The sequence below is a fragment of the Pseudomonas sp. NPDC088444 genome (assembly GCF_044900175.1).
In the GTDB taxonomy this organism is placed as follows: domain Bacteria; phylum Pseudomonadota; class Gammaproteobacteria; order Pseudomonadales; family Pseudomonadaceae; genus Aquipseudomonas.
Map to the genome: position 1 here is coordinate 1 of NZ_JBJDNK010000014.1, position 57671 is coordinate 57671.

The following is a 57671-nucleotide window of genomic DNA, read 5'->3' on the forward strand; positions in this document are numbered from 1 at the left end:
GCAGTCGGCTACGACCAGGGCGTGATCCGCAACGATCGCTACAACGGCGACCAGCACGGGCGTCTGTCCAGCAACTCATTCGAATTTTTCGCCCGAGGCCAGCACGTCGCGGCGACCGCCACCTTTGCCCACTCTCTGGAGCGTCCGGCCGGCCTGATCGAGCGTGAATCGCCGATCTATTTCCGCCTGGATTTTTTCCTCTAACGTTTCGCCGGGATGCCTGACATGGACGTTCGTTTCTTCAACTTTCTTGCCCGCCAACCCTCCGCGAAACTGATCGAGCGATCCTCGTTTTGCGGCCTGCCCAAACGCGGCCTCGCCCTGATCCTCGCCAATGCGATGTTCTGGCAGCCGCTGCTGGCGCAGGCCGACGGCATTGCCGTGAGCGGCACCACCAACACTACGCTGGGCCAGGCGGGCAACGGGGTGCCCATCGTCAACATCGCCGCGCCCAACGCCAACGGCCTGTCGCACAACCAGTACCAGCAGTACAACGTCGGCAGCGAGGGTGTGATCCTCAACAACGCCACCGACCGCACCCAGAGCACGCAACTGGGCGGCATCATCCTCGGCAACCAGAACCTCAACGGCCGCGCCGCCAGCACCATTCTCAACGAAGTGACCGGCGCCAACGCCACGCAGCTCAAGGGCTACACCGAAGTGGCCGGGCAGGCTGCTCACGTCATCGTAGCCAACCCGTACGGCATCAGTTGCAACGGCTGCGGCTTCATCAACACCCCGCAAGCGACCCTGACCACCGGCAAACCGGTGCTCGACAGCGCAGGTGGGATTGACCACTTCCATGTCGACGGCGGCAGCGTCTCCATCGACGGCGCAGGGCTGAACGCCGACAACGTCGACCGCTTCGACATCATCACTCGTAGCGCAAAAATCAACGCAGAACTGCACGCCAACCAGCTGAACATCGTCACCGGCCGCAACGACGTCAACGCCCAGACCCTCAACGCCACCGCGCTGGCCGACGACGGCAGCGCCAAACCACAACTGGCCATCGACAGCTCTGCCCTCGGCGGCATGTATGCAGGCGCGATCCGCCTGGTGGGCACCGAAGCCGGTGTGGGCGTGAAACTGGCCGGTAACCTGGCGGCCAGCTCAGGCGACATCCAGATCGACGCTAACGGCCAATTGAGCATGGCCCAGGTCGCGGCCGACGGTGCGGTCAACGTCAAGGCGGCCAGCGCTGACGTACAAGGCGCAATCTACGGCAGCAACGTCGACGTACAGATCCGCGACGCGCTGACCATTCAGCAGAACATCGCCGCACGTGATCGCATCAGCCTGAGCAGCAACGGACAACTGACTAACAATGCGATTGTTGAAGCGGGGGTGAACGCCGACAACAGCCGCAATGCGACAGGTGATGTGGTGCTGAATGCGCAGAACCTGCGCAACAACGGAACGGTGATTGCCAGCCGTGACCTGAATGCCACGACCAGCCAGAGCCTCGACAACAGCGGCCGGCAGATCACCGCCGGGGGCAATCTGGCCCTGAACGTTCAAGGCACGCTAAACAACCAGAACGGCCTGGTCAGTGCAGGTGGGGCAGGGCTGGTCAACGCCGATGTGGCGCTCAACAGCAACGGGCGCATCTCCAGCAAGCGCGACCTCAACGCCACCATCAACACGTTGAACAACCAGAAAGGCGAAGTGGTCGCCCAAGGCAATCTGACCCTCAAGGGCAGCCAGCTCGACAATCGCGCGGGCGGCCTGGTGGGCTCGACAAAAGCACTGAACCTCGATGTTTCGGACATCGACAACCGCAGCGGCGAGCTCTCCAGCAGCGCCGATGTGCGCATCAAGGCCAGCCAGCTGAACAACAGCAGCGTCGGCAAAGTGCTGTCTGGCGGCGCGATGGGCCTCAACATCGCCAACGTCTTCAACCAGAGTAACGGTCTGATTTACGCGGGCAGCGCGTTGCGCCTCGACGGCGGTTTGCTGAATAACAGCAGCGGTACGCTGTCTGCGCAGACCGATCTGAGCGTCAACCTCAGCGGTGATCTTGACAACGCCAGTGGCCTGCTCAGCAGCGAAGGTACCCTCAACATCGCCGCCGAAACGCTGACCAACACCGCTGGCAAGGTGTCCAGCGCCGGTGCCTTGTCGGTTGTCACCCACGATACGGTGCGTAACCAGCAGGGTTCGATCAGCACCGACGGCACACTGGCGCTGACCAGTGCCAGCCTGGACAACCGCAATCAGGGCGCGATTTCCGGCAAGGGCGCGACCGTTGTCAGCACTGGGGCGTTCGACAATAGCCACAGCGGCCAGCTCACCAGCGCCGACAGCCTGAGCCTCAATGCAGCGCAGGTCACCAACCAGGACGGAGGTCGCATCGCCGCCGCCAAGGCTGTGACAGCCAGCGTTACTGGCCTCGATCAACACGATGGCGAGCTCTTCAGTAACGGCACGCTGACCCTCGACCTCAACCACGGCCAGCTCAACAATCAGAATGGCCTGATCAACGCGCCCGGCGCCTTGCTGTTGAAAAACCTCGCGGGTGTGAACAACCAAAACGGCGAAATCTCCAGCGCACTCGGTTTTACGTTCAACGCCGACAGCCTCGATAACAGCAACGGCAAACTGCTGAGTAATCAGAGCTTGATGGTGCGCGTCGCCCATGCGCTGGCCAACGTCAATGGCGCGATTTCCGCAGCGGCCATCGATGCCCGCGCGGGAAGTCTCGACAACACCGACGGCCTGCTGAGCAGCCGTGGCGAGATGACCCTCAGCGTTGACGACGATCTGATCAACCGCAACGCTGCGCTGATCGCCGACGGCAAGCTGGTGCTGAACGCCGCGAGCATCGATAACAGCGTCGGACAAATCGCCAGCAAGCAAGACCTCATCGCCAACATCGGCGGCTTGCAACAACAGGGCGGTCAGTTCATCGCGCTGGGAAGCCTCAGCCTGACCGGCACCCGGCTCGACAACAGCCACAACGGTCTGCTCAGCGCCAACGGCTTGCTGACGTTGAACGTCGCCAATATCGACAACCGGGGTGGCGAGGTATCCAGCCAGGACTCGATCAGCGTGACGGCGCAGCAGCTCGACAACAGCGATGCAGGGCGCGTGCTCAGCCAGAAGAACCTGAGCCTGGCGGTCGATCAACTCGCCAACCGCAACAACGGCGTGCTGTCTGGCAAGACCGGCCTGAGCCTGACCGGCACACGCCTGGACAACAGCGGCGGCAACCTGCTCAGCCTGCAAAACGTCGATCTGGGCCTGAGCGGCGACCTGCTGAACAACCTTGGCCTGCTCAGCAGCGAAGGCACGCTCAGTGTTCGCAGCGCCTCGCTGACCAACGACGGCGGGAGTCTGTCCAGTGCCGGGACGTTAAGCATCGACAGCACCGGCTCCGTCAGCAGCAGAGGCGGCAAGTTGATCACCGACGGCGGCCTGACCCTCAACAGCGCCAGCCTGGACAATTCGCATAACGGCAGCATCAGCGGCAAAGGCGCGGTGTCGATTCACACTGGCGATTTCGACAACAGCCACAACGGGCGCGTGACCAGCGCCGACAGCCTTGAGCTGAGCGCTGCACACCTCAGCAACAGCACCGGTGGCAGCATCGGCAGCAACAAGGCGCTGATCGCCAGCGTCAGCGGGCTCGATCAGCAAGGCGGCACGCTGTTCAGTAACGCCAGCCTGACCCTCGACCTCAACCATGGCCAGCTCAACAACCAGGACGGCCTGATCAACGCTCCGGGTGCCTTGCTGCTGAAAAACCTGGCAGGTGTGAACAACCAGAACGGAGAAATCTCCAGTAGTCTCGGTTTTGAATTCAACGCAGACAGCCTCGACAACAGCAACGGCAAACTGCTCAGCAATCAGGCGCTGATCGTGCGCGTCGCTCAGGCCCTGACCAACGTCAAAGGCATGATTGCCGCCGCCAGCCTCGATGCAAGCAGCGGCATGCTGGACAACAGCGCAGGCACCCTGACCAGTCGTGGCGACGTGACCCTCACCGTCGATGGCCTGCTGAACAACAGCAACGACGGCCTGATCAACGCTGCACACACGCTCAACCTGCAAGCGTCCGGCATCAATAACGTCGCTGGCACCCTGCTGGGCGCCACTGCGCTGAACCTCGATCTGAACGGCGCAGACCTCGACAACAGCAACGGCCTGATCACCACCCAGAATCCCCTGACGATCAGTCACCTGCGCGACCTGAAAAACGCTGGCGGTGAAGTCTCCAGCAACCAGAGCTTCAGCCTCACAGGACGTACGCTGGACAACAGCAACGGCAAGCTGATCAGCAATCAGCAGCTCACCCTTTACGCTGATTCACTGCTCAACAAACTGGGCCTGATCTCCGGCTGGGAAGGGCTCAGCGTTAGCGGCGGCAGCCTCGACAACAGCAATGGCGGCACGCTGTCGAGCCGTAACGGCAACGTCGGGGTCGACCTCTCAGGTGCTTTGCTCAATGCAGGTAACGGCGCGCTGGTCAGCCAGAAGGCATTGACCGTCAACGCAGCCAGCGTCGATAACCGGGGCGGGATTCTGTCCAGCGGAGCAGGGCAGACCTACACCGTCAGCGGCCTGCTGGACAACGGCCAGAACGGCCTGATCGACAGTGGCGCCGGCTTGACGGTCACCGCCGCGCAACTGGGTAACGCCGCCGGCACGATCAACGCACAGCAGGCCCTGAGTTTCACCGGTACCGATCTGGACAACAGCGCCGGCAGCATTGCCAGCAACGCTGGCGTCACCCTCGACCTGCTCGGCAGCCTGACCAACACAAACGGCAAGCTCGCCAGCGCGGGTGATCTGCTGATCAGTCGCGCCACCCAGATCAACAACCAGGGCGGTCAACTCGCCAGCCAACAGACGATGACCCTGTTCACTGGCGGCCTGGACAACAGTAACGCAGGCACTGTCGCCGCCAATGCCCCACTACTCCTGACGGCCAGCGGCGCGATCCAGAACGCCAACGACGGCCTGATCTACAGCAAAAATGCCGGCCTCACGGTACAGGCCGCGAGCCTCGCCAACAGCCGGGGCACGCTGCAAAGCCAAGGCGCGCTGAACCTGACCATCAGCGGCAACATCGACAGCCAGAGCGGCAAGATCATCGCCCAGGGCGGCGATCTCAACCTGACCGCCAACAACGTCGACAACCGGGGCGGCGTGCTCTCCAGCCTGCAAAACGCCTTCACCGCGCGCATCACCGGCGTGCTGAAAAACGGCTACGACCTCAATCGTCAGGGCGGCATCACCCAGGCGCAACGCCTCGACATTCGCGCCCTGGCCGGCATCGACAACTACGGCGGTCGCCTCTCCGCGCAGACCGGTGACGCGCTGATCAACACCGGTAGCGGCAACTTTGATAACCGCAACGGCGGCCTGTACGCCAAGCAAAAGATCAACGTCACCGGCAACAGTTTCGATAACAGCGGCGACAACGACGGCCAGATCGCCGGGCAGCAAATCGACCTGAATTTGAGCGGCGCCCTGAACAACCGTCTGGGCATCATCGAAAGCGACACCACCCTCAACATCAGAGCTGCCAGCCTCGACAACCAGACCGGCAAACTGAGGGCTCTGGGCACCAACGGCACGACGAATTTCCAGATTGGCGGCCTGCTGGATAACCGCAACGGCACCCTGGAAACCGCCAACACTGACCTGGCGTTGGGTGTCGGCAGCCTGCTCAACGCAGGCGGCAGCGTGCTGCATGTGGGCAGTGGCAACTTCGGCATTTCCACGGGCAACGTCATGAGTGCCGGTGGCAGCTTCATCACCCGTGGGGCCCTGACCCTGAATGCCGACAGCTGGCTGAACAGCAGTGTTTTGCAGGCGGGCACGCTGAACGTCAACGTCAATAACTTCACGCAGACGGCGACCGGGCAATTGCTGGCTTCAACCGCATTCGTCGGCACTGGCGGCGATTGGATAAACGACGGTCTGCTGGCCAGCGACGGAAGCTTCTCCCTGTCGCTCTCCGGGAGCTATGGCGGTAATGGTCGTGTGAGCAGCAAGGGTGCGCTTGGACTGAATGCCGCTCAGGTCAATCTGGCGTCGGTTGCAGCAATAACGGCCGGCACAACCGGGACTGTTTCCAGCAGCGGCAGCCTTACCAATCTGGGGCGGCTGTCCTCCATTGAGGGGCTGACGGTAAGCGCAGGCTCCATCGATAACCAGGGAGCGCTGGGTGCGGGGGGCAACCTGCGCGTTACTACCAATTCGTTGACCAACCAGAATGGTCTGATCTTCAGCGGTGGTGACATGGCGCTGCGCGTCGGTGACTTCACCAACCGCTTCGCAGACGTCTACAGCTTGGGCAACATCAGCATCGCGAGGGATGACAGCAACGGCTGGGCCTCTTCGATCAACAACATTTCGGCGAGCATTGAAAGCGCGGGGGATATGACCCTCGCGGCAGACCATATCGAGAACCGCAAGGATGTGTTCGAAACCACGGGTGGCTTGGTTTCTGGCGCGATTGGGGTGCAGTGCTACGGCTGTTCGTCCGCCACCGGCGGCGCGCAAGCGAGTTACATGGTTTGGGAAGAAAATTATTCCTCCAGCATCGTTAAGGATTCCGCGTCTGCATCCATGACGGCAGGCAGGAGTTTAACGGGGTATGGGCGCGACTTTTTAAACAATGCATCCACCGTGAGCGCGGGTACCGATCTGACGCTCAATCTTCAGAACTTCTCCAATCAGGGCGCGTCGGTTGGTGATTACACGGTACGTCGGGCATTCGCTGAGCCTGGCAGCTCGGCTTCGAACATTGCCTTTTGGCGCGCCGTGATGGATTACAACGCTGCAAATGATCCCTCGTACGATTCAGGCGCTAACGGATACATCGGCGGAAATGGGTTCACCAGACCCAACATGCATTTCTGGAATGCCAATGGCGTCGAATCCATTATCGGCGTAGGGCTCCGTGCCACCGGGGGAGAGGCTGACCGCTATTTCAGTTTCGGCACGATCCGTGTAGATACCAACGAGGCAAGGTATGCATTCACTGTTCCGCACTACACGGATGGGGTACGCACAGATGCTCCGAGCGCAGTGAAGAATGCCGCATTCTTCGAAAACACCATCACCTATACCACCCCATCCACCTACGCCAACGCTGTCGTTCAGGCCGGTGGTGCGGTTCATATCAACGCCTCCCAGAACCTTACCAACAGTGTTGTACGCGAAGGAGTAACTCTCGGCGTCGGTGCGTCGAAGATGGGTCTGACGCAGCTAAGTGGGCAAGCTGCACCGACCGTTGTTTCGCTCAACGCACAGCTTCCCCCTGACGTCGCCCAGCAACAGGTCGATCCGACCACGTTGCCAGGTTTCAGCCTGCCCAGTGGTCAAAACGGTCTGTTTCGCCTGAGTGGCCAAGGCAGTAGTCAAGCAAGTTCCACCCCGCAAAACTGGAGTCTTGGCAACGCGTCCATCACAACGACCCAGCGCAACCAGACCCAGCCGGGTGTTCAATCACAAAGCGTACAGGTGGGCAATGCCAGCGCTCCTGCTGCCACAGGACAATTGCTGACGGTTGCCGACCGACAAAGTGCAGGTATTTCGGCTAATGCCAGCACTATCGACGCAACGATTGGCGACGGTCTGACGCGTGTTCAAGGCTTGCCCAGCTCGGCCGCGAAACCGAGCACCGGCAAATACCTCATCGAAACCAACCCGGTGCTGACCGACCTCAAGCAATTCATGAGCTCGGACTACATGCTCTCGGCGCTGGGCTACGACCCTGATCTGGCGCAAAAGCGCCTGGGCGACGGCCTCTACGAGCAACGCCTCGTTCAGCAAGCCATCACAGCGCGTACCGGCCAGGCCTTCATCGATGGACAGACCTCCAACGAGGATCAGTTCAAATACCTGATGAACAACGCCATCGCCAGCAAGGACGCGCTCAATCTGTCCGTTGGCGTGTCTCTGACCTCTCAGCAGGTCGCTGCGCTGACCCACGACATCGTCTGGCTCGAAGAGCACGAAGTGAATGGCGAAAAAGTGCTGGTGCCCGTGCTGTACCTGGCCCAGGCCGACAACCGCCTGGCGCCCGATGGCGCACTGATCGCCGGCAACGACGTCACCCTCATCGCAGGCGAAAACCTCGACAACGTCGGCACCCTCAAAGCCACCAACAATTTGTCGGCCACGGCAGGCAAGAATCTGGTCAACAGCGGGTTGGTTCAAGCGGGTAACCGGCTGGAGCTGCTGGCGGGCAACGACCTGACCAACAAATCCGGTGGGATCATCGCGGGTCGGGACGTTTCGCTCATAGCCACCAATGGCGACATTCTTAACGAGCGCACGGTCACCAGCGCGCAAGCGAGCAATGGCTACGTCACCACGCGTCAGGATTTCGCTGACAGCGCCGCTCGCATCGAGGCGGCAAACGACCTGTCGTTGTCAGCGGGGCGAGACATTACCAACAGTGGCGCGCTGCAAAGTGGCCGTGATCTTTCCCTGACAGCGGGGCGGGACGTCAACCTGCTGACGACAGAAACCCAGAAGTCATTCCAGGCCGGTGGCGGCCTGTTCAATCAGACAATCAGCCAGACCGGCAGCCTCACCTCGGCAGGAAGAGACCTGTCAGTCACAGCGGGACGTGACGTAACGGCCATCGCCAGTCAGATCGATGCCAAGCGCGACATCGCCATGGCCGCGAAGGGTGATCTGACGCTGAGCTCTGCTGCTGACGAAGATCATTCGTACAGCAAAAGTAAAAAGGTGACGGTGCAGGAAGATCACCTAAATCAGGTATCAACGGTGATAACTGCTGGTGGTGATCTTACGTTGAGCGCAGGCAAGGATCTGAGCGTCATTGCCAGTCAGGCGAGCGCAAAGGGAGAGGCTTATCTCTACGCTGGTGAGAACGTCAACCTGCTCGCTGCGCAAGACAGTGATTACTCCTATTACGCCAAAACCAAGAAAGGTTCGTGGGGCAAGAAAAGCTCGAAGATGACCGAGAGTGACAGCAATGTCGCGGTGGGCTCTTCAATTCACGCTGGCGAGAAAACCACTGTCGTCGCCGTGAATGACGTCAATTTGCAAGGCTCCAAAGCCAACAGTGATAACGGCATCCTGGCTGTGTTGGCGGGGCATGACGTCAACGTACTTGCGGCAGAGAATAGCGAGTCTAGCGCATCGGCTTCTTCAAAGTCGGGCGGTTTTGGTCTGTCTACGACGAGCAAGATGAACAGTGATTCGTCGACGCAGACATCCTTGACCGGCTCGACGCTCAGCGGGAACAACACGTTGGTTCAGGCTGGTCATGATGTGCTCGTGTCAGCCAGCAACATCATTTCTACTGAGCAGACAACCTTGCAGGCGGGTAACAACGTCCTGATCGACAGCGGTGCGCAGAGCTTTAGCTCGCAGCGCAGTCAATCGACTAAAAAATCAGGACTGATGGGTACCGGAGGTATCGGCGTTACGCTGGGAACGGCAAAAAACACCTTTGATCAGGGCACGCAGAGCCAGACGCAAAAGGGCAGCACCATCGGTAGCGTATTGGGCGACGTGGACGTTACCGCTGGCAAAGATCTGACTATCAAGGCGTCAGACGTTATCGCTGGCAAAGACATCAATCTGATCGGCCAAAACGTCAACATTGTCCAAGCCCAGAATCGGAGCACTGTCACGCAAGAGCAGGAGGCCAAGAAGAGTGGTTTGACGCTTGCGTTGTCGGGCGTGGTGGGTGATGCCGTCAACACCACGATTGAAAACGCCAAGGCGGTCAAAGATGAGGATGACTCACGCTTGATGGCGTTGCAGGGGGTCAAGGCAGGGCTGAGTGGTTATCAAACCTACCAGGCAGCTGAGGCGATCAACTCAGGCGCCGAACAAGGTGACTTTGTAGGCATTGCATTGTCCCTTGGGGCTCAGAAATCCAGTTCCAAGCAAACTCAGGAACAAAATGTCAGCCAGGGAAGTTCGGTCACTGCTGGCAACAATCTCAATATCATCGCGACCGGAAGCGGCGCAGGCGTTGGTCAGGACGGGGATGTCAACATAGTTGGCAGCAAGCTCCAGGCTGGCAGTGACATGCTGGTATCTGCGAACCGGGACATCAACCTGATCGCAGCTGCCAATACGCAAAAGGTAGACGGTTCGAACAAAAGTGGTGGTGGTGCTGTCGGCATCAGCCTAGGGGTGGGTAGCGATCATGCCGGGTTCTCGATTTTCGCAAATGGGAACAGCGGTTCAGGGAAGGAAAAGGGTAACGGCACAACCTGGACTGAAACCACCCTTGATGCCGGCGATAAGCTCACCTTGGCGAGCGGGCGAGATACCACGCTCACGGGGGCTCAAGCGAGCGCCCAGCAAGTGATCGCAAATGTTGGACGAGACCTGTCGCTGACTAGCCTGCAGGACTCAGACAAATACGATTCCAAGCAAACGAACGTCAGCGGTGGAGCGAGTTTTACATTTGGGAGCATGACCGGTAGTGCTTCTCTCAGTGTTAGCCAAGACAAGATCAAGTCCAATTTTGAGAGCGTGCAGGAGCAGACAGGCCTGTATGCGGGCAAAGGTGGCTATCAAGTTTCCGTGGGTGATCACACCCAGTTGAACGGTGCTGTCATTGCGAGTACCGCAGAGGTCAATAAAAACTCTCTCAGCACTGGCACGCTTGGTTGGACTGACCTCAAAAACCAGGCAGATTTTACGGCCCAACACGAAAGCGTCAGTGGCAGCACTAGCGGTAAAACAAGTGCGATGTTCACGGGCAATTCGGGCAGCGTCCTTTTGGTAGGAGCTAGCCATAGCGGAAGCGATAGCAGTACTACGCACTCTGCCATTTCTGATGGGCAACTGACCATTCGTAACGCTGGCGAGCAACAACAGGACGTTGCAACCCTTAGCCATGATGTCGAGCACGCCAACAACGCATTGAGCCCCATCTTCGACAAGGAAAAGGAGCAAAACCGGCTGCGCGAAGCACAGTTGATTGGTGATATCGGCAACCAAGCGATGGATATCATCCGCACGCAGGGTGCAATCAACGCTGCGAACGCCCAGAAAGATCCAGCCGCGATCGCTGCGGCGCGTAACAAACTCATCGCTGAAGGGAATACAAATCCTTCCAGTGAGGAGATCTCGAAGCAGATCACGAATACCGTAATGCAGCAATACGGTACCGGCAGCAACTACCAGATGACGGCGCAAGCGGTGACGGCTGCGTTGCAGGGGTTAGCGGGCGGAAATATCGCTCAGGCGCTTACGGGGGCTGCTGCCCCGTATCTGGCAGAGCAAATTCACAAGCTGACCGCTGACAATCCCGACGCCAACCTGATGGCTCACGCAGTTTTGGGGGCGTTGGTAGCTCAGGCACAAGGCAACTCAGCATTGGCTGGAGCTGCTGGGGCAAGCATTGGAGAGGTCGTAGCGCGCCAGATGTATCCTAGCAAAAAGACTGAGGATCTGACTGAGGAGGAACGACAAGTCGTATCAGCGTTGTCAACTTTGGCGGGTGGATTATCAGGTGCGATCGCAGGTGGCAGCGCCGCTAATGCAGTCGCTGGTGGGAGCGCAGCTCAGAATGCGGTGAACAACAACTTCCTCAATCAGGGGCGGCCTGATGTATACGCCGATCGATTTGCCGGTTGTAAAGGGGTACAGGGTTGCGAACTCACCGTTATCCAAGACCTAGCGAAGGAATCAGCGGCGAACGTCGCCAAGCTGAAAGGTTGCTGGGACGCCGGTGACACCGTCTGCGTGGCGCAGATGCGGGCGCAGATTGAAATCGACAGGAACGCCTACACCAAACTCAAAGCTCAGGACATTACGGTAGGTGACGCCTACCAGCAATCAGCTGATTTCTATGCAGATATCGTAGACAACTGCGCAGGAAAATGCGGATGGTTGCAGGCAGCTCTGGAAAAAACCGCTGCCGATGGAGTAAATCTCCTCGTTTACGGGCTTCTGGGTGGCAGCTCTATTCTTAAGAGCCCGCCGACCGCAGGTCAGGCGGCCGAAAGTGAAGCGATTAAAAATGAAGCAAAAGCATTTGACCGGTCAGCGGATCAACAAAAGCTGATTGATTCTCTAGGTTCTAATATAAAAGACAATCCATTGCGACAAGAGTATGAGCAAAAAGTATCAGAACTTTCTTCATACTCGCAGAGAATACAGCAAGGTATGACTGACGATGAGCTTCGATCTCTCGCAATGGAGGCTAATCAAGCTAGGCGACAGCTTGGAATTGAGTATAAAGATCTCACGCCAGCGCCTCTGAGGGATTATATTTATGAGGTTAACATGAATCGCTACGGTGACCCGCTAGGGCCAACAGTTGATTACTTGGTTAATAGTGGACGTACGTACACTCAGATTATAGAATCAGCAGCGCGCCCTAATCCAAATGTTGATACGCTGCTATCAAAATTCAGTGAATGGGTTAAAAGTAAGCCAGATGCTTACATTAAACAGCAGATGGACTCGATCGGAAGGTGATGAAATGTGTGAATTTTATATAAGGCATAAAACTGATAGGGGTGTCATCTTGATCTGTGATCAAGATTTTAACCCAGTTAAAGAAACTATCGCTGCCGGCCAAAAATTGCAAGATAAGGCATGTTATATATCTTTGGGGGGGTATGTATTTGGCGTCTATCCATCAGTAGAAGGGCCGGTGATGTTTATCGATAGCGAAAAATATCTATTTACTGATGAGCGCTGGGCGGTATCCGTACAACCAGGAAGAGAGATGAACAAAGTCGTTTTTTCTGGATTGAGGTCAAATGATTTTAATTTTGAATATCCTACTGTGAATCTCGATCCGCTAGACCCTTGGTCGGAAGAAGAGTTTGATGATTATTTTAAGTGGTTATCAAAGCAGCGGTCAAATGCTGAGTTTATTCGAATGTGGACGCTCAAAATCTGAAAGCCCAGAGAGAACTCCCATTTTTTTTGGGTGGCTTATCTTCGCTGTTAAACGTGAGCGTTATTTTAGCGGACGATTGAGCTTGCATGTCCCGGCTGATCGACGGTTTGTAATCGAAAAAATTAGTGAAATTGCGTCCTCGCCGGACGATGTCGTTCCAGGCACATTTGCAGGGCAGGGCCCGAATGGACTCAGGGGGGATGTAGTATTTAGAATCAAAGGTGATGACGTTGTAGTGACGAAGCCCAATGGCGCGTTCATTACGACAATGAAAGATGGTATTAATAATCCATCTGTACAATCTGTGCTAAAAGCAGCATGGGAGGAGACAATGGGCGAACTTAGCTGGTTGGGCACGGTGGTCGGGTATCGACTGGTGTCAGTCAAAGGTTTGTTTCACATAGCGGTGTCATCTCTCTCAGATCATGGTGTCCCTGCGATTTCCATGGCGAGCGGAGCTGCAACAGATGAAATGCAGCGCCGCAAAGGCAGGTCACTCAGGACCGTGGAGCGAACCAGGTCAGCATATTCAGACTGCCAACGTCGCCCGAAATTAGGAGATCGGCTATTCGTCTATAACTCGGATGGGATGAAAGCCTAGGATGTAACGTGTACGATGAGTACTATCTCATCACAAGGAGTGTTCACGTGGGCACTGATTTTCGCTATCTAGACACCAACCTGCAGATTACCCAGACGGCATGGGATGATCTCAAAAGCGATAAGAATACGTTTGCTTTTCACGGCGTTATTGCCGCCGCCAAAGACACTATCAGTCGCGGCGGTGCGTTCATCATCTACTGCGAAAGCACATCGGACATTCAGCGCCGGTATGATCGTCTATCGGAACTGGAAGATGAAATCGGCTGACATGTGCCGCCGTATCTGCAGGCAGGAACCTCCATTGAGTTGAGGTCCCTGTCGCGCCGATACAGACCATTCGGCGCGGCCCCGCTCCGATCAAAGGTTATCAATGCTTTGGATGCATCCTCTGGCTTTTTGCCCTCTGCTGTTCACCTACGTCTCAAACCAATTCACGGCTTTATGCCTATCCGTTAGCTGCTGATGCCGATTGGCGGCACCTGGGTGCTATCAATAGCCTATCGATGGCGCGACCGAGAGGGTATAGACCATGTGCCCGGATGGAGCTGCACAGAGTCGCTGTAGGTGCGTGAATCCGCCAGTGACGGCAGTTCTTGCAAACCGCGCGGTGTTGTCATTCCTGGATCTCGTGCAGCCCCAGCCGGATAGCACCTGCCGTCGCTGCCGTATTGATCTACTCATTTCTCTAAAGAACTAGATTCATTTCACCATATTGCAGTCTTTACTGATCAGCGCTGCTAGTGGCAATTCTAACGAGGTCGCTGATCTGCTCTCGTGTGGTGGTTGTGAGTGTCAATCGATGGCTCGTAGGCCTACGGTTCGTCATGGATATCACACCGACGATAAACACGCTACCGAGTGGGATTCTTGAGATCGGTCGCCGCATCGAATATCACCTGTATCAAAGTGGCATTTTCCAAAACCCCTGAACCGGCAAGGGTATAGCATTTGCCACTTTCGACCTCAAAGGACTCACACTGACCGCCCAAGCTGGGGGAGTTGTGAAGAGAGATCCTCCGAACGGGCTCCATAAGCCAACGTCCGGTCCCGTTCATGTGGTCTGGGGTGACAATTTGCACCTGCTCAATCCACCACCGTGAGCTTTTACGCCGGACTAGGGATGCCACGTCCGTTGCATGCTGAATCATCAGCATGTACGCATCCTTATCGAGTGAGCTCTCTCGTACTGCCTTGAGATAAAACCACGGGTACATGAGATCTTGTTCAACGTAGGGCCAGCTTTGTGTTTCAGCGAATCGAAAGTTCGCTTCGTGAGGGAGCTGAACCTCTGAGCTTCGATAGGTAGTAAACATGGCTCCTCCAAAATGAACACTATAGATTGTAGTCCTATAGAGCTCAAAAAGGCTTCATCGTTCCTTTTTGCGGATCTGAAAATTGGAACTGAATATCGCATTTGGGCACGTGCTTCGGGACATCCGTAAGCAGAGGGGACTTACGCAAGAGGATTTCTCGGACATCAGCAGTCGGACCTATTTGAGCACTCTAGAACGCGGGTTGAAGGGGCCGACTATTGACAAGGTAACGCAGCTCGCTGGCGTGTTGAACGTCCATCCAGCAACTCTCCTCGTGGCAACATTTCTAGCTCAAGAGGGTGCAAGTTCTCGTACAGCTCTCTTACAGCGCATTGATGCTGAGCTTGAGCAGCTTGGCATGTGCTAATCGCTGCCGCCCCAATTTGCAGGTCCAGCTTGGACATTGGGATCGATGACTTCCATTGGCTTCAGCTCGCATACAGCCCGGCTAAGAATTTTGGGATTGGAACAGTCTCAGGACCCACCCCCACACTCAGGTGAGATTTGACGATTTAAAGTCCGCCATTTATGTCGGCACCTACGATTAGTACATCAAATGTGTCCGTCCACGGCTAGAAGTCCAAAAAAAGCGTCGTCATCAGGCTTTTGAGGGCTCAAAAATGGCCGAATAGTCCAAAATATCTGTCGGTGCGGGGGTGGGAAGACAATCCGCAACAGCCACTTCACACCATGTTTAAGGAGCTTCCCGTATGGCCAAATCCATCGTTGCCGCATTGCAGATTGGCGCGCTCCCCGGCGGCAAGGCCGACACCCTGGCGCAGATCCTCTCTTATGAGTCGGCCATTCGCGACGCGGGCGCCAGCGTTGTCGTGATGCCCGAAGCGCTGTTGGGCGGCTATCCGAAAGGCGAGATGTTTGGTACGCAGTTGGGTTATCGGCTGCCGGAAGGGCGCGATGCGTTCGCTCGTTACTTTGAGAACGCGATCGACGTACCCGGTGCTGAGACCGATGCGTTGGCGCAATTGTCGGCCCGTACCGGCGCCAGTCTGGTGACTGGCGTGATAGAGCGCTCGGGCAGCAGCCTGTTCTGTACGGTGTTGTTCTTCGAGCCGGAGGGCGGCCTGGTCGCCAAACATCGCAAACTCATGCCCACCGGCACCGAACGGCTGATCTGGGGCAAAGGCGATGGCTCGACGCTGCCGGTTATCGACGCCAGGGCAGGGCGCATCGGTGCGGCGGTGTGCTGGGAAAACCAGATGCCGTTGCTGCGCACGGCGATGTACGCCAAGGGCGTGCAAATCTGGTGTGCGCCGACGGTGGATGAGCGGGAAATGTGGCAGTGCACCATGCGCCACATCGCGCAGGAGGGACGGGTCTTTCTGATCAGCGCCTGTCAGGTTCAGGCATCACCGCAAGCGCTGGGTATTGAGGTGGCGAACTGGCCATCCGATCGTCCGTTGATCAACGGCGGCAGTGTGATCGTCAGCCCGATGGGCGAGGTTCTGGCCGGGCCTTTGGTGGGCGAGCAAGGGTTGCTGACAGCGGAAATCGACACGGATGAGCTGGTGCGTGCGCGCTATGACTTTGATGTGGTTGGTCACTATGCGCGACCGGATGTGTTCGAGTTGGTGGTGGATGAACGGGTGAAGCCGGGGGTGCGGTTCGTTAAAGACTGACATCGCAGATGCACTTTAGCAGTCCGGCTTGCCGGCGGCAGGGGCCGTGAAATCGCCACCGCCGGTAAGCCGTGCTGCTACAGCGTGTCACCAACTTCCGCTTGCCGGCTGCGGCAGGCTCAAGGTTCCACTGTCGTGAAACCGCATGGTGCCGAACAACCCTCCCGCGAGCTTGCCGTGTAGCTCGTAGGGCAGATTGTCCAGGCTCTGCTTCTCCGTCAGCCCAACCGCTTGACGCAAGGCCGCAAACGCCGAGACGGTGACCGGCACGGTCAGCACATCTTCGGAAAACCGGGTGATGGTGCCTTTTTGATCGCTGACGCCTGAGGCCAGAAGCTTGCCGTTGACGTCCAGATTCAACGCGACACCGTCGTATTGAATGTCGGTGTCATTGGGGTTTTGCAGGCGCAGTTTGACGGCGAAGCGAATCTCCAGATCCTGCCCCGGCAGCGGCTCGATACCCACCACGTTGATGTTCAGCGGGTCACGGTTGGGGAAGAGGGCGCAGGCACCGAGCGCCAGGATCAGCAGGCTGAGCAACAGAAAACGGATCGGGTGTCGCGGCATGAATGTGCTCCGGTGGCCAGGTCGGGCAGGGGCGCGAAATGGCCCCTGCCTCTGAAGCCTAGCGGTTCAGTTCTGCGACCGCGCGGGTTGCCAGAGGTTCGGTCTCGGGATCTTGCAGTACCTTGACGGTGGAGGCTTCCGGATCGAACTCGGTCAGTTCTTCTTCCATCGCCTCTTCTGGCAGGAAGATATTGAGAAGAATCGCGCAGAACGCGCCCACGGTGATCGGCGACTCAAAGATGTTGTGCAGCGCCTTGGGCAGTTCACGCAATACCTCTGGCACCGCCGCCACGCCCAGCCCCATGCCGAGGGAGATGGCCACGATCAGCATGTTGCGCCGATGCAGTCCGGCCTCGGACAAAATCTTGATCCCGGCCACCGCCACCGTGCCGAACATGATCAACGTGGCGCCGCCGAGCACCGGTTTTGGCATCAGTTGCAGCACGGCCCCGATGATCGGAAACAGCCCCAGCAGCACCAGAATCCCGGCGATGAAAAACGCCACGAAGCGGCTGGCCACGCCGGTTAACTGGATCACCCCGTTGTTTTGGGCGAAGGTCACCATCGGCAGGCTGTTGAAGGTCGCGGCCATGGCCGAGTTCAGGCCGTCGGCGAGCAGGCCCGATTTGATCCGGCGAATGTAAGTCGGGCCGCTCACTGGCTGCTGCGAGATCATCGAGTTGGCGGTCAGGTCACCGGCGGCTTCCAGCGGCGAGACCAGAAAGATCACCGCGATCGGAATGAAGGCTAAGAGATCGAAGGAAAATCCGTATTTGAACGGCACCGGAATGCTCATCACCGGCACCTGCGGCATGTGGGCGAAATCCACGCGGCCCATGTACCAGGCGACGAGAAAGCCCAGCGTCAGGCCGATGATGATCGCGCTCAGGCGCAGTAACGGAATGTTGAAACGATTGAGGATCACGATGGTGCCCAGCACCAGAGCGGCCAGCCCCAGGTTCGTGGCCGAGCCCATGTCTGGCGCACCGAAGCCACCGGCCATGTCGGTCATCGCCACCTTGAGCAGCGACAGGCCCATCAAGGTGATGATGGTGCCGGTGACCACGGGGGTGATCAGCTTGCGCAGTTTGCCGATGAACTGGCTCAGCACCACTTCGACGAATGCGGCGCAGAAGCACACACCAAAAATGGTCGAGAGGATTTCCTCGGTGCCGCCGCCACGGCTCTTCACCAGAAAACCGGCACTGAGAATGACGCTGAGGAAGGAAAAACTGGTGCCTTGCAGACACAGCAATCCCGAGCCGATCGGCCCGAAACGCTTGGCTTGAACGAAGGTGCCAAGCCCGGACACGAACAGCGCCATGCTGATCAGGTAGGGCACTTCGCTGTCCAGTCCCAGCACGCTGCCCACGATCAGGGTCGGGGTGATGATGCCGACGAAGCTGGCGAGCACGTGTTGCAGGGCGGCGAAGATCGCGGCGGTGAAGTGCGGCCGGTCGTTGAGGCCGTAGATCAGATCGGTTTTGCGCGCAGCGGCACGCGCTGAGGAACTGCTTTGGGGTGTGGTCATGTTTAGCCTGCCAATTGTTTTTATTCGGTCATGGGCTTTGCAGTTGAAGCGGTGCTGACCTGTATACAAAAGCTGTCTAACAGGTCAGGTTTTTCGACTGTACAGCATGTCGACAGGATGAAAAACAATTCATTTGAAAATTGTGTACAAAAGGCAGGCATGGGCGCAGCGCCGGGCAGTCGGAAAAAGGCCGCGCAGAATGCCAGAAAATGTTTCGTTGGTCTGCGATAGACGCTTATCCTGTTGCCGGTGAACCTTCGTACAGCGAAGGGCGTCGAAACTGGCGCGTGTTTTTCGCACTCCCGTTCGCGGCGGGTCTGTTTTCAGACATGGAGGTTTTAACTGAGGCGAATCGACCTGACATGAGCACGGCACAACCCATTCCGATGACTGATCTGCAAGTGGCAGCCATTTCCCGGGCGCTGGCAGACCAGAGGCGCTATCAGATCCTGATGCAGATCGGTGCGAGTCATGAAGCGGTTCCCTGCGCAGAAATCCTCAAGGTGCACCCGGTCAGTGCCGCGACGGTGTCCCATCACACCAAAGAGCTGGAAAGGGCAGGGCTGATCACCACGCTGCGCGAAGGCAAGTACGCCAGTTTCAAGATTCAGCGCGACACCTTGCGTCGCTACGCGCAGCAACTGATGCAGATATGAATGCCTGATTGCGTTATTAAATTATATGTATAAGACATCGTACGACATTGCCTTGACCCTTACTGGCATATGCCCATAAATTGGCTGCCCTCGCGTTTCCCATTCTCCCGTCTTCTGCAGGCGCACTCGGAGTTTTCTTTATGTACCCAGACGTTCAGCTGTATATCGATGGCCAATGGCGTGCCAGTGAAAACGGCCGCACCCTTGACGTGATCAACCCGGCAACCGGCGACACGCTGGGCACCGTGGCCCACGCCGACATCACCGATCTGGACAAGGCCCTGGCCGCTGCCGAGCGCGGCTTCGAAACCTGGCGCAACACCCCGGCCTATGACCGCTACAAAATCATGCAGAAAGCCGCGAATCTGTTGCGCGAGCGCGTCGACAGCATCGCCAGCATCATGACCCAGGAACAGGGCAAGCCGCTGGCCGAAGCGCGCATGGAAACCCTGTCTGCCGCCGACATCGTCGACTGGCTGGCCGAAGAGGGGCGTCGCGCCTATGGCCGTCTGGTGCCGTCGCGCAATGTCTCGGTGGAACAGAAGGTGATCAAGGAGCCGGTCGGTCCCGTTGCTGCGTTCACACCGTGGAACTTCCCGATCAACCAGGTGGTGCGCAAGCTGTCGTCGGCACTGGCCGCCGGTTGCTCGATCATCGTCAAGGCCCCGGAAGAAACCCCGGCCTCGCCTGCCGAACTGATTCGTGCGTTCGTCGATGCGGGCGTTCCGGCCGGTGTGATCGGCCTGGTGTTTGGTGACCCGGCGCAGATTTCCAGCTACCTGATCGCTCACCCGACCATCAAGAAAGTCACCTTCACCGGCTCCACCCCGGTGGGCAAACAATTGGCCGCGCTGGCCGGTCAGCACATGAAGCGCGCCACGATGGAACTCGGCGGCCATGCCCCGGCACTGGTGTTCGACGACGCCGATCTGGACCTGGCCGCGCGCACGCTGGCAGGTGCCAAATTCCGCAACGCCGGGCAAGTCTGTGTATCGCCGACGCGGATTCTGGTGCAGCGCGGTGTGTACGAGAAATTCATCGAGAAGTTCGTCGGCCTGACCCATGAAGTCAAGGTCGGCAACGGTCTGGAGCAGGGCGTGACCATGGGGCCACTGGCCAACGAACGCCGTGCTCCGGCGCTGACGGCACTGGTCAAGGACGCCTGCGACAAGGGCGCGAAACTGGAAGTGGGCGGCAAAGCGGTGGACGGTCCTGGTTATTTCTTCCAGCCGACCGTACTCAGCGGCCTGACCACCGACATGCGCGCGATGAGCGAAGAGCCGTTTGGCCCGCTGGCGCTGATCGTGCCGTTCGACACCGTTGAGGACGCCGTCAAAGAGTCCAACCGTGTGCCGTTCGGTCTGGCGTCGTACGCGTTCACCACCTCGATGAAAACCGCGCACATTCTCAGTACGCGCATCGAAGCGGGCATGCTGTCGATCAACCACCAGGGCATTGGTTTGGTGGAAGTGCCGTTCGGCGGGATCAAGGATTCGGGCTATGGCTCGGAAGGGGGTACCGAAGCGATCGAGGCGTATCTGAACACCAAGTTGGTGACGGTGTTTAACCTTTGATAATCCGGTAAGGGTGACCCCGGCGTTTTCGGGTCCACTCGATTATTGTGGGAGCCGGCTTGCTGGCGAAAGCGATGAGTCATTTACGATGAGGGTGAATGACACCCTGCATTCGCCAGCAAGCCGGCTCCCACAGGTTTGGCGTCGAATAAAACGTATGGGTCCGACCGGGTCATTGTGGGAGCCAACTGAGTGGCGAATGCGGTTTACCGGGCAACATAGAATCTTCCACACATCTAAGCAGCCGTATCGGGTTGTTACAGGTCCAGCGATACGCCACGCTTCTCACGCTTCATCTGCATCACCAAGGTAAACCGGTCATCCGGATATACCGTCTCTGACACGGCAATCAACCCGCCCTGATCATCCCGATACTGGCGCACGATATTCAGTCCCAGCGACCCCGCTGCGGCATTCAAGCGCGCCGCCAATTCTCCATTCAATTGCACAGGCCGGACCTGCTGGTCCACCGCATCGATCCGTCGCCCGAATTCCCGCTCGATCAACGCTGCGATCAATTCACCGGGGCACTGCTCAGCCAGGGGAATGACCTCGGCGTACATTTGATCGGCATACACATCGGTCCAGCACAACGGCGCATTGCGCTGACCCACGTCGACCTTGATGCTCGACATACAAAAGCAATGCGACCCCGGTTCCAGCCCCAGACGCCGCGCCTGGGCGATGTCAGCGACGAAATGCCGGACCTCCTGAATGTCACGAATGTGCGTTTCGGCCACGTGCACCAGATCGGCCACCGAGGCCAGTGATTGCGAGTAGCCGCCGCTGGGTGTGGCGGCCTCGACGCGGGTGCCGACCCGCTTGCGCCGCGACACCATTCCCTGATTCTGCAACTGCGTGATCGCCGCGCGCACGGTGTGACGGCTGACGTCATACAGCTCGCACAGCTCGAATTCCGTGGGCAGTAAGGAACCCACCGGGTAGCGCCCGCTGCTGATCCTTTCCATCAGGTCACTGGCGACCGCGGCGTAACGCGTTTGATTGATGCCTTCCATCGAGCTCTCCCCACAGCGAGTTGACAGTGTATCAGGGCAGCGGGTAATAATTATGTACGGACATAATTAATATGTACGGCCAATAACAACATTTGAGACCCTTTCCATGTCCACTACCGTTTTTGACTCTGCGCTGTTCCGCGACATGTTCGGCACCGCCGAAATGCGTGAAGTGTTCTCCGACAAGGCGCTGATCGAGCGTTACATCGAAGTCGAAGTGGCGCTGGCCCGCGCCGAAGCCCGCTGTGGCGTGATCCCGGCCGAGGCCGCTGAACAGATCGCCGCCAAGGCCACCTTCGAATCGCTGGATCTGGCGCTGATGCAGCACGAGACCGAAATCGTCGGTTACCCGATCCTGCCGTTGGTCGAGCAGTTGTCGAAAACCTGCGGTGAGGCCGGGCGCTACGTGCATTGGGGAGCCACCACTCAGGACATCATGGACACTGCCGTCGTCCTGCAAGTGCGCGCTGCGTTGAAGCTGGTCGAGCGTGATGTGCAGGCCGTTCGCGGGCTGCTGGCGGGGCTTGCGCAGAAATACCGCGACACGCCGATGGCGGGTCGCACCCACCTGCAACACGCCTTGCCGATCACCTTCGGCTACAAGTGCGCGGTGTGGCTGAGCATGTTCGACCGTCACGCCGAGCGTCTGGTGGAGCTGCGCCCACGGGTGGAGGTGGGCCAGTTCGCCGGTGCCGCCGGGACCCTGGCTTCGCTGGGCGACAAAGGCCTGGAAGTGCAGGAGGCGTTGATGGCCGAACTGGGCCTGGGCGTGCCGCAAGCCACCTGGCACGTGGCCCGTGACGGTCTGGCTGAAACCCTGAACTTCCTCGGGCTGGTCACCGCGTCGCTGGGCAAGGTCGCACTGGACGTCATGATGATGATGACCAGCGAGTTGGGTGAAGCCTACGAGCCGTTCGTCAAAGGCCGCGGCGCCAGCAGCACCATGCCACAGAAGCGCAACCCGATTTCCTGCGAGTTGATGTACGCCGCCGCCAAAGGCGTACGTCAACAGGCGGGCCTGATGCTCGACGCCATGATTCAGGACTTCGAGCGCTCCACCGGTCCGTGGCAGGCCGAATGGATCGCCATCCCGGAAGCCTTCGCCCTCAGCGCTGCCTCGCTGGGTCAGGCGAAATTCATGCTTGCCGGGCTGGAAGTGCGCCCGGAGCGCATGCTGAAAAACCTCAACATGACCCAGGGCCTGATCGTCGCTGAAGCCGTGATGATGGGGCTTGCACCTGCACTGGGTCGTCAGTTGGCCCACGACGTGGTGTACGCCGCCTGCCGCGTGGCCAACGACGAAAACATCAGCTTGCTGGACGCCTTGGTCGCGCAAGGCGCGGTCACGGAGCGCCTTGATTTGGCCGAACTGCAGCGTCTGACCGATCCGTGCAACTACCTGGGCCTGGCGCCGCAAATGGTTGATCGCGCCTTGGCCCAGGAAGGCTCGGTCAAACGCTGATTCATTACGCCACACGCAAGACCCTGTAGGAGCCGGCTTGCTGGCGAAGGCGTCAGATCAGCCACAACTTGGGTGACTGACCCACCGCATTCGCCAGCAAGCCGGCTCCCACCGGTCCGTGGCTAAACAAGAGGTCTGGATTCGCCGCGATCATTGTGGGAGCCGCCTCTGGTGGCGAATGCGGTTGACCCACCAACATAGAATCTTCCACAACTTGTTTAACGGCTCGACTTCTGCCTCATAAAAACAACGAGAGCGCACACATGTCTTCTACCGGTAAAAAACCGTTTTACCGCGACCTGACCTTTCAGGTGGTCGCGGCCATGTTCCTCGGGATCGCCTTTGGCTTCATCGCCCCTGAAACAGCGGCCAGCTTCAAGGTCCTGGGCGATATCTTTCTCAAACTGATCAAGACTGCCGTAGCGCCGCTGGTGTTCTTCACGGTGGTCCACGGCATCGCCTCGGCAGGCGATATCAAGCGCGTCGGCAAGGTTGGCCTGCGCGCCTTGATCTACTTCGAAGTGCTGTCCACGGTGGCTCTGGCCATCGGTCTGATCTGGGGCAATGTGCTGCAGATCGGTTCGAGCATGCACGACGCTCATCCGAGCAGCGCCACAGCCGCCGCGGCCAGTGCTGCCGTCGCCAAAGGGCATGGCCCGGCCTCGACGATGGACTTTATCTACGGCATCTTTCCCGACAACTTCGTCGGCGCCTTTGCCGGTGGTCAGTTGTTGCAGGTGTTGGTGATTTCCGTGCTGTTCGGTTTCGCGCTGCTGGCCCTCAAGCCTGAGCGACGTGCCGTGATCGAAGAGGGCCTGAGTCGCATCTCTGAATGCTTCTTCGAGTTCATCAACCTGATCATGAAGTTCGCCCCGCTGGGGGCATTCGGCTCGGTGGCCTACGCAGTGGGCAGTAACGGTACGGCGGTACTGATGTCACTGGCCAATCTGGTGCTGATGTTCTACGTCGCGGTGTTCTTCTTCATCTTTGTGGTGCTGGGCATCGTCTGCCGTCTGGCGGGTTTCAGCCTGTGGCGTTTCCTGAGCTACATCAAGGACGAGATTTTCATCGTATTGGGAACCGCGTCCTCTGAAAGCGCGTTGCCACGTCTGCTGCAAAAGCTGGAGAAATTCGGCTGCTCCAAACAGAGCGTTGGCCTGGTACTGCCCACCGGTTATGCATTCAACCTGGATGGCACGTCTATTTATATGTCCCTGTGCGTGCTGTTCATCGCCAATGCCTACGGCGTGCCGCTGAGTTGGGAGCATCAACTGGGGATCATCGCCATCATGCTGGTGACGTCCAAGGGCGCAGCGGCGGTGTCGGGCGGCAGCTTCGTGGTGTTCGCCGCGACCGTGACAGCGGTGGGCGTGTTGCCCGCTGAGGGCTTGGCCTTGCTGTTCGGTGTGTATCGCTTCATGTCGATGGCCATCGCCACCTGCAACACCATTGGTAACAGCGTCGCCACCGTGGTGGTCGCCAAGTGGGCAGGGGAGTTCTCCGAGCAGACCGCCCGCGAAGAATACCGCCGCGAGTTGGGCCGTGCGCCGGGGGCCGCGCTATGAGAGACGTGCGTGTGGAACACGATGCATTCGGTCCGGTGCAGATTCCCGCCGAGCGTTATTGGGGGGCGCAGACGCAACGGGCGCTGGAGGTCTTCGGTGATCACGGCGAGCGTTTCACACCGGGGCTGATTCACGCCTTTGGTCTGCAAAAGCTGGCGGCAGCGCGAGCCAACAAGCGCCTCGGCACGCTGCCCAATGAGCTTGCTCTGGCCATCGAGCAGGCCGCCGTGCAGGTTAGTGAAGGAGCGTTCGACGCGCATTTTCCGCTGACGGTCTGGCAGACCGGCTCTGGTACCCAAACCAACATGAACGCCAACGAAGTGATCGCTAACCTGGCCAACCTTGCGTTGGGGAGCGAGTTAGGGAGCAAGCACCCGGTGCATCCCAATGACCACGTCAACCGTTCGCAGTCGTCCAATGACAGCTTTCCCACCGTGATGCATGTCGCGGCGACGTTGCAACTGCGCGACCGGCTGCTGCCCGCGCTAACCGGGTTGCACGAGGCATTGGCTGAGAAAGCAGAGGCGTGGGCGCAGGTCCTGAAGATCGGTCGCACCCACATGATGGACGCAGTGCCGATGACCCAAGGGCAGGCGTTCGATGCCTTCGCGCGGCAAATCGGCCACGGCATCGGGCGCATCGAAGCCTGTCTGCCTCGCCTGCGAGTGCTGCCCCAGGGTGGAACGGCGGTGGGATCGGGCCTCAATGCGCCGAAAGGGTTCGATCAGGCGTTCTGTGAAGAGCTGAGTCGCGTCACGGGCGAGCCGTTTACGCCCAACCCGAGCAAGTTCGAAGGCATGGGCACCCACGATGCGCTGGTCGAGGTGTCGGGTGCACTCAACGTGCTGGCGGTGTCGCTGAGCAAGATTGGCAACGACATCCGCCTGCTGGGCTCCGGCCCTCGTTGCGGTTTGGGCGAATTGCTGCTGCCGGACGATGGCCTGACCTCATCGATCATGCCCGGCAAGCGCAATCCGACCCTCGCCGAAGTGTTGGTACAGGCGGCGATGCAGGTCATGGGCAATCACACGACCATCACCATCGCCGGGGCGTCCAGCACGTTTGAGCTGAACGTCGCCAAACCGGTGCTGATTCACAACCTGCTGCAGTCCATTGGCGTGTTGGCCCATTGCGTCGGCATCTTCACCGAGAAGCTGATCAAGGGGCTTGAGGTCAATCGCCGCCAGCTCGCGCAGAACGTGGAAAACGCCTTGCTCATGGCCACGGTGCTCAACCCGGTGCTGGGCTATGACCGGGTCGCACAAATCACCCGCAAGGCCGCCGATGAGGGGCTGTCTCCCAAAGCGGCGGCGGTGGCGCTGGGCTACATGACGGCGCAGGAGTATGACCGTCGTGTGCGGCCCGAGTTGATGGTGCAACCGAGTGGCGAGTGACCCGGCTCAGGCACATAGCGGGCTTTCCTGAGCCGATCCCCGTAGAATCACGCCTCGGTGATTGAGTTTTCGAGGCGGCAGCAGTGGATGTACAGCAGGGCTTTGTCCTGACCCGGCATTGGCGTGACACGGACGCGGGCACGGAGGTCGACTTCTGGTTGGCCACCGATGACGGCCCGCGGCATGTCCGCCTGCCGCTTCAGACGTCGACGGCGTTCATTCCGGCGTTACATCGCGAGCGTGCCGAAGCGGTGTTGCGTCAGGAGAGCCATGTCGAGCTCAGGCCCCTGCAATTGTGTGACTTCCGCCATCGGCCGGTGTTGGGGCTGTACACCCGACAGCACCGGCAATTGATGAATCTGGAGCGAGAGCTGCGCAAGGCCAGCGTCGATGTCTACGAGGCTGACGTGCGGCCGCCCGAGCGCTATCTCATGGAGCGCTTCATCACCGCACCCGTGCAGTTCAGCGGCCAGCCCGATGCCAGCGGGGTCTGGCTCAACGCGCACTTGAAGCCTGCGCCTGATTACCGCCCTCGATTGAAACTGGTCTCGCTGGACATCGAAACCACCGAGCGCGGCGAGCTGTATTCCATCGCTCTGGAAGGCTGTGGCGAGCGTCAGGTGTACATGCTCGGCCCGCCTAACGGCGATGCATCGAAGGTAGATTTCTCGTTCGACTATTGCGACAGCCGCGCAGCGTTGCTGGAACGCCTCAACGACTGGATGGCCCAGCATGACCCTGACGCGATCATCGGCTGGAACCTCGTGCAGTTCGATTTGCGGGTGCTGCACGAGCATTCTCGACGCCTCAACGTGCCCTTGCGTCTGGGGCGCGATGGCGAGGCCATGGGCTGGCGCGAGCATGGGGCGCGTAATAACCATTTCTTCGCTTCGGCAGCAGGGCGTTTGATCATCGATGGCATCGAGGCCTTGCGTTCGGCGACCTGGAGCTTTCCCTCCTTCAGTCTGGAAAATGTCGCGCAAACCCTGTTGGGCGAGGGCAAGTCCATCGACAACCCTTACCAGCGCATGGACGAAATCAATCGCATGTTCGCCGAGGACAAACCCTCGCTGGCGCGCTACAACCTCAAGGATTGCGAGCTGGTCACGCGGATTTTCGAGAAGACCGAACTGCTGACCTTTCTTCTGGAGCGCGCGACGGTCACCGGCCTGCCCGCCGATCGCAGCGGCGGTTCGGTGGCCGCGTTCGAGCATTTGTACATGCCGCTGATGCATCGCCAGGGTTTTGTTGCGCCGAATCTGGGCGAGCGGATGCCGGAGGCAAGCCCCGGTGGGTTCGTCATGGACTCGCGGCCTGGTTTATACGAGTCGGTCCTGGTGCTGGATTACAAGAGCCTGTATCCCTCGATCATTCGCAGCTTTCTCATTGATCCGGTGGGTTTGATCGAGGGCCTGAAGCACCCCGACGACCGCGATTCGGTGGAAGGCTTTCGCGGCGGTCGTTTCTCCCGGACCCGGCATTGCCTGCCGTCCATCGTCGCGCGGGTGGCCGAAGGGCGCGAAGCGGCCAAGCGTGAACGCAACGCGCCGTTGTCGCAGGCGTTGAAAATCATCATGAACGCGTTTTACGGCGTGCTGGGTTCCAGTGGTTGCCGCTTCTTCGATACCCGGCTGGCATCGTCGATCACGATGCGCGGGCATCAGATCATGCGCCAGACCCGCCAACTCATCGAAGCACAAGGGTACGAGGTGATTTACGGCGACACCGATTCCACCTTTGTCTGGCTGAAACGACCCCACGGCCAGGACGAAGCGGCGCAGATTGGCAAAGCGTTGGTCAAGGGCGTCAACGACTGGTGGCGCGAGCACTTGCGTGACACATACCGTCTGGAAAGCGCGCTGGAGTTGCAATTCGAGACCCACTTCAAACGTTTCCTGATGCCGACCATTCGTGGTGCGGAGGAGGGCAGCAAGAAGCGTTATGCGGGGTTGGTCACCCGCGCCAACGGCGAGGACGAAATGGTCTACAAGGGCCTTGAAAGCGTGCGCACCGACTGGTCGCCGCTGGCCCAGGTGTTTCAGAAGGAGTTGTATCAGCGCATCTTCCAGCGCCGCCCCTATCAGGATTACGTGCGCGATTACGTGCGCAAGACGTTGGCCGGGGAGATGGACGACCAGTTGGTCTACCGCAAGCGCCTGCGCCGGGCGCTGGACGACTACGAGCGCAACGTCCCGCCCCATGTGCGCGCGGCTCGCATCGCCGACGATCACAACCGCCAGCAGGGCCGCCCGCTGCAATACCAGAACCGGGGCTGGATCAGCTACGTCATCACCGTAGCGGGCCCCGAACCGCTGGAATGCCGCAGCGCGCAGATCGATTACGACCACTACATCACCCGGCAATTACAGCCCATTGCGGATGCGATTTTGCCCTTTGTCGACGATGATTTCGGTACGTTGATTGGTGGGCAGATGGGGTTGTTCTAGTCGGCGCTTGGTGCTTGGCTCTTGCTTCTGCTCTTCATACACAAATAGCCCAAACACCGCCGAATGCGACTTGGGTGCAGGCTGACAAAAACTTGGTCCTTGCATGGGGGGCATATCCATTGGCGTAGGTGACGCTTAATCACCTTTCCGCTTTTACAGCGGGTAACTTTTTCTTTCGGGAAAAAGTCACCAAAAACCATTGCTCCTGGTTTGGCCCGGCTGCGCCGGGTCCCCTCACTCCGGCGCCGCTCCGTGGGCACGCGAGGGATGGCCATCCATGGCCACCTCGCTCTCGCCGCATCCCTGCGGCTCAACCCACTCCACGACACCTGCGCTCAGCCAGCACCCAAGTCGCGTCCGGCGGTGTCTGGGCTATTTGTGTATGAAGGGCAGAAGCAAGAGCAGAAGCAGAAGCAGAAGCGAATGTTGAATTTGTGCAACCCTGTGGGAGCCGGCTTGCTGGCGAAAGCGTCTGGTGCGTTATCAGTGCGTTGCCTGACCCACCGCCTTCGCCACCAAGGCGGCTCCCACAAGTGCGGTGTCAAACAAAAGGAATGGAATGGATCCGCCCCGATCACTGTGGAGCCTGCTCACACGTATTGTGCCTGGAGCCTACGTTAGCTTTTTCGGCCCCGTCACAGTGCCGGGGCTTTATTCACCAGTTTCGCAGGCACCGTCAAAATCAACGCCCCACCCACCACCAACACAATCACCATCAACCACACCGCCGACTCCGTATTGCCACTCAACTGCTTGGCATAGCCCACCAGATACGGTCCGAGAAAACCGGCCAGGTTGGCGAATGAATTGATCAGCGCAATCCCCGCCGCTGCCGCAGCGCCGCCCAGCATCGCGGTGGGCAGGTTCCAGAACAACGCCGGGGTGGCGAGAATGCCCATGTTGGCGATGCACAGCGCCAGAATGCCCAGTACCGGGTCCTTCTGCCAAATGATCGACAGCGCCAGGCCGATGGCACCCAGCGCATAGAGCAGCACCAGATGCAGGCGGCGCTCGCCCGTGCGATCGGAACTGCGGCTGACCAGCACCATGCTGATCACGGCAAAAATACTCGGCAACGCGGACATCAGGCCGATGGTCAGGTCGTTGTGCACGCCCATGTTGCTGATCAGCGTCGGCATCCAGAAGCCCAGACCGTACATCGCGAAGATGTCGCAGAAGAAAATCAGGCTCAGCACCTGCACGTGCCTGTTAGCGAACAGTACCCGCAGTGGCATGTGGCTCTTCTGACCGGACTCGGCATCGATGAGGCCTTGCACGTGCTGCCGTTCTTGCGGGTCGAGCCATTTGGCCGATTGCACGTTGTTGTCCAGCTTGGTCAGCACCAGCCCGGCGATCAGCACGGTGGGAATGGCTTCGATGATGAACAGCCATTTCCACGCGGCCAGGCCCCAGACACCTTGCATGGTTTGCAGGATCAGGCCGGACACCGGCCCGCCGATGAACCCGGCCAGCGCCAGCGCGATGTAGAAGACGCCCATGATCCGGCCACGGCGCTGGGCCGGGAACCAGAGGGTCAGGTAATAAATGACGCCGGGGATGAAGCCCGCTTCGGCGACCCCCAATAGAAACCGCACGACATAGAATTGCCACGGCGAACTGACGAACATGGTCAGTGCTGAAATGATGCCCCAGGTCGCCATGATCCGGGCGATCCACAGTCTCGCGCCGACCTTGTGCAGAATCACGCTGCTGGGGACTTCGAAGAAGAAATAGCCGAGAAAGAACACCCCGGCGCCGAACCCGTATACCGCATCGCTGAAGCCCAGCTCCTGAGCCATGTGCAGTTTGGCGAAACCGACATTGACCCGATCGATCGACGCTGCCAGATAACCGAGCATCAGGATCGGCAGCAGGCGCCAGGCGATTTTGCGAAACAGCCTGTCTTCGTAGGTGGCAGCACCGGCCACCGTCCCCACGGTGGGGGACGCGCTTTGTGTGGTGTTCATGTCTTGACCTTTATTGTTGGCGTTATTGGGCGTCGAAAGCTCGCATCCCGCGAGCGAGGGGTGTCACATCCGATAAAAGCGGCGCGCGTTGTGGGCGAAAATGGCGTCGACGGCGGTTTGGTCCAGATCGTTCACGGCGGCCAGTACCCCGTTGAACAATGTGTCGAATGAGGCGCTCAGTCCGGACACCGGCAGGTTGCTGGCGAACACTGCGCGCTCCGTGCCGAAGATCGACACCGCCTCGCGCAATACCTGAGCATTGGAAATCGGGTCCCAGCGCCCGCCGCGCAGGCCCAACTCCGACAGCTTGACGTAAACGTTGGGCGCGTCCGCCAGTGCCTCCATGCCCTTGCGCCACAGGGCCAGCCCTGAAGGGGACCGATCCAGTGGCAGGCCGGTGTGGTTGAGCATGATCGCGATGCCGGGAAACAGCTTCGCCACTTCAGCGGCTTCCTGCAGGTGCCAGAACGGCACACGCAAATCCCAAGACAAGCCAAACCGCTCCAGCTTCGCCAGCCCGTCAAGCCAGGCCGGGTCCTGCAGCGAGCCGGATTGGCCTTTTACCGAACCCGCCGGATCGGCTGCCGTCACCGGCTTGGAGCGAATGCCGCGCACCTCGGCAAAGGCGGTGTGCGCGATCAGCACATCCAGCAGATCGGGCTGAAGAAACGAGACATGAGGGACCAGCACCGATGGCAGGCCACTGCTCAACCGTAACTGATGCAGCCAGCGGGTTTCGTCCACTTGTTGTGTCCGAGCGCGCTCGGCCTCGATGTGCACCGTGCCGACGATTCGATAACCCTCGGTGTCGGCGCGATAATCGTCAGGCAGATAATTACGTCGCAGCTGTGCATAGGCCCCGAGAAAAAAACGCTCGCCCAGATAGCCCTGTTGCAACCAGGGGTAATTGCCTTGGGACAAGTCCCAACAATGGTGATGAGCGTCGATCACCTCGATGGCCCGCGGATCGCGACGGTCGAGGTTCATGGTCTGCACGCAGCGGTGCGAGAAGGAGAGCGGGGCATGGAAAGGGCCTCGATGGCTGACTTGTTGTTATGGCCCCACTATGGCGGGCGTGGTCAGGTCGAACCAATGAGTATTTGCGACCCATAGATAACGGTGGGTTATCGCAAACGGGTTAGGCATAGCTCTTGCTTTGCTAGCTAATAATTTTTATTTGGCTAGCAATATAAAGAGGAACCTCTAATCATGATCGCCACGTCCTGCCGCGCCGTCATCACCACTCCTCACACCGAAGCCAGTGCCGCCGGGCTGCGGATTCTGGAGGCGGGCGGAACGGCGATCGATGCGATGCTGGCGGCCAGTGCGATGCTGAGTGCTGTATTCCCGCACATGACGGGCCTGGGCGGCGATGCCCTCTGGATGATCCATGAGCGCGAAGTACGCACCATCGTGGGGATCGGGCAGGCGGGAATGCGCTTGCCTGAAGCAGGGAGCATTGGCGTGCGCGGGCCGAGTTCGGTGGCTAGCACTGCGGGCGCCTTGGCCAGTTGGCAAACAGCAGCGAACATCAGTCGGCACCAGTGGGGTTCGCGATTCGGCTGGGCGGATCTGTTGAGCGACGCAGCGCAGGTGGCCGATGCAGGTGTGACGGTTTCGCAGTCGCAGTTGTTCTGGCAGACCTTGCGTCAGCCGTTGATCGAGCAGTTGCCGGACGTGTACCGCTTGTGCCGAGTCGACGGACGCTGGATGCGCGAGGGCGATGTGCTGCGTCAGCCGGAGCTGGCCAACACGCTTCGCCACCTGGCGCGCCATGGCGTGGAGGACTTTTATCAGGGTGAACTGGCGAGTGCCTTTGGCGAAGCTTTCGTGCGTTTGGGTTGTGGTTTGAGCACGGCGGACTTGCGCGTCACGCAAGCGCCAGAGGTGGCGCCGATTTCCGTGCGTTATCGGGAGGGCCGCTTATTCAACGTCGCGCCGCCAAGTCAGGGCCTCTATACGTTGCAGGCCTTGGGGGCGTTGCAGCACAAGCCGTTCGACGGCATCGAGAATGGCAGCGCGGCGTACTATCACCGACTGGTCGAGGCCATCAAGCAGGGCCTGTTGCGACGCAACGCCGAGCTGTGCGATCCGGCCCGTGCCGATTGGGATTTTGCTGCGAGCCTGTCACCCGAGGCCCTCGCAGGTTACGCCGCGCACATCGATGATGAACGCGCTGCACCGTGGAACGAGCCGGGGCGACCCGCCGACACCATCTGGATGGCCGCCACCGATACTGAAGGGCGCACGGCGTGCCTGATTCAGAGCCTGTTTCACGACTTCGGCTCGGGCTGCATTCTGGGCGACACCGGGGTGCTGTGGCAGAACCGCGCTGCCGGTTTCAACGCCGATCCTGCGCACGTCAACGGCTGGGCGCCGGGCAAGCGTCCGGCCCACACACTCAACCCTTCCTGCTACCTGGCCGACGACGGTCGCCGTTTCTTTTTCGGCACCCAGGGCGGCGATGGTCAGCCGCAAACCCAGATGGTGCTGGCCAGCCAGTTGATCGATTACCGTCAACCCGTCGACCGGGCGCTGCGCATGCCGCGTTTCCTATTGGGGCGCAGCTTTTTCGACAGCACTGACAACCTGAAGCTGGAAGGCGACATCAGCCCTGAAACTGCAGTGGGACTGGCTGATTTGGGCCACGAAGTGGAAATGATTCCATCGCTAAGCCCGATGACCGGGCATGCCGGGGTGATCAGCGTGGACCGCGACGGTTTTCTGCACGCGATGCACGATCCCCGTGGCGAAGGCCTGGGGTTGGGGCTGCGTGACTGAAACGCTTCACGTCGGGTTTGCCGTGTCTCGGGCGCTGGCGGATAATGCCGCCCGTTGCCCGCCAGACCTTGCTGCACGGGCAGTGAACGATTGATTGCGAGAACGAGGACCGGATGGGCTTGAGCACTGTCACCGCCAAACAGCAGGAGGTGCAACGTATCGTCGATGCGTTGTACAAGGCCATTGCGCAGCATCGCCTGCCGCCGGGCACGCGTTTGATCGAAGCGCAGATCGTCGAGACCCTGAGTGCCAACCGCAATCATGTGCAGGCCGCGTTGCAGCGTCTGGCGTTGCAGAAGGTGGTCACCATCGAAGCCAACCGCGGGGCCATGGTGTCGCAGCCGACGGCCAAGGAAGCGCGGGATATTTTCAGCGCACGTCGGGCCATCGAGCGGGCGATCGTCGAGTCCATCACCCCGGCGATCATGCGCAAGCAACGTCAGCGCATCGCCACCCATATGAATAACGAGCGCAAGGCGACCAATGACACGGATCGTCGGGCCATCGTCCGCGAGTTGAGCGAGTTTCACCTGATGCTCGGCGCGATTTGCGGGAATACCGTCCTGAGCGACATCCTTGGCAACCTGATGGTGCGAAGCTCGCTGATCGTCGCCTTGTACCAGCGCAACGACGTGCCGTCCTGTGCGTCGGATGAGCACCAGCAGATCATCACCGCGCTGGAGGAGGGTGATCATGAGAAGGCCGTGGCAGTGATGATCGAGCACCTGGACGAACTGGAAGGGCAGTTGGCGCTGGAGGCCGAGGCGCCCGCGGAATTCAATCTCAGGCAGGCGTTGAGTGATTGATGCGTTCGATGCCCAGTGTGTGGGAGTGAGCTTGCTCACGAACGCGTTTAAACCGACGCATTGAACGTGACTGACGCACCGTTATCGTGAGCAAGTTCACTCCCACAAGGTTTCATCGTTTGCCAGGTTGAAAAGATCAATCAGGGCACAACAACCTGCCGACCGGCCTATCAAACGTCCGCTTCCCCCGTTTGTAACCCATCAACGGCGTGCTGATTTCGGCGATGACGGCGGCGGGTGAGGGGGCGTCGAAAACGATGAAATCGGCGTGGCAGCCGGGCGTCAGGCCGTAGTTGGGCAGGCGCAACATGCGCGCTGATTCGTGAGAAACCCAGCCCAGGCATTGCAACAGTTCCGCGGTCGTGCCGAGCTGGCTGACATTGGCGAACAGATTGGCCTGACGCACCAGCGACGCATCGCCATAGGGCGTGAACGGGTTACCGAGGTTGTTGGTCGACAGCGAGCAGGTCACCCCGCATGCGTGCAAATGCGCCAGCGGCGCCAGCCCGCGAGGTTTGTTGTGGAAGTGCTCGCGCCCGGTCAGAAACAGGTCGGTGCTCGGCAGGCAAGTCACCTGCACGCCCGCTTCGGCCAGTCGAATTCCCAGCGCTATCAACGTCTCCATCGGCAAAGCCGACAGTTTGGTCACATGGCCGATGGTCACGCGGCCAGCCCAACGGTAGCGTTCGGTGCACCGCACCACGTGGTCCACGGTCATGCCTTGTGGGTTGAGGTCGAAATCCAGATGCAGGTCCAGATCGCAGTCGTAGTCGACGGCCAGTTCGAACAGTCGATCAATCTGCCCCAATGGATCGCTGTCGGTGTAGGGGCAACCGCCCAGCACCGTCGCGCCGTTCTCCAGCCCGTGGCGCAACAGCGCCTCGGTGCCGGGATTGTTGAGCAAACCCTCTTGGGGAAACACGCAAATATCGAGAGTGATCGCCCACGCGTAGTCGGCCTGCAAACGGCGAATGGCGTTGAAACCGATCAGGCCGATCTGCGGGTCGAGTTCAACGTGGGTGCGCATGTGAGTGGTGCCTTGCAGGATTGCTTTATCCAGCACCCGCGCGCCCCGTTGGTACACGTCGTCTTCAGTGAATTCCGCCTTGGCGGCGCGGGTCTGCTGCACCGCTTCGGCCAGCGTTCCGGCCTGCAACTGGCAGCGCTGCATGATGCAGGCCTTATCCAGATGAATGTGGGTTTCGATCAGGCCGGGGAGCAGCAGCTTGCCTTGGAGGTCGAGTGTCTCGCTGACGATGGCATTGCGACTCAACGCCTCGACGAAGCGCCCGTGTTCGACATGCAGCGTCGTCAACGCACCACCGTTACCCATCCGGGCATTGCGGATGATCAGGGCACTCATGCGCAGGCTCCTTCACCGAGGTAGGCCGCTGCCAGATCGCTGTCTTCCCGCAACTCGGCGGCGCTGCCGGATTTGATCACCTGACCGGTTTCCAGCACATAGGCGCGGTCGGCGACTTGCAGGGCAAGATTGGCCATCTGATCCACCAGCAGCAGGGTCACGCCTTCGTCGCGCAAGGCGGCGAGGGCGTCGTACAGCTCGCCGATCATCGACGGCGAGAGGCCCAGAGACGGTTCATCCAGCAGCAGGATTTTCGGTTTCGCCATCAGCCCGCGCCCCACCGCGACCATCTGTTGTTCGCCACCGGACAGCAGGCCCGCTGGGCTGTCGATGCGATCCCGCAGGCGCGGGAAGCGGCGCAGAATGGCGTCGATTTCAGCATCCGCATCCACTGCGTCGCGACGGGAATAGCTGCCCAGCAGCAGGTTGTCGCGCACGCTCAGGTAAGGGAACACCTGGCGTCCTTCCGGCACCAGCGCCAGGCCTTGCGCCGCGATGCTGCTGGCGCTGGCCTGCTCGATGCTTTCGTTGTCCAGCAATACGCTGCCCCCCGACGCGCGATGCAGGCCCGCCAGGCATTGCAGGATGCTCGATTTGCCTGCGCCGTTGGCACCGAGAATCGCCACCAGTTCCCCCGGATTCACCACCAGATTGACCCTGTTCACCACGGGCGCTGCGCCGTAGTCGATGACCAGATCCTTCACGTAGAGGCGCGCATCGTGGCTACCGTCCCACGCTTGATCGCGAGGTGTGGCCTGATACTCGGTGCCGCCCAGATACGCCGCGATGACGCGCTCGTCCTGCTGAACCTCGGCAGGCGTGCCCACGGTGATCGGCTTGCCCGCGTCGAGTACCAGCAGGCGTTCGGAAACGGCCATCACCAACGCCATGTCGTGTTCCACGAGGATGACGGTCAGGCCGAACGCCGCCAGTCGCCGCAACAGAACCGCGAGCGCATCGGTGTCCCGTCGGCTCAGGCCCGCAGCGGGTTCGTCCAGCAACAACACGGACGGAGCGGTGGCCAATGCCCGGGCAATTTCCACCAGACGCCGGTCGACGTGGGGCAAATCATCAGCGGGAATGTTGACTGCGCCGCGATAGCCCACCAACGCCAGCAGGTTCAGGGCAAGGCTGCGTTGCTCACTCGTGCAGAGACGGAAGATGCCGCCCAGTCGGCCCTGTTGCATCGCCACCAGGACGTTGTCCAGTACCGACATTTCGCCGAATAACTGGGTGGTCTGGTAGGTGCGTGCGATCCCGGCGCGAGCGGTTTTCCACGCGGGCAGACCGGCCAATGGCTGGCCCAGTTCGATCTGGCCGCTGTCGGGGCTGTAGAACCCGCTGATCATGTTCAGCACTGTGGTTTTACCGGCACCGTTGGGGCCGATGATGCTGGTGATGCTGCCGGACGGCGCGTGCAAGTTGACGTGTTGTGCCGCCTGCACGCCACCGAAGCGGATGCCGATGTCGCGGATGTGCAGGCCATCGCGGTGTGTGCGTTGGCTCAGGTACTTGGCGATCCGCGCGTGATCGATCTGGCTGGGCGGCGTCAGCAGCGCAGGTTTGATCCAGCGACGGGCGAGGGCACCCAGCAAGCCATTGGGGGCGATCCACAAGACCACCAGCAGCAACACCGAGAAAATCAGCAGACGGTACTCCGCGAAGTCCGACAGCAACTCAGGCACCAGTACGATCAACAACGCACCCAGCACTGGCCCGAACAGCGTGCCGCTGCCGCCGACGATCACCGCCAGCACGAACAGAATCGATTGCGAAAAGGGAAAGGATTCCGGGTTGATGAACATCAGCAGCGGCGCCAGCAACGCACCGGCCAGGCCCGTCAGCAGTGCCGAGAGGGCGAAGGCCAGGGTTTTGCTCAGCACCGGGTTGAAACCCAGCGAGCGTGCGGCGATTTCTGAGGCCTTCACCGCGCGCATTGCCTTGCCCCAGCCGCTGTGATGCAGGCGCTGGTAAAACGCCAGCGCACCGATCATCAGCGCTGTGGCGATCAACGCCAGCAAAATCGAAGGGTCAAGCCCGGCGAATTCCGGCAGCGGAATGCCCATCAGGCCATTGGAGCCGCCGGTCACGTCGCGCCACTCGATCAGGCTGTGATGCACCACGAACGAGAAGGCAATGGTGATCATCGCCAGGTACGGCCCGGTCACTCGCAAGGCGGGGATCGCCAACAAGGCACCGATGCCGCCCGCCGCGATACCGGCCACCGGGACGGCCAGCCACAGCGGCGTTCCGGCGAGGGTCATCAGCGCCGAGAGGTAGGCGCCGATGGCATAAAACGCGATGTGGCCGAACGAAATCTGGCCGCTTAAACCGATCAACACGTTAAGGCCGACACCGACCACGGCGGCCAGTGCGCACAGGGTGAAGACCAGCAGCGAATAGCTGTCGAGTACAAAGGCGGCGACGATGCTGACCAGCGCCAGCGTTGCAATGGAAACGGGGCCGAGCAGGGTTTTCATGTCTTTCATACTTTCACCAGTGCAGCGCGACCGAACAGGCCGTTGGGACGGATCGCCAAGGCCAGAATCACCAGGGCGAAGGTGAAGATCTGGGTAAACGCCGAGCCGAAATACAGGGTGATCAACGCTTCGGTCAGGCCGAACAGCAACCCGGCGCCAAACACGCCGCCTGCGCTGGAAATGCCACCGAGAATCGCCACGGCAAAGGCCTTGAGGCCGAACAGCATGCCCATCTCGGCATTCACGCTGAACAGTGGTGCGATCAGCAGACCGGCGACCGCCGCGAACACGGTCGACAACGCGAAGGCGATGGCCACCACCCGGTTGACGTTGATGCCCATGAGCATCGCGGCTTTGGGGTTTTGCACACAGGCCTCCAGCACCTTGCCCAGCCGTGTATAGCGACGGATTAGAAACAGGGCCAGCGCAATGGCCGCACCCACCAATGGAATCAGCAGTTGCAGCGCGCCGATGCCGTTGCCGAACAACTCAACCTTCAGATTGACCAGGCTGCTTTCGAACTGACGTGGCTCCTTGCCAAACGTGAACAGGGCCAGGTTGTCCACCAGAATCCCGCCCGCCACGGTCGCCAGCAGCCATGCTTGCGAGCCACGGCTGTGAAACGGTCGCACCAGCCAGCGCTCGATCGCCAACCCGTAAACCGCGTTGAGCAACAGTGTCAGCGGCAACGCCAACCACAGCGACAGCCCCCAGGTGATGCACAGCGTGTAGCCCAGCACCGCGCCGACCATCATGGCGCTGCCCTGAGCGAAATTGACCGTGCGCGAAACCACATAGGTCAGGTGAAACCCCAGGGCCAGCAGGGCGTACATGCTGCCCAGCCCGAGGCCGGTGACGATGGCGGCGGTGAACATTGGCGTGATCCTTGATGAACCTTGACGATTGAAGAGACGGCGTGATTCAGGGCTTGAGCGGTACGATCTGATCGCCCACGAAATGGGTGAACACGTAGTCGTCAGGCCCCAGTGCGTCGTGCTTCTGCGCGGTGAAGGGCTGTTTGTAATCTTTGATCAAACCGTCGTATTCAGTGATGCCGTAGAACCCGTCGCGCACGGCCTTTCCATCGGTATTACCCGCTTTGGCGATGGCCAGCGCGCTCAGGTGCAGCGCGTCGTAGGCGTTGGCGATGCCGACGGCAGGTGTCACGTCAGCGAGGGTCTTGATCTGCGGGTAGGCGGTTTTCAACGAAGCGAGCAGGGCGTCGCCTTTCGGGTTGTTGTGGTCGGTGAACACGTAGGTCTGAATGAAGTGCACGCGCGAGGCACTGGGGCCGGCCAACTCACCGAAGCGGCCACCTGCCGGTCCCCAGTGCGACACCACCGGCACGTCCCAGCCCATGCGGTCGAGGGATTTGACCACCTGCGCCGACGGGCCGACGTTGCCGACCATCAACAGGGTATCGGCACCTGCGTTTTTCAGGCGGGTCAGTTGCGGGACCACGTCCAGATCGCTGTCCTGAATACGCTCGACACCGGCGTTTTCCAGCCCGCGTTTTTCCAGTGCGCGCTTGAAGCCCGCTTCGTTGGATTCGCCCCACGGGTTGTTGATCAGGATCATGCCGGGCTTCTTCATGCCCTGGGCCGCGCCGTATTTCACCAGCGCTTCGTCCACCAATTCGTCCACGGCCGAAACGCGGAACACGTAGTTATCTGCGGCTCCGTTTTCAGTGATTTTGGTGCCCGCTGCCCAAATGCCCATGAACGGCACTTTCAACTGGTTGGCCAGTGGCACGATGGCCAATGACACTGGGGTGTCGAGTCCCCCGAACAGCACGGTGACTTTTTCCCGCTGAATCAATTCGCGGGCGGCGAGCATGCCTTTGGACGGGTTGCTTTCATCATCACGACGCACCAGCTCAAGCGGTCGCCCGAGCACGCCGCCTTTGGCGTTGACTTCGTTGATGGCCATGGTCAGGCCTCGGGTCAGGGCTTCACCGGATTTGGCCGATTGTCCCGAGAGTGCCGCGACCAGACCGACCTTGATCGGTGGCTCGGCAGCCTGGGCGCCGGGGCCGATGGCCAGTTGAAGGGAGAAAGCCGCTGCCACGGGAAACAGCAGGCGTTGCACGTTTGGAAACCGGAAGGGCATGGATGACACTCCTGATTGCTAGCACTTGTAAAATTATTGCTAGCAAGTAGGATGCCAGTCCATGGCAGCCCTGAATGCGCGGTTCGCGCGTAGGGTGGCCCGTTATTTCGCTCCAAAACAATGCGTGCTGCACCACGCGGAAGCATTGAGCCTTCTACGAACCTTCAGCGAACGAGGAAGAACGACCGTGTCCGAGATGAATAAAGATGTTCAGATTGTTAGCAATTTTCTGGAGGCGTCTATGGCACCCGATCCGGTCCGGGCGGCGACCTTCATGAGCGACGACGTGAAGATCACCTTTACGGGCGGCCGTGCGATGCCCGATCCACAGACCATCACCGCGTTCAACGGTGCCCGTTACGCGTGGGTGAAAAAGGCGTTGGGTCATTTTGACTGGATGGACCGTGGCGACCACACCGTGGTGTATTCCAACGGCACGCTGTACGGCGAATGGCCGGATGGGCGCAGTTTTTCGGGCAACCGTTATCTGGATCGCTTTGAAGTACGCAACGGCAAAATCACCCGCATGGATGTGTGGAACGACAGCGCGGAATGGATGCTGACGCCGGAGATTGCCAAGGCGTAAGGACAGCACATCCGCTGCTCCTGCTCCCGCTGTTGCCCCTGCTTTAGTTGCTGGCCGTCTCATCACAACGCTGATCGACGGCCTTGACCAGCGTCCCCTCCTGAAACAACTCAAGATGAATGTTGCACTTCGCTTCGGGTGGAATGCTCAGTTGCACGAACGGCCCGGTGGCGCCGGTCTGCAAGTCTCCCTGCTGATTGATGCTGGAGGTGCCCGCCGCGCTGTTCTGGCGAACGGTCATGCGATAGCGCAAGGTCAACGGCGTGGGATTTTCGATGCGCGGGCGGATCGTCACCGCCGCGCCTTCACGGTGGGTATCGATGGCGACGACCAGTTGCGACAAATCGATCATGGGGCTCACTTCTGAGTGACGGAGGCGTTCGTGTTGCTGCCGTATGGCCGTACGCCTGATTATAGGCACCGCTCTGCACGATGTTGGCTGGGTTGTTGGCCCCGACCTGAAAGACCGCCGCCCGGTTGCACCCTGGCGCTAAAGATTCTGTTTTTCAGGCCGACACGCATTTTTCAATGAATGGATGCGAAGAGGTCCCCTGTGCGTTTCATCCCCCCGTTTTTGCTTGTCGTCAGTGCACTGGTTCTTTCCGGTTGTGCAACCAATCCCAACAGCGCGCTGGACAATACCCTGCAAAGCACGCTGGCCCAGCCGCTGGTCTCCGACAGCGTCATGCGTGAAGGTGATGCGCTGAGTTTTCAGGTGCCGGTCCCCAACCCTCGCAACGGTGTGAACATGTCGGCGCAGTTCGAGGCGAATTGCTCCTCGCCCGGTCTCTATCTGCTGTATCTGGATGGCGCACAGCGCGTTTATCCCGGCGCGCCCCGGCTGTACACCCCGGCGCGCGAGCTGAGTACGAAGCTGCATGAGGCGCTGGCCGCGAACCCGACCTTCGTGCAGGCCTGTGCCCAAGTGGCAAAGCCTGACTGGCGCATGGTCAAGACCGATGACCGCAACAACTGGGTCATGCTGGATCGCAACAGTGTGCGGACAGTCAACGGTGAGACGCGCCTGTGGGCGGCTTTCGACAACCCGACCGTGCTCAATGACATGCCCTACAACGCACCCTACGGGCAGAAACGCGAGTTGTTCGCGCTGAACTGTGCAGCGGGCAGCTATAAACTGCTGGCGGGGTACGACCTGGACGCACGCAACCGGGTGTCGGATGGCCGCGTCGACGAGGCCGCGACCGCGCAACCGGTTTCGGGCAGCAACGCCGATTACCAGGCGGTGTTCGCCCTGGCCTGTGGCAGCGCTGACGCCATCGCGCGGCTGGAGCCGTTCAAGCCTCGGCACAAGGCGCCGGTCAGCATTACCTTGCAGTCGGTCAATCCGGTTGTGCTGTCGGCGATCAGCCAGCTCAACCTGCCGCCGCCGCAGCGGACATTCAAATACCTGCGCAGCACGGGCACGTCGAACTTCCAGGGCAAGCCGGGGACGGCGGGTGAGGAGCTGTTCATCAGTGTCGACGCTCCGAGCGGGCAGTTGGGCATTCTGGCGCGTGGCAAAGGCTACGAGAGTCAGTCGGTGAGCTGGCGTGGTTTGATTCCGCTGGTCTCCAAGGCCACCTTCGGTGGTGGGCGCGGTATGGCCGAAAGCCGCAGTACGAGCCAGTTGAGCTTCAGTGGCGACTGGAACAACCTGCCCGTGGGCCAGACCGTGAGTTACACCGTCACCACGCAGACGCTCAACAGCATTGTCGGCACGTATGGCGACAAGGCCAAAACCACCCAGTGCAAAGTCGAGCGCGAGCTGAACGCCAGCGAACTCAACCCGGCGCTCAGTGGCAAGGCCAAGGCGCTGTCGTGCAGCATGGCGCTGGACCAATACGAGCGTGTGACCCACGACTACTACCTGTCCGATTACGGCTACTTCTTCCATGGCAGCACGGACAAGAACCGCTTTTTCTATGACGACTATCGCATCGAGTCGGTGGAGTAAGCGGGTGTAACTCCCGAGGCCTTGTCGCAAGACAGGGCCTTGCTATGGCTGTGCGGTCACACTCGTTGGCCGCAACCCCAGCTCATCCAGCAGCCACTTCTTGAACACCTCCGCCGCCTCATGCCGCGTTCGCCGTTTCGGGTAGACGAGGTAATGACCGATGTACTGAATGTCATGGGTCGCGGCTCTCAGCGGCGCCACCAGCGTACCGTTTTCCAGTTCGGTCTGGGCCAGCAGCGTGGATTCCAGCACCACCCCCATGCCGCTGGTGGCCGCGGCGATCGCCATGATGCTGCGGTCGAAACGCAGGGCGTAATGGTGGGGCGACATCAGGTGATTGGCCTCGAACCAGCCTTTCCATTGCAGCATCTGCACGTCGCACTGAATCAACCGGTGTTCGTACAAATCCTGTGGCGTGCGAATGCTTTTGGCCAGATCAGGGCTGCACAGCGGGGTCAGGTGCTCCACCGCCAGCGGCACTTTTTCGATCAGGCTGGAGCGAGGCTCGCCGTAGACGATGTCGAGGTCGAAATCGTCGTTTTCGAACTGGGCGTAATCGGTGCTCGCTGAAAAGCGCAGATCGATGCTCGGGTAGGCCTGGACGAAGCGCGACAGGCGCGGCATCAGCCATTGCATGCCGAAACTCGGTGCGGTATGCAGGCGTAGCGGCGGGGGTTCCTCGGTTTTGGCCAGGACGAACCCGCGCTGCATTTCCTCCAGCCCACGTTGCACGTGCTCCATCAACAATCTGCCTTTCGCTGTGAGGTTGACCTCGCGAGTGGTGCGCTCGAACAGTTGAATATCGATGGATTCTTCGAGTTTGCGGATCGAATGACTGACCGCGCTCGCCGAGATCCCCAACTCCTGTGCCGCCTGAATGAAGGACCCCGAGCGACCCGCCGATTCGAACACCCGCAACGATGAAAGCGGTACCCGGCGGAGCTGCTGAATTAGTGAATTTTGTTCAGTCATTGCTGCAAAAATGTCTTTTGTAAGGGTTTATTTGCCGATGGTAGCTTGATTGCAGATTGAATGCAGGGCGTTTGATGAATTCGAAACATCAGTCGTTAGCCTGCTTTCGATCATGTATCGCCTCTTGATAAAAATAAGCAGGACTCAAGCATGACAACCATTTCTCCACGTGCCGATGCGGGCATGACGTCGTTGCAGCGCGTCGCCCATCATGCCTGGCGTATTCGCCGTTTTGCCCTGCGCATGGGTGAAGTTCAAGGGCAAGGGTATGTCGGGCAGGCATTGGGCTGGGCCGATGTGCTGGCCACCGCTTACTGCCACGCCATGAACGTGCACCCCAATGATCCCGAATGGGAAGGCCGCGACCGCTTTCTGCTGTCTCACGGGCACTACGCAATCGCTCTCTATGCTGCGTTGATCGAAGCGCAAATCATCCCCGAAAGCGAACTGGAGACGTACGGCTCCGACGACAGTCGTTTGCCGATGTCGGGCATGGCGAGCTACACGCCAGGCATGGAAATTTCCGGTGGTTCGTTGGGCCAGGGCCTGCCGATTGGCGTGGGCATGGCACTGGGGCTGCGCATGAAAGGCAACCCCGCGTGGGTCTTCAACTCGATGTCTGACGGCGAGCTGGACGAAGGATCGACCTGGGAAGCGGCGATGTCGGCGGCGCACCACAAGCTTGGCAACCTGATTGCCCTGGTTGACCTCAATAAACAGCAGGCCGACGGCAACTCCCATGAGATCCTCGATTTCGAACCGCTTGCCGACAAATGGCAGGCCTTCGGCTGGCACGTGCAACGTGTCGATGGCAACGATCTGGCGGCGGTGATCGCTGCGTTCGATCAGGCCATGGCGCTGACAGATGCCAAACCCCGCGTGATCCTGTTCGACACCCTGATGGGCAAAGGCGTGGATTTCCTTGAAACCCGTGAGAAGAACCACTTCATTCGCGTCGAGCCCGATGAGTGGCAGGCCGCGATCAAGGTTCTTGATGCCCACTACGATTCAGGGAATTGCTGATATGGATACGCCAACCGCTCAAAAACCACGGCTGACGACGTCGGCGATGATCGCCTCGATTGCCAGCGAAGGGCAACGCACTGAAACCGCACCGTTCGGCCACGCGCTGGTCGCTGCAGCGCAGAAAGACTCACGCATCGTCGGCATGACCGCCGACCTGTCCAAGTACACCGACCTGCACATCTTTGGTCGTGAGTTCCCCGAGCGTCATTTCCAGATGGGCATGGCCGAGCAACTGCTGATGGCCGCTGCAGGCGGAATGGCGAAAGAGGGGTTGGTCCCGTTCGCCACCACCTATGCCGTGTTCGCCACGCGCCGCGCCTATGACTTCATCCATCAGGTGATCGCCGAAGAAAACCTCAACGTCAAAATCTGCGCGGCGTTGCCAGGGCTGACCACGGGTTACGGCCCGAGCCACCAGGCCACTGACGACCTGGCGCTGATGCGCGCGGTGCCGGGCCTGACCGTGATCGACCCATGCGATGCGCTGGACACCACTCAGGCCGTGGCCGCCATGGCTGAACACAACGGCCCGGTGTACATGCGCCTGTTGCGCGGCAAAGTGCCGATGGTGCTGGACCAATACGACTATAAATTCGAGCTGGGCAAGGCCAAATTGCTGCGCAGCGGCAAGGACGTACTGATCATCTCCAGCGGCATCATGACCATGCGTGCACTGGAAGTCGCCGAGTTGCTGGGCGACGGCAGCGCGGACGTCGCAGTGCTGCACGTGCCGACCATCAAACCGCTGGACGACGCGACGATCATCGAGGAGTGCCGTCGTAGTGGGCGCCTGGTTGTCGTGGCCGAAAACCACAGCACCGTCGGTGGTTTGGGTGAAGCCGTGGCGCTGGCCTTGTTGAAGGCGCGGGTCAGCCCGGCGTTCCAGCAGATCGCCTTGCCGGACGCTTACCTCGACGCCGGCGCGTTGCCGACCCTGCATGACCGCTATGGCATTTCCACTCATGCCATGGCGGCCAACATCCGCCAGTGGCTGGCATAAGGAGCGCGAAGATGAACGTTGCATTTATCGGTCTTGGCGCCATTGGCCTGCCCATGGCCCGGCAGATCCAACAGGCGGGCCACAGGGTGGTCGGCGTTGAATTGAGTGAAGTGAACCGCGCGCTTGCGCTGACCCACGGCATCGAATCCAGCGCCGACTGGCGTGTCGCCAGCGACGCGGACGTGGTGGTGGTGATGGTTGCCACACCTGCGCAGCTCGATGCACTGGTCAGCCAGTGCACCGAACTCAAACCCGGTCAGCACTGGGTGGTGATGAGCACCGTCGGCCCGGCTTCCGTGTGCGAGCAGGCTGCGCGCTTGTTGGAAAAAGGCGTGCAGGTGGTCGATGCACCCGTCACAGGCGGCGTGGCGCGTGCGCAGACCGGCAGCCTGCTGATTTTCGCCGCAGGCCCGCAAGCGGCAGTCGCCCGTGTCGAACCCGTGCTGCGGAGCATGGGCGAGGTGAGGGACGCCGGGCTGGAAGTGGGCGACGGCCAAGCCATCAAAGTGGTCAACCAGCACTTGTGCTCGGTGCACCTGGTGGCGGCGGCCGAGGCGTTGAGCCTGTCCCGCTCGTTGGGGCTGGACCCGGCGCGGGTGCTCGATCTGGTGCAGAAAGGCGCGGGCGGCTCCTGGATGCTGTCCGACCGCGGGCCACGCATGCTCGAAGGCACTGACACCCAAGTCACCAGCATGGTCGACATTTTCGTCAAGGACAGTGGCCTGGTCGCTCACGCGGCAAAAGGCTGTGAGGCGGCGGTGCCGTTGCTGGACATCGCCCACGCCCGTTTTTGCAAGGCCGCCGAGGCCGGACTCGGCAAGCGTGACGACAGCCGGGTCATCGAGACCTGGCAGGGGTAACCGATACAGCAAATAGCACCGTTTCAACGTCGTTTCAACATAAGGGCAGGCGACCGTCTGCCCGGTACAACAACAATAAAAATCCGGAGTTTGCCATGCGCGAATCCACGACAGCGTCAGCACAAACAGAGAACAAAGCGGGTAAAGTCTCCTTCGCCTCCATGATCGGCTCCGCCGTAGAGAGCTACGACTTTTTCATCTATGGCACCGCCGCCGCAGGCTGGTTTGGCCAGGTTTTCTTTCACACCACCGAGCCGATTGTCGGCATCCTGGCCGCGTTCGCGACCATGGCGGTGGGTTTCTTCATGCGGCCTTTGGGCGGCTACCTCGCAGGTCACTATGGCGACCGTCTGGGGCGCAAGACCGTGCTGCTCTGGTCGTTGCTGGCCATGGGCGGGGCGACGGTGTTGATTGGCGCTTTACCGACCTATGAACAGGCCGGGGTGATCGCGCCGATTTTGTTGATCCTGTTGCGCATGATCCAGGGCATCGGTTTCGGTGCGGAGTGGGGCGGTGCCGTGCTAATGGCCTGCGAACACGCACCGGCTCATCGTCGCGGCTTCTTCGGCGCGGTGCCGCAGATCGGCATCCCCATGGGGTTGCTGATGGCCAACGGTGCGTTCCTGCTCTCGGCCATGCTGTTCGAAGGGGATTGGGTCTGGCGTGCGCCGTTCCTGGCTTCGCTGGTGATGGTGGCGGTGGGCATGTGGATTCGCCTGAGCGTCAGCGAGTCGCCGGAGTTCGAAAAGGCCAAGGCGGAAAATACGCTGGTCAAACAGCCTGCGCTGGAAGTGATTCGCAAGGACTGGCGCAAGGTGTTGCAGATTGCCGGGTTGCGTCTGGCGGAAACGGGTGGTTACTACCTGGCGACCAGCTTCATGTTGTCCTACGTGTTGCTGGCCGGTATCGCGACCAAGCAGAACGTGCTCTGGGGCACCATGATCGGTTCGGCCATTGGTCTGGGCAGCCACCTGTTCTATGGCGCGCTGAGTGACCGTATCGGGCGTAAACCGGTGTTTCTGATTGGCTCGCTGTTCACCATTGTGTTCGGTATTCCGATGTTCATGATGATCAACACCGGCATCGTGCCGTTGATCGTGGTCGCGGTGGCCATGGCGTTGATTCTCAGCCACGATCCGATCTTTGCGGTGGAAGCCAGTTGGTTTACCGAGCAGTTCCCGGCCAACGTGCGTTCTTCGGGGATTTCGCTGGGTTACAACTGTGCGTCGCTGATCGCCGGTACGTTGCCGTTCATTGCCACGGCGCTGTATGCGCAGGTGGGCTGGATGGGGCCTGCGATTCTGTTCAGTTCGCTGGGTGTGGTCTCGACCTTGTGCGCGTTGAAAATGCGCGAGACGGCACCGGCGGTGGCCCAGGATTTGCCGCCTGTTGAGCGTACGGCGACGGTGGGTAAACAGGCGCTGCAGTAAGTGACAGACTCAAATTTCGGTGGGTGGTGCGGCCCATCGTGGTGCGATTGGTGGGGTGGACGGTCAGGGGGTGAGGGCGAGGCGCTGGGGCGTTCAGGCCCCAGCGTTCGCTCACGCGAGACCGGTCAGCCCAGAAACGCCTCGGTCGATATCACGTTCGCATAGGCAGATCCCAACGCCGCCATGAATGCCGCGTGCACCTGGGCCGCAGGGACGGTGGTGCCATTGAACGCCACGTCGCGACTGGCGCAGGCGTCGTGGATCAGTTCTATCGGGTAGCCCATGTCCGCAGCCGCGCGGGTCGTGGCGTCGATGCACATGTGGCTCATGGAACCGATGATCACCAACGCTTCGATCCTGTGTTCGTCCAGCAAGGCTTTGAGTCCGGTTTCCCTGAACGCGTTGGGGAAGTGCTTCAGCACCACCGGTTCATCGGGTTGATTCAGCACCTTGGCATGGAGCTTCGCACCGTCCGAACCTTCGGTGAAGAACGGCGCGGCAGGGTCTTTGAATTCGTGGCGAATGTGCACCACCAGATCGCCAGCCTTGCGGAAGGCGTCGATCACTTTCGCGGCGTTGTCCGCCGCGGCGTCGGCGCCGACCAAAGGCCATTTGCCGCCTGGGAAATAGTCGTTCTGAATGTCGACGACGATGAGCGCTGATGTGTGCATGTCTGTTTCCTCGGTTGAGTTGTAACGTGTGTGGGGTCAGTATCAGCTCCATGCCGCAGTCCGAGGATTGGCTGCACCGACATTAACCGAGGGAAAACTGACAATGGGTGTTGAACGGGCAGTCGCCGAGATCGGCCTGCTGATTTACCCCGGCGCCCAGACGGCGGCGGTTCATGGTTTGACCGATCTGTTCGAGGTGGCCAATCGCATGGTCGATGCACAGCCGTCGGTGAACTTGCCGCGTCTGCGGGTCAGCCATTGGCAGGTGAATGCGCGATGTGAGCCGCAACGGGTGTTCGACACCGCGGCCTCGCACGCGCCGGGCGCACTGACGGCGGTGTTGATTCCGCCGTCAATCATGGGGCTGCCGGGCACCGAGGCGATGGAAGGGCTGTCGCGCTGGGTACTGGCGCAACACGCAGCGGGGGCAACCATTGGCACGGTGTGTTTGGGGGCTTTCGTGCTGGCGCAGACCGGTCTGCTTGACGGGCGGGCCGCCACCACGCACTGGACGCAAGCCAAACCCCTGAGCGAACGCTTTCCGAAGATCAAGGTACACGCCGACAAACCGATCATCGATGACGGCGACATCATCACCACCGCCGGATTGATGGCCTGGTCCGAATTGGGGTTGCGGTTGGTCGATCGTCTGTTGGGGCCGAGTATCGCCACCTGTACCGCCCGCTTTCTGGTCATCGAACACAGCGACAGCGCCGCCGCGTGTGGCAGCAATTTCGCGCCCATTCTCGGCCATGGCGATCCCGCGGTGCTCAAGGTTCAGCACTGGTTACAGAGCACGGGGGCCGTCGAGGTGTCGGTCGCGCAGATGGCGCAGCGGGCCGGGCTGGAGGAACGCACCTTTCTGCGCCGTTTTCGCGCTGCGACAGGGCTGAGACCGACCGAATACTGCCAGCACCTGCGTGTGGGCAAGGCCCGGGAGTTGCTGGAGTTCACCAATGGCACCGTCGACCACATTGCCTGGTCCGTGGGCTATCAGGATCCGGCGGCCTTTCGCGCCACGTTCAGGAAAATCACCGGGTTGGCCCCTAGCGAATATCGCAGCAAGTTCGGCGTCGGCATGCCGGTCGTGGCGGCCCGAGGATGAGCCATGAGTCACTTGGTAAACGGTGCGGTCCATATCGCCATTCCCCGACGTGAACATCGAGATCGCCTACCCGTGAACGGACGCTTTCACTCTATCCGGCCTTTTATCGGCGTGACGCTGTTGTCACTGCTGGCCGCTTGCAGCTCCTCCCCACCGCAGACGCCGCCACCGCCAGCGGATCGTGTGCGCAGTGAAATCGTGCGCTTGCTGCCGGCCAATGTGTCTGACCGGCAAGGCTGGGCGGCAGATATTTACACTGCGTTCGACACGCAAAAGATCACCCCCAGCGTCGAAAACCTGTGTTCGGTGCTGGCGGTGACCGAGCAAGAGTCCAATTTTCAGGTCGATCCCGCTGTGCCGGGCATGGGCAAGATCGCCCAGGATGAAATCGACCGCCGCGCCAGCAAGGCCCACATACCCAATCTGCTGGTGCGCAGCGCACTGGATATCCGCTCGCCGACCGGCAAGACCTACAACGAGCGTCTGGCCGCCGCTCGAACGGAAAAGGACCTGAGCGGCATTTTCGAGGATTTCATTGGCATGGTGCCTTTGGGCAAAACGCTGTTCGGCAGCTTCAACCCGGTGCACACCGCAGGGCCGATGCAAGTCAGCATCGAATTTGCCGAACGGCAGGCGCGGGATTATCCGTATCCCGTGGACGCATCCATTCGTCACGAGGTGTTCACGCGTCGAGGCGGGATGTATTTCGGCATCGTGCATTTGCTGGGTTATCCGGTGAGCTACGACAAACCGCTGTATCGCTTTGCTGATTTCAACGCCGGTTGGTACGCCAGCCGTAACGCGGCGTTCCAGAGCGCGGTGGCTCGGCTGTCTGGCAAGCGTCTGGCGCTGGACGGGGATTTGATCAGTTACAGCTTCGGCCCGTCGTTGGGTCAGACCGAACTGGCTGTTCGCAGCCTTCATGGGCAACTGGGCATGCGCAACACGACGATTCGCAGCGCGCTGGAAAAGGGCGAAACGGCAGAGTTTGAAAGCACCGACCTCTACAAACAGGTGTTCGCACTGGCCGACAAGGCCGCAGGCAAACCGCTGCCTCGGGCGATTCTGCCGGGCATTGTGCTGGAAAGCCCGAAAATCACCCGCAAGCTGACCACTGCCTGGTTCGCTCAACGGGTGGAGGAGCGGCGGGTGCGTTGTATGTCGCGGGCATCCGGAAAGCTGAAGTAATCGTCACGCGACGGGCTGGCATGATCGCTGCTAGGAATTAAAGAGCTAATCAATTAATTTGTTTTTCGCGCATTTCGATGGCGAAATCGCGGATGACGAAGGGTTTGAACCACAAGGTAACGTTTATTCATGCAGACCATCACGGGCCGTCGTGGCAAGGCCGCTCCCGCCGAAGGGAAGGGCAAGATCAGCAGAAAAGGGCCGGGACGCCCGGAGGGTGCCAGCAATTTGCGGGACGAGATTCTGGATGCGGCCGAAGAGCTGTTCGCCAATCTGGGGTACGCAGGCACCACCATGCGCGAAGTGTCGCAGCACGCAAACGTGACTCAGGCGTTGATCAGCTACTACTTCGGCTCCAAATACGGGCTGTTTGAAGAGGTGTTTCTGCGGCGGGGCGGCGCGATTTCCGACGAGCGCCTGAAAAACCTCGACACGCTTCAGGCCCAGGGGCAGATCCCTGGCGTACGTGCCATCGTCGAGGCGTTTCTTCTACCCACCGTGGTGCTGCGCACTTCGATTCAAGGGCGGCACTTCCTGCGCCTGCAGGCGCGTCTGCACACCGAGCCGCCGAATATTTCCTACGCATTGCGTGACAAGGCCTACGGCACCTCGACTCAGCGTTACGTCGATGCCCTGAAAGAAGCCGTACCGGGGCTGAGCGATCTGGACGCCAACTGGCGCATCACCTTGATGGTCGGCACCTACCTGTATGCGTTTTCGGACAGCCATCGCATGGAAGAGCGCCTGCCGGACGGGCAATACAACCCGGAAGACTGGCATTCGCTGATTCAGCAAGTCACCAGCTTCGTGGTCGGTGGCATGTCGGCCTGAGGCACCGAATAGCACCAGATTGGAGAAGGCTTCACCAGGATGGTGCGCAACGGTGAAAGGGCGTAAAGCGCACTGGAAAATAAAAAATCAGATAAATCATAGGGATATGGCTCTTTTTTGCATTTGGCACGGCTTCTGCTTTTCGTTAATTAAAAGGTTGATTAATTAATTATGCTCTTGAGTGAGCGAACCTGAGAAAGCAGAGGAGTCGTGATGAACCTGATTGCCGTTTCATCTCATCAACCGGTCACCGCCGCCGACGGCTGCCAGGACCCGGTCCTGCTCAACGACTGGCACGTCGTGGGCTACAGCACCGACTTCGCTGAGGGTACGATCTATCCGGTGCGCCTGCTTGAACGCGAGCTGATTGTCTGGCGCAGCGCTGATGGCGAGGTGCATGTCTGGGAAGACCTGTGCATTCACCGTGGTGCACGTTTGTCCAAAGGCTGGATCAAGAACGATTCGGTGGTCTGCCCGTACCACGGCTGGGAATACAACGGCGAAGGCGCGTGCACCTTGATGCCCGCCGCGCCCGATGAAAAACCGATGAAGAAAGCCCGGGCGTTTCCGTACCCGGCGGTGGAGCGTTACGGCTTCGTCTGGACGTGTCTGGGCGAGCCCGCGTCAGATATTCCGGTGTTCCCGGAATGGGACGACGAGGTGTTCATGAAGGTCCACAGCGGTCCGTACAACTACGCCGCCAACGGTTTCCGGGCCGTTGAAAACTTCATTGATGCCTCGCACTTTCCGTTCGTTCACGCGGGCCTCAACGGCGTGATGGACAATCCGGATCGCCTTGAACCCTACACCGTTGAAGAGGTGGACACTGGCCTGCGTTCCTCCGAGGTCAAGGTGTTCCAGCCGTGGGGCGATGCGCGGGGCAAACCGCTGATGGCGTTCTACACCTACCATGCGTTTCGCCCGCTGGTGGGCTATTTCTCCAAACGTACTCAGGACGCCGACGCCGACGGCAACATCGTCAGCGATCAATCCGACACGTTCGCCACCTTGTTCACTGTTCAACCGCTGGATGCCGTGAATTGCATCGTGCGCGTGTGTGCGGCGATGAACGTCAGCCCGCGCCCTGATCCGGATGCCGTTCGCGCCCGCGCCGACGTGGTGTTCGGTCAGGACCGCGACATCGTTGAAAGCCAGCGCCCGGAACGCATTCCGGTCGAGTTGCGTTACGAGCTGCACCACCGCACCGACCTCATGGGCCAGCGCTACCGCACCTGGCTGCGCAACAAGGGCATTCGCTATGGCGTTATCTGACGGCGTGTTCAAGGTGCGTTTGCGGGCCATCGAGTACGGCGCGCCGGGCATCAACTTCTACACCTTCGAATCGCTGGATGGCTTGGCGCTGCCGTCTTACGAGCCGGGTGCGCATGTCGATGTGGCGATGGGGCCGGACCTCCTGCGCCAGTATTCGCTGTTGTGGCCTGCCAGCCATCCGGCGCAGTACCGGATTGCCGTGCAGTTGGCGCAAGTGGGCAAGGGCGGTTCGCGCAAGCTGCATTTCGAATCGGTGGTCGGTGCGGAGTACGAGGTGTCAGTGCCACGCAACCACTTTCCGTTGCAGCCCAGCGACGATGCGTTTCACCTGTTCGCCGGTGGCATCGGCATCACGCCGATCATTTCCATGTACCGCCAGTTGAAGGCCAACGGGCGCAAGGTGACGCTGTATTACTGGGCCAGCAGTGCGCAACACATGCTGTTTCATGATCAGTTGTGCGACGAGCAAGATGACGTTCACCTGTTTCATACCCGCTGTGGAGACACGCCACCGCGCCTCAAGGATGTGCTGAAAACACTGCCGCACAGCGCACAGCTTTACTGTTGTGGGCCGCAGGGCATGGTCGATGAGTTTGACCAGTTGACCCTTGAACGACCGGAAGCCAACACCCATCGCGAACGTTTCAGTGCCACCACCGATGCGTTGCAGCCGGGGGACAGTTTCCGCGTGAGGCTTCAGCGCTCTGGCCTGAACCTTACCGTTCCTGCGGAACTGAGTCTGCTGCAAGTCTGCGAGGCGGCGGGTGTGGACGTGGCGTATTCCTGCGAAGAGGGCGTGTGCGGCGCCTGTGAAGTGAAGGTGTTGGCGGGGCAAGTCGAACACCGTGACACCGTGCTCACCCCAAGCCAACGGCAGCGCAGTGAAAGCATGATGATCTGTTGTTCGCGGGGCGTGGGCGAAGGGTTGGTACTGGACCTTTGACGAAAGGCGTGTCGATATTTTTTTGGATCAATAATTAATTGGTTGATTAATTATTACAGAGAGCCGAACGGCTGACCGTCGAACGGCAGGAGAAACACCCATGAGCAGAGCGTTGCGGGTTGGCATCATTGGCGCGGGGATCGGCGGAGTGACCCTCGCGCGGGCACTGGAACAACGAGGCATCGAGGCGCGGATTTTCGAGCGGGCAGCGATGTTCGGTGAAGTCGGCGCCGGGGTGCAAATGACCCCGAACGCGGTCAAGGTTCTGTCCGAATTGGGGCTGGACGAGCGCCTGAAGTCCATCGGCTTTCTGCCCCAGGGCATGGTCGGGCGCAATTGGAAAACGGCGCGGGAATTGTTCCGCACGCCACTGAAAGAATCGTGCCCCGAGTTGTATGGCGCGCCGTTCTATCACGTCCATCGCGCTGACCTGCACGCTGCGCTGGCCAGTGACATCAAACCCGCGCAGGCCACGTTCGGCGCGCACTGCACCGGTTTGAAACAGCACGCGCACACCGCCGTCGCGCAGTTTGCCGACGGTTCGGAATACGAGGCTGACCTGATCGTCGGCGCCGACGGCGTGCGCTCGGTGATTCGCGAGCAGTTGTGGGGCAAAGAGGCGGCCAACTACACCGGCCACATGTGCTGGCGTGCGCTGGTCAATGTCGACAAACACCCGCTGCCGTTCGTGAGCCCTGATTCGAATTTCTGGATGGGACCCAAAGGCCACGTGGTGACCTACTACGTCAAAGGCGGCTCGATGGTGAACATCGTGGCCGTCAACGAAAGCCCGGCCTGGGTCGAGGAATCGTGGAACGCCAAGAGCACGCAGCAAGAGCTGCTGGACGGGTTCAAAGGCTGGCACCCGAACCTGATCGAGCTGTTCAAGCGCACCGATCCGGATGCCGTCTACAAGTGGGGCCTGTTCGATCGCGACCCAATGAAAACCTGGTCCAAAGGCAACGCCACGCTGCTCGGTGACGCCGCGCACCCGATGCTGCCGTTTCTTTCTCAGGGCGCGGCCATGGCCATCGAAGACGGCTACGTGTTGGCGCAGTCCCTGGCGTACCACGGTCTGCCGCAATTGCAGTCAGCCTTGCGCGCTTACGAACTGGAACGCCTGCCGCGTACCAGTCGTGTGCAACTGGAAGCCCGTGAACGTGGACGCACCTACCACCTGCCGTCGGCGTGGTCGCAGCTCAAACGCGACATGGCTTACCGCTGGCGCCAGTTGCTCAACCCGAACGCGGTAGGCATTCAGGCCAACTGGGTCTACGAGTACGACGCGCGGGACTGCGAAACCCGCTTCCCTCACGCCGAAAAAATTCCCGCCTGAGTTGGAGGTCACGTCATGAGTCGTCTTCGTTATGGCGCGCAGGTGCACGCCAACGGGATTCGTCAGCATTACCTGCGCTATGGGCCGCTCGAGGCTGCTGACCTGAGTCTTGATCCGGTCATTCTGGTGCCGGGGATTACCAGCCCGGCGGTGACCTGGGGCTTCGTCGCCGAGCAATTGGCGACGCGTTTCGAGGTTTACGTGCTGGATGTGCGCGGTCGTGGGCTGTCGGAGTCTGGCGAGCATCTGGATTACAGCCTCGACGCCCAGGCCACTGATGTGCTGGCCTTCGCTGCTGCGCTGGGGCTGGAACGCTACAGCGTGCTGGGCCACTCGATGGGCGCGCGCATCGCCATTCGCGCTGCGCAGTCCTGTCCGGTCGCTATGGCCAGAATGGTCTGGGTCGATCCGCCTGTATCAGGGCCAGGGCGTCGGGCCTATCCGGCGCAACTGTCGTGGTACATCGACTCAATTCGTCAGGCCCGACACGGCATGAGCGCCGAAGACATGCGCGCCTTCTGCCCGACCTGGACCAAGGAACAACGGGCACTGCGGGCGCAGTGGCTGCACACCTGTGACGAGCGGGCGATTCTCGCCAGCTTCAATGGCTTTCACGAAGACGCAGTGATCGAAAGCGTCGTCAATGTCACTTGCCCCACGCTGCTGATCACGGCCGCCCGAGGCGATGTGGTCAAGGACGAGGACGTGGCGGAAATGCAGACGCTGCTGCCGACCTTGGCGCACACCCGTGTGGCGGACGCCGGGCACATGATCCCGTGGGACAACGAAGCCGGATTTTATGCCGCGCTGGGGGATTTTCTCGGGGCTTCTTTGAATCAGAAGGTGGCAGATCATGGCCGTCAGTGATTTCACGATGTTCGAGGCGTGGACTCAAGTCCTGCGTCTTTCAAATGTCGAAGCGGGGCAGTCGGTGACGATTCTGACCGGCGCCGACACCCACCCGCAGACCCTGCGCACGGCACAGATGGCCTGTCAGTCGCTGGGGTTGGTGATCAGCCGCCTCGATCTTTCTCCCGTCAACGGCGAGCGTGCCCTGAGCCGCGACCTGCTGGCCTACCTCGGCACCACACCGTTGACCGGCAACAAACCAGCCCTTGCTGCGCTGAAAGCCAGCGATCTGGTGCTGGATTTGATGACCTTGCTGTTCTCCCCCGAGCAGCACGACATCCTCGCGGGCGGGACCAAAATCCTGCTGGCGGTCGAGCCCCCGGAAATTCTGGCGCGCATGGTGCCGACCGAGGCTGATCGCGCCCGTGTGTTGCGTGCGGCGGCGAAGATCGAACGGGCAGGGCGCATGACCGTGATCTCGCCTGCGGGCACTGCGTTGTCTTGCCCGTTGGGCGAATTTCCGGCCATCAGCGAATACGGCTTTGTCGATACGCCGGGGCGTTGGGACCATTGGCCCAGCGGTTTCGTCCTGACCTGGCCGAACGAGCTGCAAGCCAGCGGCACTATCGTCATCGACCGCGGTGACATTCTGCTGCCGCACAAAAGCTACGTGCAGGACCCCATCGTGCTCACGGTCGAGAAGGGTTTTGCCACGCAGATCGAGGGTGGTGTCGAGGCGGCGTTGCTGCGCGACTACATGGAAAGCTTCAATGACCCCGAGGCCTACGCCATTTCGCACATCGGTTGGGGCCTGCAACCTCGGGCGCGCTGGTCGACCCTTGGCTTGCTGGATCGCGAAGCGCACATCGGCATGGACGCGCGGGCGTATGAGGGCAATTTCCTGTTCTCGCTCGGGCCGAACAATGAAGCCGGTGGTTCGCGGACAACGGCGTGTCACATCGACATTCCGTTGCGCGGCTGCACCGTGATGCTGGATGAGCAGGTCGTGGTCGAAGGCGGAAAAGTGGTTAACGAGGAGGGCGCGCAATGAGTGATCTGGACAGCTACCAACGGCAGGGTTTCGGCGCAGACATGGACCTTCCCGCGCCCTATGCGCTGCTGATCATCGATCTGGTAGAAGGCTTCGCTGACCCCGAGATTTTTGGCGGCGGCAACATTCCCCAAGCCATCGCCCAGACCGAAAATCTGCTGGCCCATGCCAGGGAGCAGGGTTGGCCGGTGGCTCATTCGCGCATCGTGTTCGCCGACGACGGCGCCGATGCCAACGTGTTTTCGCTCAAGGTTCCGTCGATGTTGACCCTGACCGAACATGCACCGCGCAGCGCCATCGTCCCGCAACTGGCCCCACGGCAGGGCGAACGGGTGGTGCGCAAAACCTTGCCCTCGGCGTTTTTCGGCACTGATCTGGCCGCCTGGCTGACCTTTCATGGCGTGCGCACCGTGCTAGTGGCGGGCGCGGTGACCAGCGGTTGCGTACGTGCCAGTGTG

41 protein-coding genes and 1 pseudogene (1 of these 42 running past the window's edge) are annotated in these 57671 nt (G+C 60.2%); 30 read left to right on the forward strand and 12 right to left on the reverse strand.

Annotation, left to right across the window (positions count from 1 at the left end; genetic code table 11):
* From ACI2KB_RS24105 to ACI2KB_RS24135, 7 genes and pseudogenes are all read left to right on the forward strand, one after another.
* Window positions 1–204: pseudogene (locus tag ACI2KB_RS24105) on the forward strand (ShlB/FhaC/HecB family hemolysin secretion/activation protein); the annotation flags it as partial.
* A gap of 21 nt (window positions 205–225) precedes the next feature.
* Window positions 226–12438 carry a hemagglutinin repeat-containing protein gene (locus ACI2KB_RS24110; RefSeq protein ID WP_404638712.1) on the forward strand — a complete coding sequence of 4071 codons (12213 nt, stop codon included), beginning with the start codon at window positions 226–228 and terminating at the stop codon, window positions 12436–12438.
* 4 nt (window positions 12439–12442) lie between these two features.
* Entirely contained in the window at window positions 12443–12868 is a 426-nt protein-coding gene (locus ACI2KB_RS24115) for a hypothetical protein (protein ID WP_404638714.1), read from the forward strand.
* Window positions 12795–13469, forward strand: a complete 675-nt coding sequence (locus ACI2KB_RS24120; protein ID WP_404638716.1) for a hypothetical protein — start codon at window positions 12795–12797, stop codon at window positions 13467–13469. Before ACI2KB_RS24115 ends, ACI2KB_RS24120 begins: the two co-directional genes overlap by 74 nt.
* A gap of 47 nt (window positions 13470–13516) precedes the next feature.
* Window positions 13517–13738, forward strand: a complete 222-nt coding sequence (locus ACI2KB_RS24125; protein ID WP_404638718.1) for a hypothetical protein — start codon at window positions 13517–13519, stop codon at window positions 13736–13738.
* 1155 nt (window positions 13739–14893) lie between these two features.
* Window positions 14894–15151 carry a helix-turn-helix domain-containing protein gene (locus ACI2KB_RS24130; protein ID WP_404638906.1) on the forward strand — a complete coding sequence of 86 codons (258 nt, stop codon included), beginning with the start codon at window positions 14894–14896 and terminating at the stop codon, window positions 15149–15151.
* Window positions 15152–15494: 343 nt separating this feature from the next.
* Window positions 15495–16421: a carbon-nitrogen hydrolase family protein gene (locus tag ACI2KB_RS24135; protein ID WP_404638720.1), complete on the forward strand. Its 927-nt coding sequence runs from the start codon at window positions 15495–15497 to the stop codon at window positions 16419–16421.
* Between the two features lie 87 nt (window positions 16422–16508).
* Here ACI2KB_RS24135 and ACI2KB_RS24140 read toward each other — a convergent pair whose 3' ends face one another.
* Window positions 16509–16988, reverse strand: a complete 480-nt coding sequence (locus ACI2KB_RS24140) for an LEA type 2 family protein (RefSeq protein WP_404638722.1) — start codon at window positions 16986–16988, stop codon at window positions 16509–16511.
* A gap of 58 nt (window positions 16989–17046) precedes the next feature.
* A complete protein-coding gene (locus ACI2KB_RS24145; protein WP_404638724.1) occupies window positions 17047–18519 on the reverse strand; it encodes a nucleobase:cation symporter-2 family protein in 1473 nt (490 codons plus the stop codon).
* Window positions 18520–18881: 362 nt separating this feature from the next.
* Between ACI2KB_RS24145 and ACI2KB_RS24150 the strand changes: the two genes are divergently transcribed.
* Complete coding sequence (locus tag ACI2KB_RS24150) at window positions 18882–19175, forward strand: ArsR/SmtB family transcription factor (RefSeq protein ID WP_404638726.1); 294 nt, start codon at window positions 18882–18884, stop codon at window positions 19173–19175.
* A 140-nt stretch (window positions 19176–19315) separates the two neighbouring features.
* Complete coding sequence (locus ACI2KB_RS24155; RefSeq protein WP_404638728.1) at window positions 19316–20749, forward strand: NAD-dependent succinate-semialdehyde dehydrogenase; 1434 nt, start codon at window positions 19316–19318, stop codon at window positions 20747–20749.
* A 257-nt stretch (window positions 20750–21006) separates the two neighbouring features.
* On the opposite strand, the gene ACI2KB_RS24160 is transcribed toward ACI2KB_RS24155, so the two are convergent.
* Window positions 21007–21756, reverse strand: coding sequence for a GntR family transcriptional regulator (locus ACI2KB_RS24160; RefSeq protein WP_404638908.1), 750 nt, complete (start codon window positions 21754–21756; stop codon window positions 21007–21009).
* A gap of 115 nt (window positions 21757–21871) precedes the next feature.
* Here ACI2KB_RS24160 and ACI2KB_RS24165 point away from each other — a divergent pair, with 115 nt between their 5' ends.
* From ACI2KB_RS24165 to ACI2KB_RS24180, 4 genes are all read left to right on the forward strand, one after another.
* Window positions 21872–23227 (forward strand): adenylosuccinate lyase family protein, encoded by a 1356-nt coding sequence (locus ACI2KB_RS24165; protein ID WP_404638730.1) that lies wholly within the window; start codon window positions 21872–21874, stop codon window positions 23225–23227.
* A gap of 263 nt (window positions 23228–23490) precedes the next feature.
* Window positions 23491–24792 carry a cation:dicarboxylate symporter family transporter gene (locus ACI2KB_RS24170; protein ID WP_404638732.1) on the forward strand — a complete coding sequence of 434 codons (1302 nt, stop codon included), beginning with the start codon at window positions 23491–23493 and terminating at the stop codon, window positions 24790–24792.
* Window positions 24789–26186 (forward strand): class II fumarate hydratase, encoded by a 1398-nt coding sequence (locus ACI2KB_RS24175; protein WP_404638734.1) that lies wholly within the window; start codon window positions 24789–24791, stop codon window positions 26184–26186. The genes ACI2KB_RS24170 and ACI2KB_RS24175 overlap by 4 nt, the downstream gene beginning before the upstream one ends.
* Window positions 26187–26269: 83 nt before the next feature.
* On the forward strand, window positions 26270–28633 hold the full coding sequence (locus ACI2KB_RS24180) for a DNA polymerase II (protein WP_404638736.1): 2364 nt from the start codon (window positions 26270–26272) through the stop codon (window positions 28631–28633).
* A 635-nt stretch (window positions 28634–29268) separates the two neighbouring features.
* Here ACI2KB_RS24180 and ACI2KB_RS24185 read toward each other — a convergent pair.
* Window positions 29269–30600 carry an MFS transporter gene (locus tag ACI2KB_RS24185; RefSeq protein WP_404638738.1) on the reverse strand — a complete coding sequence of 444 codons (1332 nt, stop codon included), beginning with the start codon at window positions 30598–30600 and terminating at the stop codon, window positions 29269–29271.
* Window positions 30601–30663: 63 nt separating this feature from the next.
* Window positions 30664–31587 (reverse strand): amidohydrolase family protein, encoded by a 924-nt coding sequence (locus tag ACI2KB_RS24190; protein WP_404638740.1) that lies wholly within the window; start codon window positions 31585–31587, stop codon window positions 30664–30666.
* Between the two features lie 222 nt (window positions 31588–31809).
* On the opposite strand from ACI2KB_RS24190, the gene ACI2KB_RS24195 reads away from it, so the two are divergent.
* Together ACI2KB_RS24195 and ACI2KB_RS24200 are read left to right on the forward strand one after the other, a co-directional pair.
* Window positions 31810–33381, forward strand: coding sequence for a gamma-glutamyltransferase family protein (locus ACI2KB_RS24195; protein WP_404638742.1), 1572 nt, complete (start codon window positions 31810–31812; stop codon window positions 33379–33381).
* Window positions 33382–33494: 113 nt separating this feature from the next.
* Window positions 33495–34187 (forward strand): GntR family transcriptional regulator, encoded by a 693-nt coding sequence (locus ACI2KB_RS24200; protein WP_404638744.1) that lies wholly within the window; start codon window positions 33495–33497, stop codon window positions 34185–34187.
* A gap of 136 nt (window positions 34188–34323) precedes the next feature.
* On the opposite strand, the gene ACI2KB_RS24205 is transcribed toward ACI2KB_RS24200, so the two are convergent.
* The 4 genes from ACI2KB_RS24205 to ACI2KB_RS24220 are packed head-to-tail and all read right to left on the reverse strand — an operon-like array spanning window position 34324 to window position 40139.
* The gene (locus tag ACI2KB_RS24205) at window positions 34324–35550 is read right to left on the reverse strand and encodes an amidohydrolase family protein (RefSeq protein WP_404638746.1); all 1227 of its coding nucleotides are present in this window, start codon (window positions 35548–35550) and stop codon (window positions 34324–34326) included.
* Window positions 35547–38039, reverse strand: a complete 2493-nt coding sequence (locus ACI2KB_RS24210) for an ATP-binding cassette domain-containing protein (protein WP_404638748.1) — start codon at window positions 38037–38039, stop codon at window positions 35547–35549. The genes ACI2KB_RS24205 and ACI2KB_RS24210 overlap by 4 nt, the downstream gene beginning before the upstream one ends.
* The gene (locus ACI2KB_RS24215) at window positions 38036–38905 is read right to left on the reverse strand and encodes a branched-chain amino acid ABC transporter permease (RefSeq protein ID WP_404638750.1); all 870 of its coding nucleotides are present in this window, start codon (window positions 38903–38905) and stop codon (window positions 38036–38038) included. Before ACI2KB_RS24215 ends, ACI2KB_RS24210 begins: the two co-directional genes overlap by 4 nt.
* A 46-nt stretch (window positions 38906–38951) precedes the next feature.
* Window positions 38952–40139, reverse strand: coding sequence for an ABC transporter substrate-binding protein (locus tag ACI2KB_RS24220; RefSeq protein ID WP_404638752.1), 1188 nt, complete (start codon window positions 40137–40139; stop codon window positions 38952–38954).
* Between the two features lie 61 nt (window positions 40140–40200).
* Here ACI2KB_RS24220 and ACI2KB_RS24225 point away from each other — a divergent pair, with 61 nt between their 5' ends.
* Entirely contained in the window at window positions 40201–40725 is a 525-nt protein-coding gene (locus ACI2KB_RS24225) for a nuclear transport factor 2 family protein (RefSeq protein ID WP_404638754.1), read from the forward strand.
* A gap of 43 nt (window positions 40726–40768) precedes the next feature.
* On the opposite strand, the gene csgH is transcribed toward ACI2KB_RS24225, so the two are convergent.
* Entirely contained in the window at window positions 40769–41077 is a 309-nt protein-coding gene (csgH, locus tag ACI2KB_RS24230) for a curli-like amyloid fiber formation chaperone CsgH (RefSeq protein WP_404638756.1), read from the reverse strand.
* A 201-nt stretch (window positions 41078–41278) separates the two neighbouring features.
* Here csgH and ACI2KB_RS24235 point away from each other — a divergent pair, with 201 nt between their 5' ends.
* Entirely contained in the window at window positions 41279–42679 is a 1401-nt protein-coding gene (locus ACI2KB_RS24235) for a hypothetical protein (RefSeq protein ID WP_404638758.1), read from the forward strand.
* 42 nt (window positions 42680–42721) lie between these two features.
* On the opposite strand, the gene ACI2KB_RS24240 is transcribed toward ACI2KB_RS24235, so the two are convergent.
* Window positions 42722–43651 carry a LysR substrate-binding domain-containing protein gene (locus tag ACI2KB_RS24240; RefSeq protein WP_404638760.1) on the reverse strand — a complete coding sequence of 310 codons (930 nt, stop codon included), beginning with the start codon at window positions 43649–43651 and terminating at the stop codon, window positions 42722–42724.
* 150 nt (window positions 43652–43801) lie between these two features.
* On the opposite strand from ACI2KB_RS24240, the gene ACI2KB_RS24245 reads away from it, so the two are divergent.
* The 4 genes from ACI2KB_RS24245 to ACI2KB_RS24260 all read left to right on the forward strand — a co-directional run bounded on the left by ACI2KB_RS24245 (window position 43802) and on the right by ACI2KB_RS24260 (window position 47967).
* Window positions 43802–44674, forward strand: coding sequence for a transketolase (locus ACI2KB_RS24245; RefSeq protein WP_404638762.1), 873 nt, complete (start codon window positions 43802–43804; stop codon window positions 44672–44674).
* Window position 44675: 1 nt separating this feature from the next.
* On the forward strand, window positions 44676–45677 hold the full coding sequence (locus tag ACI2KB_RS24250) for a transketolase family protein (RefSeq protein WP_404638764.1): 1002 nt from the start codon (window positions 44676–44678) through the stop codon (window positions 45675–45677).
* 11 nt (window positions 45678–45688) lie between these two features.
* Window positions 45689–46537 carry an NAD(P)-dependent oxidoreductase gene (locus ACI2KB_RS24255; protein ID WP_404638766.1) on the forward strand — a complete coding sequence of 283 codons (849 nt, stop codon included), beginning with the start codon at window positions 45689–45691 and terminating at the stop codon, window positions 46535–46537.
* 95 nt (window positions 46538–46632) lie between these two features.
* Window positions 46633–47967 carry an MFS transporter gene (locus ACI2KB_RS24260; protein WP_404638768.1) on the forward strand — a complete coding sequence of 445 codons (1335 nt, stop codon included), beginning with the start codon at window positions 46633–46635 and terminating at the stop codon, window positions 47965–47967.
* Window positions 47968–48092: 125 nt separating this feature from the next.
* Here the strand turns inward: ACI2KB_RS24260 and ACI2KB_RS24265 are convergent, their stop codons facing one another.
* Complete coding sequence (locus tag ACI2KB_RS24265; protein WP_404638770.1) at window positions 48093–48638, reverse strand: cysteine hydrolase family protein; 546 nt, start codon at window positions 48636–48638, stop codon at window positions 48093–48095.
* A 103-nt stretch (window positions 48639–48741) separates the two neighbouring features.
* Between ACI2KB_RS24265 and ACI2KB_RS24270 the strand changes: the two genes are divergently transcribed.
* The 9 genes from ACI2KB_RS24270 to ACI2KB_RS24310 form a co-directional block, all read left to right on the forward strand.
* Window positions 48742–49743 (forward strand): GlxA family transcriptional regulator, encoded by a 1002-nt coding sequence (locus ACI2KB_RS24270; RefSeq protein ID WP_404638772.1) that lies wholly within the window; start codon window positions 48742–48744, stop codon window positions 49741–49743.
* Window positions 49744–49746: 3 nt separating this feature from the next.
* On the forward strand, window positions 49747–50931 hold the full coding sequence (locus ACI2KB_RS24275) for a DUF1615 domain-containing protein (RefSeq protein ID WP_404638774.1): 1185 nt from the start codon (window positions 49747–49749) through the stop codon (window positions 50929–50931).
* Between the two features lie 129 nt (window positions 50932–51060).
* Window positions 51061–51762: a TetR/AcrR family transcriptional regulator gene (locus ACI2KB_RS24280; protein ID WP_404638776.1), complete on the forward strand. Its 702-nt coding sequence runs from the start codon at window positions 51061–51063 to the stop codon at window positions 51760–51762.
* A 213-nt stretch (window positions 51763–51975) separates the two neighbouring features.
* Complete coding sequence (locus tag ACI2KB_RS24285) at window positions 51976–53034, forward strand: Rieske 2Fe-2S domain-containing protein (protein ID WP_404638778.1); 1059 nt, start codon at window positions 51976–51978, stop codon at window positions 53032–53034.
* Window positions 53021–53977 (forward strand): PDR/VanB family oxidoreductase, encoded by a 957-nt coding sequence (locus ACI2KB_RS24290; RefSeq protein WP_404638780.1) that lies wholly within the window; start codon window positions 53021–53023, stop codon window positions 53975–53977. Before ACI2KB_RS24285 ends, ACI2KB_RS24290 begins: the two co-directional genes overlap by 14 nt.
* A 100-nt stretch (window positions 53978–54077) precedes the next feature.
* Window positions 54078–55313 (forward strand): FAD-dependent monooxygenase, encoded by a 1236-nt coding sequence (locus ACI2KB_RS24295; RefSeq protein WP_404638782.1) that lies wholly within the window; start codon window positions 54078–54080, stop codon window positions 55311–55313.
* A gap of 15 nt (window positions 55314–55328) precedes the next feature.
* The gene (locus ACI2KB_RS24300) at window positions 55329–56180 is read left to right on the forward strand and encodes an alpha/beta fold hydrolase (RefSeq protein WP_404638784.1); all 852 of its coding nucleotides are present in this window, start codon (window positions 55329–55331) and stop codon (window positions 56178–56180) included.
* Entirely contained in the window at window positions 56167–57213 is a 1047-nt protein-coding gene (locus ACI2KB_RS24305; protein WP_404638786.1) for a 2,5-dihydroxypyridine 5,6-dioxygenase, read from the forward strand. Before ACI2KB_RS24300 ends, ACI2KB_RS24305 begins: the two co-directional genes overlap by 14 nt.
* Window positions 57210–57671 carry the 5' portion of an isochorismatase family protein gene (locus ACI2KB_RS24310; RefSeq protein WP_404638788.1) on the forward strand. It continues 159 nt past the right edge of the window, so only the first 462 of its 621 coding nucleotides appear in the window; its start codon is at window positions 57210–57212; the stop codon falls past the right edge of the window. Before ACI2KB_RS24305 ends, ACI2KB_RS24310 begins: the two co-directional genes overlap by 4 nt.

Excerpts from the sequence above, each read along its gene's own strand:
- ACI2KB_RS24110 (WP_404638712.1), top strand. The coding sequence starts at position 226 with ATGGACGTTCGTTTCTTCAACTTTCTTGCCCGCCAACCCTCCGCGAAA.
- ACI2KB_RS24115 (WP_404638714.1), top strand. The coding sequence starts at position 12,443 with ATGTGTGAATTTTATATAAGGCATAAAACTGATAGGGGTGTCATCTTG.
- ACI2KB_RS24120 (WP_404638716.1), top strand. The coding sequence starts at position 12,795 with ATGATTATTTTAAGTGGTTATCAAAGCAGCGGTCAAATGCTGAGTTTA.
- ACI2KB_RS24135 (WP_404638720.1), top strand. The coding sequence starts at position 15,495 with ATGGCCAAATCCATCGTTGCCGCATTGCAGATTGGCGCGCTCCCCGGC.
- ACI2KB_RS24140 (WP_404638722.1), bottom strand. The coding sequence starts at position 16,988 with ATGCCGCGACACCCGATCCGTTTTCTGTTGCTCAGCCTGCTGATCCTG.
- ACI2KB_RS24145 (WP_404638724.1), bottom strand. The coding sequence starts at position 18,519 with ATGACCACACCCCAAAGCAGTTCCTCAGCGCGTGCCGCTGCGCGCAAA.
- ACI2KB_RS24150 (WP_404638726.1), top strand. The coding sequence starts at position 18,882 with ATGAGCACGGCACAACCCATTCCGATGACTGATCTGCAAGTGGCAGCC.
- ACI2KB_RS24155 (WP_404638728.1), top strand. The coding sequence starts at position 19,316 with ATGTACCCAGACGTTCAGCTGTATATCGATGGCCAATGGCGTGCCAGT.
- ACI2KB_RS24165 (WP_404638730.1), top strand. The coding sequence starts at position 21,872 with ATGTCCACTACCGTTTTTGACTCTGCGCTGTTCCGCGACATGTTCGGC.
- ACI2KB_RS24170 (WP_404638732.1), top strand. The coding sequence starts at position 23,491 with ATGTCTTCTACCGGTAAAAAACCGTTTTACCGCGACCTGACCTTTCAG.
- ACI2KB_RS24175 (WP_404638734.1), top strand. The coding sequence starts at position 24,789 with ATGAGAGACGTGCGTGTGGAACACGATGCATTCGGTCCGGTGCAGATT.
- ACI2KB_RS24185 (WP_404638738.1), bottom strand. The coding sequence starts at position 30,600 with ATGAACACCACACAAAGCGCGTCCCCCACCGTGGGGACGGTGGCCGGT.
- ACI2KB_RS24190 (WP_404638740.1), bottom strand. The coding sequence starts at position 31,587 with ATGAACCTCGACCGTCGCGATCCGCGGGCCATCGAGGTGATCGACGCT.
- ACI2KB_RS24195 (WP_404638742.1), top strand. The coding sequence starts at position 31,810 with ATGATCGCCACGTCCTGCCGCGCCGTCATCACCACTCCTCACACCGAA.
- ACI2KB_RS24200 (WP_404638744.1), top strand. The coding sequence starts at position 33,495 with ATGGGCTTGAGCACTGTCACCGCCAAACAGCAGGAGGTGCAACGTATC.
- ACI2KB_RS24205 (WP_404638746.1), bottom strand. The coding sequence starts at position 35,550 with ATGAGTGCCCTGATCATCCGCAATGCCCGGATGGGTAACGGTGGTGCG.
- ACI2KB_RS24210 (WP_404638748.1), bottom strand. The coding sequence starts at position 38,039 with ATGAAAGACATGAAAACCCTGCTCGGCCCCGTTTCCATTGCAACGCTG.
- ACI2KB_RS24215 (WP_404638750.1), bottom strand. The coding sequence starts at position 38,905 with ATGTTCACCGCCGCCATCGTCACCGGCCTCGGGCTGGGCAGCATGTAC.
- ACI2KB_RS24220 (WP_404638752.1), bottom strand. The coding sequence starts at position 40,139 with ATGCCCTTCCGGTTTCCAAACGTGCAACGCCTGCTGTTTCCCGTGGCA.
- ACI2KB_RS24225 (WP_404638754.1), top strand. The coding sequence starts at position 40,201 with ATGGCAGCCCTGAATGCGCGGTTCGCGCGTAGGGTGGCCCGTTATTTC.
- csgH (WP_404638756.1), bottom strand. The coding sequence starts at position 41,077 with ATGATCGATTTGTCGCAACTGGTCGTCGCCATCGATACCCACCGTGAA.
- ACI2KB_RS24240 (WP_404638760.1), bottom strand. The coding sequence starts at position 43,651 with ATGACTGAACAAAATTCACTAATTCAGCAGCTCCGCCGGGTACCGCTT.
- ACI2KB_RS24245 (WP_404638762.1), top strand. The coding sequence starts at position 43,802 with ATGACAACCATTTCTCCACGTGCCGATGCGGGCATGACGTCGTTGCAG.
- ACI2KB_RS24250 (WP_404638764.1), top strand. The coding sequence starts at position 44,676 with ATGGATACGCCAACCGCTCAAAAACCACGGCTGACGACGTCGGCGATG.
- ACI2KB_RS24255 (WP_404638766.1), top strand. The coding sequence starts at position 45,689 with ATGAACGTTGCATTTATCGGTCTTGGCGCCATTGGCCTGCCCATGGCC.
- ACI2KB_RS24260 (WP_404638768.1), top strand. The coding sequence starts at position 46,633 with ATGCGCGAATCCACGACAGCGTCAGCACAAACAGAGAACAAAGCGGGT.
- ACI2KB_RS24265 (WP_404638770.1), bottom strand. The coding sequence starts at position 48,638 with ATGCACACATCAGCGCTCATCGTCGTCGACATTCAGAACGACTATTTC.
- ACI2KB_RS24270 (WP_404638772.1), top strand. The coding sequence starts at position 48,742 with ATGGGTGTTGAACGGGCAGTCGCCGAGATCGGCCTGCTGATTTACCCC.
- ACI2KB_RS24275 (WP_404638774.1), top strand. The coding sequence starts at position 49,747 with ATGAGTCACTTGGTAAACGGTGCGGTCCATATCGCCATTCCCCGACGT.
- ACI2KB_RS24280 (WP_404638776.1), top strand. The coding sequence starts at position 51,061 with ATGCAGACCATCACGGGCCGTCGTGGCAAGGCCGCTCCCGCCGAAGGG.
- ACI2KB_RS24285 (WP_404638778.1), top strand. The coding sequence starts at position 51,976 with ATGAACCTGATTGCCGTTTCATCTCATCAACCGGTCACCGCCGCCGAC.
- ACI2KB_RS24290 (WP_404638780.1), top strand. The coding sequence starts at position 53,021 with ATGGCGTTATCTGACGGCGTGTTCAAGGTGCGTTTGCGGGCCATCGAG.
- ACI2KB_RS24295 (WP_404638782.1), top strand. The coding sequence starts at position 54,078 with ATGAGCAGAGCGTTGCGGGTTGGCATCATTGGCGCGGGGATCGGCGGA.
- ACI2KB_RS24300 (WP_404638784.1), top strand. The coding sequence starts at position 55,329 with ATGAGTCGTCTTCGTTATGGCGCGCAGGTGCACGCCAACGGGATTCGT.
- ACI2KB_RS24305 (WP_404638786.1), top strand. The coding sequence starts at position 56,167 with ATGGCCGTCAGTGATTTCACGATGTTCGAGGCGTGGACTCAAGTCCTG.